This window comes from Martinezella dioscoreae (genome assembly GCF_009176305.1).
GTDB lineage: Bacteria > Pseudomonadota > Alphaproteobacteria > Rhizobiales > Rhizobiaceae > Rhizobium > Rhizobium dioscoreae.
On sequence record NZ_BLAJ01000003.1, the window covers coordinates 562,215 to 617,876 of the forward strand.

The following is a 55,662-nucleotide window of genomic DNA, read 5'->3' on the forward strand; positions in this document are numbered from 1 at the left end:
CCATGCCGCAGGCGGAGAGAAGGTGATCGGCGAGGATAGGATCGTCTTGAGCAGCGATGCGTGCGAGCTCACGATTGACCGGCAGCCAGCTCTGGTCATAGTCGAGCAACGTGCCGTCCTTGTCAAAAAGAATGCCCGCAATCGCTCCCAGCTTGGCCGCTGTCATGCCCTTCCCTTCTTATCCGTTCGCCATCGTCTTTGGCATCAGCCGTGCCTTGACCGAAAGCGGATTGATATAAGGCTCCAGCCCCTTCACCGTTGCTGCCAGTGCACCACGCATTTCATGCACGGCTGCGAAGCCGGCATCGATCATGCTGCGTCGTGCCGTGTCGTTGGTGAGCAAATAATGGACGCCGCGTGCCAGCATCTCGGTATCGCGCACCATGCGGGCGCTGCCGCGGCGGGCGAGCAGCTGATAGGAATCGCGGAAATTCTGGACATGACCGCCGGTCAGGATCGCACAACCGAGCATGGCCGGCTCAAGCGGATTCTGGCCTCCTTCATTGAACAGCGACTTGCCCATGAAGGCGACTTCGGTCATCCGCAGATAAAGCCCCATCTCGCCGATGGTATCGCCAAGGAAGACATCGACATCGGACGAAAGGATATCGTTGCGAGTGCGGCGCGCCACTTTGAGACCCTGTTCCGCGAGCATAGCCTCGATCGCGTCGCTGCGCTCGGGATGGCGCGGTACGATGATGGTAAGCTGGCCGTTATGCTCCTTCAGCATCGAATGGACGGAGGCTGCAGCACCCTCCTCGCCCTCGAAAGTGGAGACCGCGGCCCAGGTCTTGCGGTCGCCGATTTGCTTCATGTAGCTGGCGAGCGTCGGTGCATCATAGGACGGCGCATCCGTATCCACTTTGAGATTGCCCGATTTCAGAACCTGCAAAGCGCCGAGATCGCGGAAGCGTTCGGCGTCGAGGTCGGACTGGGCCACGACCAGCGCCAGATTTTCAAACAACGCCTCGGCAAGCGAGAGATGCCGGCTCCAGCGTTCAAAGGATCGATCCGACATGCGGGCGTTGACGAGGATCTGCGGGATTCGCTTGCGGCCAAGCTCCATGATCGTCGTCGGCCAGATCTCGGATTCGGCAAAAATGGCGCAATCGGGCTGCCAGTAGTCGAGGAAGCGCTTGATGGCGGGCTTGAGATCGAGCGGCACGTATTGATGGATGACCTCTTCGCCAAGACGTTGCTGCGCAACCTTGGCGGAGGTGATCGTGCCCGTCGTCAGGATGACATGGATATCGCGACGACGGATTTCTCGGATGAGCGGAATGACGGCCGAGGTTTCCCCCACGCTTGCGGCATGGAACCAGATCAGTGGTCCCTGCGGGCGGTTGGCGCTGGCATAGCCCGAGCGCTCCAGTTTGCGGGAACTATCTTCCTTGCCCTTGGCCGCGCGAACCGCGAGATAAGGCCCGATGAATGGATAGACTGCGATTCCACCAAAGCGATAGGCGCTCAAGGCAAGACGCGCCCTGAGGCTACTCATTTCGTTCGCCTCCTATCCCAGCTGATCACCATCAATGCCAAATCCCGATTATCAACCGGCCGAATAAACAGCCGAATTTTCGTTCTTATTGTGTCAAAGATACTGCTTCATGACCGGATTTAAAGCGACGGGGCTGTACCGGATAGAGATATCAAATGCAAAATTCGGTGCGAGGCGCTTAGGATGCCGCTTTTTCCTGCGGATCGAGCAAACGATGCAGGTGGACAATGAAATAACGCATATGGGCATTGTCAACGGTCTGCTGCGCCTTGGACTTCCATGCCACCAGCGCGCTCGCATAGTCGGGATACATGCCGACGATATCGAGCTCGTTGAGATTGCGGAACTGGACCTCTTCGAGGTTTTCCAATTCACCGCCGAAGACAAGGTGCAGGAGCTGCTTTTTGCCGCTGGTATCAGTCATTTTCGTCTCTTTCTACTGTCGTCCCCCTCCGTCCTTCATCTGCGGGATTTTGACGGAAAGGTCAACCGTCTCGTCGGTTCGATAGTTGACGAAGAAACTCCGGTAATTGCGCTGCCGATGCGCCGCAAAGCTCGTCATGCGATACTTCGGCGCGATTGTAGCTGAGGGTATTGCCCGAAAAGTCCACGAGCGCGCCGCCGGCCCGCTCCAGAATGAGATCGGCGGCGGCCAGATCCCAGTCATGCGAGTTGCGCTTGACGATCGTTCCTTCGAGGCGCCCGTCCGCCACCATCGCGAGGCGATAGGCGAGCGACGGCACGTGCTTCACCCGCTCGACCGTCTTGCGGAAATCCGGATCGACGCCCTTCAGCATATCCTCGCCGGTCGCCAGCCGATGGATGTCATCACCGACTCTCTGAGACACGCGGATCGGCTTGCCGTTCTTCAGGGCCTCCCCACCAGCCGTCGCCACGAAAAGCTCGTCGAGCGCCGGCGCGTAGAGCACGCCCGCCACAGGCCGCCCATCGGTGACGACGGCGACGCTAACGCACCAAAGATCCAGGCCCGCAAGAAATCCCCTGGTGCCGTCGATGGGGTCGACGACGAAGACGGTCTCGTGCTTTAGACGCTCGGCATCGTCGTCGGTTTCCTCGGAAAGCCAGCCGTAGTCCGGGCGCGCCGAGCGCAATGTGACGGCAAGGCTTTCGTTCGCCGCAAAATCGGCAGCACTGACCGGGGACTGGCCGTTGTTCTTCCACCAGACCTCTGGCGATTGCCGGAAGAAACCGAGAGCGATCTTGCCCGCCTCGAGCGCGGCACCCACGATCAGGTTCACGTCGCTCAATTGGCCGGCCTTGCTATCGATCATTGATTAATTCCAATCTCCGCTCGTTTCTCAGCGGCCTGCCAGCGTTATGCCCTCAATGGCAAGCGTCGGAGCAGCGATGCCGAAATCGCGGTCGATGTCGTTTGCCGGCGTCACGCGCATGAACATGTCCTTCAGGTTGGAGGCGATCGTCACCTCTGAAACCGGGAAGGTCAATTCGCCGTTCTCGATCCAGAAACCGGTGGCGCCGCGGCTGTACTCGCCTGTTATCATGTTGACGCCCTGGCCGATCAACTCGGTAACATAGAAGCCGGTTCCGACGTTGCGGATCAGGTCCTCCGGCGAAATATCGCCCGGCTCCAGCGCCAGGTTGGTGGACGCGGGTGATACGGACGTACCGCCGCGCACGCCGCGGCCGTTGGTCTTCAGTCCGCCGCCGATTTCCCGCGCGGTTGCCGTGGACAGGAACCAGGACTGCAGCACGCCGTCCTCGATCATGACGAGCCGCTTGCCCGATACGCCCTCGCCGTCGAAGGGGCGCGAGGATGGGCCACGCACGATCAGCGGATCGTCCGTGATCGAGAGGCCCGATTTCAGCACCTGCTGGCCCATCTTGTCGCGCAGGAAGCTGGTCTTGCGGGCGACGGAAGCGCCATTGATCGCGCCGGCAATATGGCCGACGAAGCCGCGGGCGACGCGCGGGTCGAAAACGACGGTGACGTTCTTGCCCGTCGGAACCTGGCGCGGATTGAGCCGTTTGACGACTCGTTCGCCGGCGCGGCGGCCGATCTCTTCGGCCGCATCGAGATCGGCGAAATAGAGGCGGCTGTCGAAATCATAGTCGCGCTCCATGCCGGTGCCTTCGCCGGCAATGACGCTGACGGAGCGCCCGAAGCGCGAGCCCATATAGTGGCCGGCAAAACCATGTGAGGTGACGAGCACGAGGCCGCCCATGCCGGCCGAAGCGCCGGCACCGGAAGAATTGGTGACGCCAGGAACAGCGAGTGCCGCAGCTTCTGTCGCAAGGGCCGCTTCGCGCAGCTGCTCCGTGGAGACCTCGGTCGGATCGAACAGTTCGAGATCGGGATAGCTCTTGGCGAGATCCGCTTCGTCAGCGAGGCAGGCAAAGGGATCTTCCGGAGAAACCTTGGCCATGGCGACCGCGCGTTCGGCAAGAGCGTTGAGATCGAAGCCGGGATTGGCCGAAACGCTCGCCACGCGATTGCCGACGAAGACCCTCAGCGAGAAGTCGTCGCTCTCGGAGGATTCCGTGCCTTCGACCTTGCCGAGACGGACGCTGACGGAATGGGCCCTCGACCGCACCACGACGGCATCGGCGGCATCCGCACCGGCTTTCCGGGCGAGGTCGATCAACTGGCTGGCACGGGAAAGCAGAGTGGCGGAATCGATTTCAGAGGTCATGACTTGGCCTTTCCTTCGCGTTCCATTTATTGTGCACTACATAAAGCATCAAGGGCGGCAAAGCCGATTCTTGTTCTAATCCCTTCACGCATGGTTGTTTATCATGACCAAGCGTCGCAACACCGCCTGCCCCACGGAAAGAAACAGACGATGTCCGCCCCCAATACGCTTTTCACTGAAACCCTGCTGCTGCTCGGCGGCGCCGTCGTCACGGCGCCTATCTTCAAGAAACTGGGGCTTGGCACCGTGCTCGGCTATCTCGCCGCCGGCGTTGTGATCGGGCCGATTCTCCACAGCATCAGCGACAGCGAAGCCGTGCTGGCCGTGGCCGAACTCGGCGTCGTCTTCCTGCTCTTCATCATCGGCCTGGAACTGAAGCCGTCACGCCTCTGGCAGATGCGGCGCGATATTTTCGGTCTCGGCACGGCACAGGTGGTTCTCAGTGGACTTGCGCTGATGGTGGCCGCCTATTTCGGCGGCATTGCCGGCTGGAAGGGCAGCATTATCATCGGCTTCGGCCTGGCGCTTTCCTCGACGGCGTTCGCGATGCAGATCCTCGAACAGCAGGGCGACGTCAACACGAAATACGGCCAACGATCCTTCTCGATGCTGCTGCTGCAGGATCTTGCCATCGTGCCGCTGCTGGCGCTGATCACCGTTCTCGATGGCGCGCAGGAAACCGCCAATCCACTGCCAAGTCTCGCCATTGCCATCGGCGCCGTCGCAGCGATGATCATCGCCGGCCGTTACCTGTTGACGCCGCTGTTTCAGGTGATCGCACGCACCGGCGCGCGCGAGGCGATGATTGCCGCAGCCCTGTTCGTCGTCATGGGATCGGCAACGCTGATGCAGCTCGCCGGCCTCTCCATGGCGATGGGAGCCTTTCTCTCCGGCGTGATGCTGGCGGAATCCTCCTATCGGCATGAGCTGGAAGCGGATATCGAGCCCTTCCGCGGCGTATTGCTCGCCATTTTCTTCATCGCAGTCGGCCTATCGCTGAAACTCGACGTCATCCTCGACAACTGGGTGATGATCGTGCTCGCCGTCCCGGTAATGATGGTCATCAAGGCGGTCGTGATCTATGCGCTCTGCCGGGTCGCAGGCTCGCCGCACAATGATGCCGTCCGCATCGCGGGGCTGCTGCCGCAAGGCGGCGAATTCGGTTTCGTGCTCTTCAGCGCGGCCAGCGCCAGCGGCAATCTTTTCTCGGCGAACACGGCATCGATGCTGATCGCCATCGTGACGCTGTCGATGGCGCTGACACCGCTCAGTTCCGCGCTGGCGAAACGGTTGGTGAAGGGCGATACGCAGGAAGAACTGGACGAGGATTTCGAGGGCGCCGGTTCCGATGTGCTGATGATCGGCTTTTCGCGTTTCGGCCAGATTGCCGCACAGATCCTGCTTGCCAGCGGCCGCGACGTGACCGTGATCGATTTCTCCGCCGACCGCATCCGCCAGGCATCGAGTTTCGGCTTCCGGATCTATTTCGGCGACGGCACACGCAAGGACGTGCTGCGCTCGGCCGGCATTGAGCGCGCCAAGATCGTCGTCGTCAGCACGCATCTGCGCGAGGTGACGGACAAGATCGTCGAACTTGTGCAGACGGACTATCCGCATGCGCGCCTTTTCGTCCGCTCTTATGATCGTATTCACTCGATCGAACTGCGTCACAAGGGCGTGGATTATGAGCTGCGCGAGACGCTGGAATCCGGCCTGCTCTTCGGCCGCCGCACCCTGGAAGCACTTGGCGTCAGCGAAGCCGAGGCCTATGAAATCGGCGAGGATATCCGCAAGCGCGACGAGCAAAGGCTCGTACTACAGGTGAGCGAGGGCCTGCAGGCCGGGACAGACATGCTCTATTCGCGCCCGGTCAAGCCCGAACCGCTGGTCAAGCCGAAGCGTGCCGCCGACACTTACAGCGACGCCGACGATCTGGTGGCATTGCCACAAGAAGAGCCGGAGCGGGTTTAGTCGCTTCGTTTGCATAATCCTGGCGAAACACAGCCAGCGGCTTACTGGCGGATACTAATTCTTCGCGGTCATCACCCGGTCGAGCGCGAATTTCAGCTCGTCCTTGATGCCGGCCGACATGGCGAGAATGTCGCGCGCCTTCAGGAAATCGAGGACGCCGGTGCGGCCGACAGCGGGGCGCAGGAAGATTTGAGGTGCTTGCAGGCGCAGCTTCAGGGCAATATTGGACTGCATGGTGAGCTGGCCGGCACCGAACAGGCTCTCGATACGGTTCGGAACCTGTCGGCCACTGCCTTCCGGCCCGCCGACGACGTCGATGCCGATGATGATATCGGCAAGACCGGCCAGATGTTCATAAGGAACCGGATTCATGATACCGCCATCGATCATCACGCGATCTCCGAGCTTAACCGGCATGAATACGGCGGGAATGGCCGCAGAAGCGGCGAGCACGGGGAAGAGTTCGCCCTTCTCGATGACGACCTCCGCCTGGTCGTAATAATCGGTCGTGACCACCTTCAGCGGGATATGCAGCTCGGAAAAGCTTTCCGGGATGGCCGGCGGCAGGAAGGTGCGCAGAATGCGTTCGAGATTGAATTGACCGAAGCGGATGCTGCGCATGCTGACCGGCCGCAGGCTCCAGATCTTGTTGAGAACGGCCGGGCGATTACCGACGGTTGCCAGGGTATAATCGCGGATCTCAGCACCGCTCATGCCGACGGCCATGGCCGCGCCCATAATCGAACCGATGGAGGAGCCTGCTATGGCGACGGGGCGAATGCCGAGTTCGTCCAGCGCCTCTATGATATGAATATGGGCGAGACCGCGCGCACCGCCGCAGCCGAAGGCGACTGCGACGCTCGGCGTGCCGGAGGCGGCGAGCGGATAGTCGCTGCCGACGAAATCAGCATAATCGCCCATAGTGTTCTCCTTCCTCCGTCAGGCCGCCAGCGGCTGGTAACGGAAGAAATGCATCTTGCTGTCGCCGAAGATTCGCTCCTCCAGAAACAGGAAATCAGACGGCGCGGCAACTGTGACATCGGCGCGCTCCTCGAGGATCGCCAGAGCGCCCGGTACCAGCCAGCCACCGGCGGCAGCGGCCGCGAAAGCCTTCTCGCCCAGCCCCTTGCCGTATGGCGGGTCGGCGAAGAGAAAATCGAAGGGTTCGAGATTGCCGACGCTGCCGAGGTCCGTCGCATCACGACGCAGCATGCGCGTGCGGCCATGCAGGCCGAGCGCATCGATGTTCTCCCAGAGAAGGCCCCTGCCCTCGACGCTGCTTTCCACGAAGAGCACGTGACGGCAGCCCCGCGAGGCTGCCTCCAGCCCGACGGCGCCGGTGCCGGCAAAAACGTCCATCATCCGCGTGCCATCGATGGCCTCGGGATAGGCGTGGTTCAGGATGTTGAACAGGCTTTCGCGCGTGCGATCCGCCGTCGGACGAATATCGTTCGACTTCGGCGTTGCAAGCGAGCGACCGCGAAACTCACCGCCGACGATCCTCACCGCGCGTCAGCCCCTGCCGCCCTTGGGGCCGCCCCTGCCGGGGCCACCCCGACCGGAACCGCCGCGCGGACCGCCGGATGGGCGACCTGCGCCACCCGGCTTGCCGCCAAAGCCACGCGAGCCACCGGGCTTTCCGCCCGGCTTACCGCCAAAGGATTTGCCGCCAGGCTTCTTGCCGAAGGGCTTGCCGGCCGGCCGATCGCCGAAGGGTCGGTCACCACGGGGCGGACGATCACCAAACGGGCGATCGCCGCGGGGGCGTTCGGAGCGCTGTTCACCGCCGAAAGACTTGTTGCGCGGACGCTCGTCTCCCTCGGCACGCGGACACCGGTCGCCACGAGGCTTGTCGCCGAAAGGTCGGTCGCCGCGCGCAGGTCGATCTCCGAAGGACCGTTCGGAGCGGGCTTCACCCTGGAAGGACTTCGCACGAGGACGGTCACCACTCTCCGACCGAGAACTGCGTTCGCCGCGCGGACGATCGCCAAACGCCCGATCGCCGCGGGGACGATCACCAAACGGTCGTTCCCCACGGGCGGGACGATCACCCTGGGGGCGATCGCCGCGCGAGCGCTTGCGATCAAAGCCCTCGTCGTCGCCACGCGACCTGCGCGGCGCTTCCTCGCTCGAACGAATCCATTCGCCATCGCCTTCGTCGACGCGATTGATGCGGACGCGCGGGCCTTCATCCGCACGGTCGAAGCCGCTGCGCTGTGGGCGTTCAATCTCGCCACGGCGGAAGGCGGTCTTTGCATTCTTGGCGGCCTTCGCTGCCGCCTTTTCACCGAGCGGGCGGGCGCCTGGCGCCATCCAGACGTTGGCGCTGCGGCGCGGGCCGAGCGGCTGGCGCTTCGCCCGGTCGTCGTCCTTGTGGCCGCCTTCGCGGCGATCATCACGCTTGGCATCGCGCTTGGTGTCCAGACGGCTCAAGGCGCGCTCGCGCTTATCCTCGGGACGCTCGCGACGCGGGCGCTCTTCCTTGGCCGTGCGAGCCGGCTTCCCAGCATCCGCCTCTTCCGGCTCGGCCACGGCCGGGGCGTTATAGAGCGGCGCATCGAAATTCGCCTTGGCATCTTCGACTAGGCGCGGACCGAGCTGATCGCGCAGCGTGCGGCCGCGCACCTCGAGCACATGGCCTTCCGGCAACTCGCCGAGCTGGAACGGGCCATAGGAGATGCGGATCAGGCGATTGACCTCGAGGCCGAGCGCGCCGAGCACGTTCTTGATTTCGCGGTTCTTGCCTTCGCGCAGGCCCATGGTGATCCAGACGTTGGACCCCTGCGTGCGGTCGAGCGTTGCGTCGATCGAGCCGTAAAGCACGCCATCGACGGCAATGCCCTCCTTCAGCTTGTCGAGCGCTTCCTGATCGATCTCGCCATGGGCGCGCACGCGATAGCGGCGCAGCCAGCCGGTGGTCGGCAATTCCAGAACACGGGCAAGGCCGCCGTCATTGGTCAGCAGCAGCAAACCTTCGGTGTTGATGTCGAGACGGCCGATCGACATGACGCGCGGCAGCTCGTCCGGCAGGTTGTCGAAAACGGTCGGACGCCCTTCCGGATCGGCATTGGTGGTCACCAGGCCTGCCGGCTTGTGATAGAGCCACAGGCGGGTGCGCTCGATGCCACGGATCGGCACGCCGTCGACCTCGATCTTGTCGGCGAGCGTCACATTGACCACGGGCGTATCGAGGAGCACGCCGTTGAGCTTGACGCGGCCATCCAGGATCATGCGCTCGATATCGCGGCGAGACGCTACGCCGGCGCGCGCCATCACCTTGGAAATGCGCTCGGCCTTTCCATCCTCGACCGCGGTCGCTTCCGCAGCTTTGACGGCTGCTACCTTCGCAGGCTTCGCGCCATCCCGTTTTACCGTCTTCTTGTCGCCAGCAAAGGGTTTAGACCCAGGCCGCTTGGGCTTGTCATTCATCGTCATTTGTTGTTTGCCTGAATTTTTAACGCGTGTTCCTATCAGGTCACGCCCTTGCGGTTAAGTGGAAAAACTTGAATGGCGGCTACAAATCAATTCATGGAGCTTGCTTTGGTCGAAGCGCGCCGCGCTGGAGAACGTGGCGAAGTGCCGATCGGCGCCGTCGTCGTGCTCGACAACAAGGTCATCGCGGCGGCCGGCAACCGCACTCGCGAGTTCAATGACGTCACCGCCCATGCCGAAATCGTCGCCATCCGCCTGGCCTGCGAGGAACTGGGCCAGGAACGTCTTGCGGGCGCCGATCTCTATGTGACGCTGGAACCCTGCACCATGTGCGCCGCCGCCATTTCGTTCGCGCGCATCCGCCGTCTCTATTATGGTGCCGAAGATCCGAAGGGCGGCGGTGTCGACAATGGCGTGCGCTTCTATCGTCAACCAACCTGTCACCATGCGCCGGAGGTCTATTCCGGCCTCGGCGAAACCGCATCCGCCGACATCCTCAGAGCTTTCTTCCAAGCGAAACGCTCCGAAGACTGAAAAGCGGCGCTGTAACACTTTAAAATTCTGCATAATCTTCCCTTAAATCGATTCCGATTCAAGGATTATGCAGCTGCCGCCGCCTTGAAATCTTTTTACTGGAAAGGCTTCCACCAGCTGCTGTTGTTGGTCTGCTGCGCAGCCTCGGCATCCTTCTTGCGCTTCTTTTCCTTCTTCGACTCGGGCGTGCCGAGATCGTTCAAAGCAGCCTGATCGGATACCTGGCGATATTGCTGCGGCGGGTCGATCAGATAGCGACGCTGATCGATATAGGTGCCGGCCTGGTCCTGACGGGCAGCGCGATAGGCAGCCGTCTGCTGCGCTTCGCTCAGATGGTTCTTGGCGCTGTCGGCCTGAGCCAGCGGCGAGCGATAGTTGACGTCGTTCTTCTTCTCGTCGGCTTCTGCGGCAAGGCGCTTGCGGGCATCTTCCGGCGATTCCAGCCAGGCCGGGTTGTCCTTGCTGGCCAGCGACTGCTGCGGCTGAGTCAGGGTGTTCTTGTCGCCACCAATAACCAGGCCTGGTCTGTTCGGGTATTTTACACCCTTGTCTTTCGGCGTTGCGGCAGAAACGGAGGCGATATCGCCGAGGTCATCGAGGAGCTGGACGCCGGCCGTCTTGTCGGTGCCGTAAGTCGGGCTGCTAAGGCAACCGGACATGGCGCCGCAGCCAACCACAAGTGCCGCCAAGCTGACGCCGACACGAACCTTATGCATCGCTCTCATGAAAACCCTTCCCAGCCATGCCGGAATAAACGCAATAGGACCCCATTCAACGGCAACTGCCGTAAAATTCAGGCCATTTTCAGGCAGCTTTTACCGGATGAATGCCGCAAAGGCAATTCATCCGGCAACTTTCTTCAGTTGACAGCCATCAGCTCGCGCAGTGCCGCCGCATCGCGCGCCGAGACATCCGGGTATTCCGGATCCGAGCCGACATCCGTGGTGATGCGCCACGAACGGGCGCATTTGCGGCCTTCGGCAAGCTTGGGCACGACGCTGACCTTCGCGGCGTCGTCGAGACGGAAGGCATCCGCAGGCCCCTCTTCACCCAACACGGTGATGCCGGAGGTGATGCAGATTTCCGAGAAGTCCTGGCCTTCGAGCACCTTCAGCAGCTCGGGGTCGGCAACGTAGACCACCGGGGCAGCCTCCAGCGAGGAGCCGATGCGCTTGTCCTTGCGCTCGATTTCCAGCGCGCCAGTGACGACGCTGCGCACAGCGCGGATCTTCCTCCACTTTTCGGCCAGCGCCTCGTTCTTCCATTCGGCCGGAACGGTGACGAACTGCTCGAGATGAACGGAAACCGCCGACGGATTGCGCGAGAGCCAAGCCTCTTCCGTGGTGAAGGGCAGCATCGGCGCCAGCCAGGTCACCATGCAGTCGAAGATCGTGCGGATAACGGCGAGAGCGGCGCGGCGGCGCAGGCTCGACGGCGCATCACAGTAGAGCGCATCCTTGCGGACGTCGAAGTAGAAGGCCGACAGCTCGACATTGGCGAAATCGATCAAGGCGCGGGCGATGCGCTTGAAGTCGAAGGCGTCGTAGCTTTCGCGCACCAGCTCGTCGAGCTCGGCGAGACGGTGCAGCATCAGCTGCTCAAGCTCCGGCATGTCGGCATAGGCGATCACTTCGCCCTTATCGTGCGCCAGCGTGCCGAGCATCCAGCGGATGGTGTTGCGCAGCTTGCGATAGGCATCGACATTGGTCTGGATGATAGCCTTGCCAAGGCGCTGATCTTCCCAGTAGTCCGTGGTCATGACCCAGAGGCGCAGGATATCGGCGCCAGCGTCCTTCATCACGTCCTGCGGGGCAACGACGTTGCCGAGCGACTTCGACTGTTTGCGGCCCTGTTCGTCCATGGTGAAGCCATGCGTGACGACCGTATCGTAAGGCGCACGGCCGCGGGTCGCGGCACTTTCGAGCAGCGACGAGTGGAACCAGCCGCGATGCTGGTCGGAGCCTTCGAGATAGACATCCGCAGGCCACTTCAGGTCCGGGCGGTCTTCCAGCGTGAAGGTGTGGGTCGAACCGGAATCGAACCATACGTCGAGGATGTCCATGACCTGCGTCCAGGGCTCGTTGGCCTTCTCGCCAAGGAAGCGCTCGCGCGCGCCTTCCGCGAACCAGGCATCGGCGCCTTCCTGCTCGAAAGCCTCGAGGATACGGGCATTCACGCCGTCATCCTGCAGGATGTTGCCCTGCTCGTCGACGAAGATCGCGATCGGCACGCCCCAGGCGCGCTGGCGCGACAACACCCAATCCGGGCGCTGTTCGATCATGGCGCGCAGGCGGTTCTGGCCGGCAGCCGGCACGAAGCGGGTGTCGTCGATCGCCTTCAAGGCGCGCGAACGCAGCGTCGAACCGTCAGCGAAGTCCTTGTCCATATAGACGAACCACTGCGGCGTGTTGCGGAAAATGACCGGCTTTTTCGACCGCCAGGAATGCGGATAGGAATGCTTCAGCCTGCCGCGCGCAAACAGCGTGTTCGTCTCGATCAGCGCCTTGATGACGAGATCGTTGGCATTGCCCTTCTTGCCGTTGTCGTCCATGACGCGGCCGCCTTCGAAGCCGGGGGCATCGGCGGTGTAGAAGCCCGCGTCATCGACCGGGAACGGGATGGCGGAGGAGATGCCACGCTTTTCGAGATCGCGTGCATGCGACATCCAGGCATCAAAGTCCTCGCGGCCGTGGCTGGGTGCGGTGTGCACGAAGCCCGTACCGGCATCATCGGTGACGTGATCGCCATCGAGCAGCGGCACCTTGAAGCCATAACCGAGTGAGACAAGCGGGTGCGCGCAGGTGACTGCGGCCAGATCGGCAGCGGTCACATCCGCCAGTCGCTTGTATTGCAGCTTTGCCTTGGCGAAGGATTCCTCGGCGAGCTTGTCGGCAAAGATCAGCTTCTCGCCGGGACGCGGACCGAAATCATTGGCGGCTTCCGTGACCTCATAGAGGCCATAGGACACGCGCGAGGAGTATGCGATCGCGCGATTACCGGGGATCGTCCAGGGAGTGGTCGTCCAGATGACGACGAAGGCACCGGCGAGATGCGCCGGGCCTTCAGCCACCGGGAACTTCACCCAGATCGTGTCACTCTCGACATCGGCATATTCGACTTCGGCTTCGGCAAGCGCCGTGCGCTCGACCACCGACCACATGACCGGCTTGGAGCCGCGATAAAGCTGACCGGTACGGGCAATCTTCAGAAGCTCGCCGGCGATGCGGGATTCCGCATGGAAGTTCATGGTGAGATAGGGATTGTCGAAATCGCCCGTAATGCCCAAACGCTTGAACTCCTCGGACTGGATCTTGATCCAGCCGGCAGCGAAGTCGCGGCACTCCTGGCGAAACTCGTTCACCGGAACTTCGTCCTTGTTCTTGCCCTTCTCACGGTACTTTTCCTCGATCTTCCATTCGATCGGCAGACCGTGGCAATCCCAGCCGGGAACGTAGTTGCTGTCATAGCCGCGCATCTGAAACGAGCGGGTGATGACGTCCTTGAGGATCTTGTTGAGCGCATGGCCGATGTGGATATGGCCATTGGCGTAGGGCGGGCCGTCATGCAGCACGAACTTTTCGCGGCCGGCGGCGGAAGCGCGCAGCTTCTTATAAAGGTTCATCTCCTCCCAGCGCTTCACCAGTTCCGGCTCCTTCTGCGGCAGCCCGGCGCGCATCGGAAAATCGGTTTCCGGCAGGTAAAGGGTCTTGGAGTAATCCATCTTTTCAGCGGTATCGGTCATAGTCGTGACAATTGCCTCGGTGTCTCGGGCGTCTTGCGCCTGAACTGGCGCAGCCATATGGGGATTTTTCGGCGGCGGAAAGCGCCTCTTGAACGAGACGCCAAAAACCCGGACCTTCCGGCAGCTTAGAGCGCGCGGAAGGCCGGGCCAATAATTCGTATCGATAGGCTCAGCCGAAATTGGGTCATGGTCGCCGGTTCATAGGCGTTTTTTCCAAGGAAAGGAAGAGGAAACAACGCAGCCGGCATAGAGAATGGCCGCGAACGTTTCCATCCGCGGCCATATGGGCATTGTTCGGATCAGGCCCTTGCTTCTGCCCGCGCCGGCATCACCGCATTGACGATCATCGCCACGACGATATTGGCAAGAAGCGCCAGCAGTCCGGTGTAGACAGTGAAACCCGCTTCGCCGAGGGGGACCATATGCAGCGGCTTCCAGCCGGCATCCCAGACCAGATAGGTGCCGCCAAAGAAGCCGACGAACCAGCCGACAAGCAGAGCCGGCGCACGGAACCACTTGGTGTAGAGGCCGAAGACCAGGGCCGGCAGCGTCTGCAGAATCCAGATGCCGCCGAGCAGCTGGAGATCGAGCGCGAATTGCGTCGGCAGGAAAATGATGACCAGAAGTGCGCCGATCTTGACGACGAGCGAGGTCATCTTGGCAACCTTTGCCTCGCCGGCATCGGAAACCTGCGGATCGACATAGGCCTTCCAGAAGTTGCGGGTGAAGAGATTGGCAGCGCCAATGCTCATCACGGCCGCGGGAACGAGCGCGCCGATGGCGATGGCCGCGAAGGCGAAACCTGCAAACCAGCTCGAGAACAGCGTCTGGAATAGCGCCGGAACGACATCGTTCGGGCTATCCAGCTTCAGTTGCGCGGCATGGCCCATATAGCCGAGCAGTGCCAGGAGACCGAGCAGCAGCGTATAGGCCGGCAGCAGCACCGCATTCTTGCGGATGGTATTGCCGCTGTTGGAGGCGAAGATGCCGGTCAGCGTATGCGGATACATGAAGGCCGCCAACGCGGAGCCGAGCGCCAAAGTCGCGTAGGCGACGTACTGGTTGCCACCGAGCAGGAGGCTGCCCGCGCCCTTGGCCTTGAAATCCGCATCGGCGGCCGCAAAGACATTGGCATAACCGCCGAGCTTGGCTGGAATGAGCGCAATCGCCGCGATCACCACGATATAAATCATGATGTCCTTGACGAAGGCGATCAGCGCCGGGGCGCGAAGGCCAGCCGAATAGGTATAGAGCGCCAGGATGATGAAGGCGACGGCAAGCGGCAATTCGCCATGAAGTCCGAGCGCCTTGAACACCGCCGTCATGCCGACGAGCTGCAGGGCAATGTAGGGCATGGTGGCGATGACGCCCGTCAGAGCGACCGCCAGTTCCAGCGCCCGCGAGCCATATTGCCCGTGGACGACATCGCCTGCCGTGACATAGCCGTGGTCCTTCGCCCGCCTCCAGAGAAGCGGCATGACCATGAAGACGAACGGGTAGACGACGATCGTATAGGGCAGCGCGAAGAAGCCATAGGCACCGACAGTGTAGACCAGGGCTGGAACTGCGATGACCGTATAGGCGGTGTAAAAGTCGCCGCCGACGAGGAACCAGGTGATCCAGGTGCCGAAGGTGCGGCCGCCAAGACCCCATTCATCAATATGGGCAAGGGTCTTCGGTCGGCGCCAGCGGGCAGCGACAAAGCCCATGACGGTCACGAGGGCCAGGAAGAAGATGAAGACGGCAAGAGCTGTCGGATCGATATCAGTCATCATGGCGCATGCTCCGATAGGCGATCCAGGTCAGGAAGGCGGTGATCGGCACCCAGGCCAGCTGATACCAGTAGAAGAAGGGGAAACCCAACAGCACCGGATCGTGGCTGTTGTAGAAGGGGACCCAAAGCAAGCCTATGTAGGGAATGACGAGCAGCCAGCAGGCCGCCGTCCCGAAACGTTTGTCCATGTCCGATACCTCTCACGCGGTGTCTGCGCGCCACCTTGTTGCAGTTGTCAGAGTGGAAGGGGTGCATCAGTCTGCGATTGCAATGTGGGCCCTAGGACCGGAGCCGAGGAGCTTTGGCTATGCAGAGCCAGACCAACGGATGTGAATTCCTCCCAACGGCCCGCCTGCGGGCAGCCGCTGATAAAGCCCTACGGCGAGTCTACCGTCCGAACAAGATATTAGCTGATGCGAAATCGTCAAACCTACCCAGAAGTGGGTAGGCGGACGTTAGCCCGCCGCGGTTGCGATGCCGTGGTCAAGCGCGTAGCGGATCAGACCGGCGGTCGTTGCGATGCCAAGCTTCTTCTTCAAATTCTTGCGATGCGTTTCCGCCGTCGCGGGCGTGATCTGAAGCTCTTCGGCAATCTCGCGATTACTCCTGCCTGTAACGATCAAGCCCAGAATGTGCCGCTCGCGCGGGGTCAGAGGATCAGCCTCATTTTGCGCCGTGTCTGCCACCAGTATGTCGCGAACGCCGGACGAGAAATAAGTCCCGCCGGCTGCTACCGTCTCGATGGCGCAGACGACTTCATCCGTCGAAACATCCTTGAGGATATATCCGACCGCACCGCGCATGATCGACGAGGAGATGTATTCGCGGCTGTCATGCATGGACAGCATCACGATCCGCGTCTCCGGAAGCTCCCGGCGAAAGAGCTCGATCGCCTCGATACCGCTCAGCTTCGGCATATTGATATCCATCAAGGTAACCTGCGGGAGCGTCCGTCGTCCGACCTCCAGGCCGATCTGCGCAAGGTTTGCCGTCCCGACCACCTCTATGTGGTCGAACGTCTCCAGCACGGCTTTCAATCCGTCCAACACCACGGGATGATTGTCGATCAACAGAACACTGATCCTGTCGCTTTTCATGCCGCATCCACCTTTGCTCTTGGCGAGGCATTGGCCGATTTCGGCAGCATCGCAATCAGTGTCGTACCATCAGCCTTGCTCTGGACAAGAAGCAGGCCGCGGAAATGTGCCATCCGCTCCTGCATGTTCCTCAGCCCAAGTCCGCCTTTGCCGTCGCCAGTGCCGTCAAAACCAATGCCGTTGTCCGAAATTCTCAAGCGTGCGCGCCCACGATCACTCCAAAGTTTGATCGCAAGAACCGTCGCCCCGGAATGGCGCTCCACGTTGTTCAAGGCCTCCTGCGCGACACGGTAGAGCGCGGTATTGGCTTCCGGCTTCAGCATGCTGGTGAAGCCGGAAGCCTCGATCTCGGTTGCGATGCCGGTCCGCTCGGCGAAATTGTTCGCGAGTGCGGTCAGCGCCGCCGTCAAGCCGAGATCATCCAGCACGCGGGGACGCAGATCATGCGAGAGCCGCCTGATGTCCTTGATTGCGCTGTTCAGGGTATCGATACCCTTCTCGATCGTCGTGGCGGCATCATCGACCTGGTTTCGTACCTTGCGGTTGGCAAGGTCCATGACATAGCGCACGCCGAGGAGATTCTGCGACACGCCATCGTGCAGTTCACGCGCAAGGCGGGCGCGTTCCTCCTCCTGCGTATCAATCACTCTTTGCGTCAGCTCCTTCAGCCGACCATCGGCCATGCGTCGCTCACGGAAGGTCAAGAGCATGCAGGTCGTGAAGACGACCAGAACAGCAGGGACGGCAATGAGTGTAACGACGACAAAGGTTCCTTTTATGTTTGCCCGCATGGCGGCATTGGCCGCCGCAGTCTGGGTGAAAATATCATCCAGATAGACGCCGGTTCCGACAACCCAGTGCCATTTATCAAGGCCGACAGCGAATGAGAGCTTATCGGCGACGCGGCCGGTGGAAGGCTTCTCCCATTTGTACTGGTGCAGGCCCCCGCCGGCTTTTGCGGTCTTGATGAGCTCCGCGATGACCTTGTCGCCGTCCGGATCGGTCAAATCGATCCAATTGCGCCCGTTACGAAATCTCTCGCGCGGATGAACGATGTTGTTGCCATCATAGTCGTAGACGAAGAAGTATCCGTCCGGGCCATAATCAAGCGACGTCAGGATCGCGGCTACCTTGTCCTTAGCGGCTTGATCGTCCGGGGCTGCGTCCCGATAGATCGCCTGAATGGCCGACACGGCAAGATTTGTAAGGTTGACGATCTCCGTTTCCTTCGCCCTCAGCATGTTCTGTTCGAAGGTCTCGATATTGCTCTTGGTAAGATTGGTCGACTGCCAGGTAATGAAGGCAGTGATTGCCAGGATCGAGATGACGAGAGGCGCGAGCGCGAGCGCAATAATCTGGTTGCGTAGTGTCAACGATTGCTCCTCCCAAAAACCGGCGCGGAACAATGATCCTTGTCGGGCATGAATTCAACAGTCTCTTGGCGGCGTTGATGTCAGCCCGAAATCGGAGCGATGATACGAGGCGGAAAACCTTTTCCACCCCATCACTTCGCGAATATCAGTCGAAGGCGATGGCGCGATCAAGCTCGCTGAGCGGCTGGACGCCGGCAAGCAGCGCGCGTGCTTCGTCCTCATCCTTGCGGATCTGCGCGACCAGCGGGTCGAGACCTTCGAACTTCAGTTCGGGGCGGAGATAGCCAAAGAAGGAAACCGAACAGACCTGTCCGTAGAGATCGCCGCTGAAATCGAAGACAAAGGTCTCCAGCAGCGGCGCGCCGTTATCCGTCACCGTCGGGCGCCGGCCGTAGCTGGCGACGCCATCGCGGACGACACCATCGGCCGTTCGGAAGCGAACCGCATAGATGCCTGCCCTCAGCGATGACTCCGGCGGCAGCTGCATATTTGCCGTCGGGAAGCCGAGCGTGCGGCCGAGCTTCTCGCCGCCGATAACGGGCGCCTGAACGGTATAGCGATAGCCAAGCAGACCGGCGGCTTGGGCGACATCGCCTTCCGCGAGCAGCGCACGAATGCGGCTCGACGAGATGACCTCCGTGTTTTCGTCGCGGAAGGCATCGATCAGCGTCACGCCGAAACCATTGTGACTGCCAGCATTCATGAGGAAGGCGGGGCCTCCCTGGCGATCATGGCCGAAATGGAAATCGAAGCCAGTGACGACTTCCGACGCGTGCAGCCAGTCGATCAGGATCGAGTGGACGAACTCGTCCGCCGAACGCTGCGAGAAGGTGCGATCGAAGGGATATTCGATGACGGCGTTGAAGCCGAGCGCTTCGAGGAGACGTGCTCGGAGCGGCGCAGGCGTCAGACGGAAAACAGGCTGATCGGGCTTGAAGACGGTGCGCGGATGCGGCTCGAAGGTGAGCACCAGCGCCGGCACGCCGCGCTCCATGGCGATCTCCAGCGCACGTGTCAGCACAGACTGATGGCCGCGGTGCACACCGTCGAAATTGCCGATGGCGACCACCCCGCCCTTCAGGGCATCGGGAAGCGGCTCGCGGGTTTCGTTGCGATGGAAAACGGTCATCGACTGCCACTCTCCTCAGACAAGGCGCGGCATCCACCACTTCGGCGAGGCCTGCTCGCGCGCCAGGAAGGCGCCGAGCGCGGCCTCATCCGTATGCCCCTCGACGACATATTCGCGGGCGTGGATGCCATGGCTGATATAAAGAAGATCGAGGCCGTAATCGAGTGCGCCGCGCACGTCGGTCGGCATGCCGTCGCCGATCGCCACGACACGCGACAGCGGAAACTCGCTTTTCACCTCGCGGGCCGCCGCGATCGCGGCATCGTAGATCGGCTGGTGCGGCTTGCCGGCGATGCGCGTCTGGCCACCAAGCCGCTCATAATAGGCGGCCATAGCGCCGGCGCAGGGGATCATGCGGTGGCCGCGCTCGACCACAAGATCCGGATTGGCGCAGATCAGCGGCACCTTGCGAGCCGACCAGGCCGTCAGCATGTCGGTATAATCGTCAGGTGTTTCGGTCTCGTCGTCAAAGAAACCGGTGCAGACGATGCTTTCGGCCTCGCCAGCGTCGACGCGCTGAACGTCAAGGCCTTCCAGGATGCCGATGTCACGCTCGGGGCCGAGCAGAAACACCTTTTTCGGTCCCTCGGCAATCAGCCTGCGGGTGACATCGCCCGAGGTGATGATGCGATCGTAAACGCTGTCGGGAACCCCGATCGCACGCAGCTGCTCGACGACCTTCGGAGCGACGCGTGGAGAGTTGGTGATGAGGACGACAGCAAGGCCTTCGCCGCGGGCCGCTTCGAGCGCGATGGAGGCCTCCTTGTAGGCCGTGACGCCGTTATGGAGCACGCCCCAGACATCGCAGAGCGCAACATCATAAAGTCCGCCGATGTCGCGAAAGCTCTCGATCCGTTTGCCCATGCCATCCTCGCATCAAATAAATCACGGGCTGACATCGCAAACCGGCCGGCAAATTACAAGAGCGGCATGCAAGGTTTTTGCGTCGCACAAGGCCTGAGAAGCAGACATGTGCAAGCTCGGCGAGCGGCAAGATTGCGCAGCGGAAGCAACAGCATGACGCTCTCGAAAAGGTGCGACCTGACCCTTTCTGAAGAGGGGAAAATGAGAGGAACTTCGCAACGACGTGCTACACGCCACTGCCATGGGCGTTAATCATCCTCAAAACAAGCCGTTACGCGCCGCAAAAAATTCACAGTGCTGTCCTTGACTCGTCCGGAAGCCACCCCTAAATCACCGTCGCTAGCACTCTCCAAGGATGAGTGCTAACAAAATCCATACGGATCTCCGCTGATCCGTGAATGTCATTTGATCGAGGGATTAGACAATGGCAAGCACCAATTTCCGCCCCCTTCATGACCGCGTCGTCGTTCGCCGCGTCGAGTCGGAAGAAAAGACCAAGGGTGGCATCATCATTCCCGATACCGCCAAGGAAAAGCCGCAGGAAGGCGAAATCGTCGCCGTCGGCTCCGGCGCTCGCGATGAATCCGGCAAGGTCGTAGCACTCGACGTCAAGGTTGGCGATCGCGTTCTGTTCGGCAAGTGGTCCGGCACCGAAGTCAAGCTCAACGGCGAAGACCTTCTGATCATGAAGGAAGCCGATATCATGGGCATCATCGGCTAATCCGGCCGGTTCCCTTTTCCGATACAGCTGACGGGTCTTAAAGCCCGGAAAACGCGAATTCAGGAGTTTCAAACATGGCAGCTAAAGAAGTAAAATTCGGCCGCAGCGCCCGCGAAAAGATGCTTCGTGGCGTCGACATCCTCGCTGACGCAGTGAAGGTCACGCTCGGCCCGAAGGGTCGTAACGTCGTTATCGACAAGTCCTTCGGCGCTCCGCGCATCACCAAGGACGGCGTTTCCGTCGCCAAGGAAATCGAACTCGAAGACAAGTTCGAGAACATGGGCGCCCAGATGGTCCGCGAAGTCGCTTCGAAGACCAACGATGTTGCCGGTGACGGCACCACCACCGCAACCGTTCTTGCCCAGGCAATCGTACGCGAAGGCGCCAAGGCCGTTGCAGCCGGCATGAACCCGATGGACCTGAAGCGCGGCATCGACCTCGCTGTTGCAGAAGTCGTCAAGGACCTGCTCGCCAAGGCCAAGAAGATCAACACTTCGGAAGAAGTTGCCCAGGTCGGCACGATCTCCGCAAACGGCGAAAAGCAGATCGGTCTCGATATTGCTGAAGCCATGCAGAAGGTCGGCAACGAAGGCGTCATCACGGTTGAAGAAGCCAAGACCGCCGAAACCGAACTCGAAGTCGTCGAAGGCATGCAGTTCGACCGCGGCTACCTCAGCCCCTATTTCGTAACCAACCCGGAAAAGATGGTGGCCGACCTCGAAGACGCCTTCATCCTCCTGCACGAGAAGAAGCTCTCGAACCTGCAGGCCATGCTCCCGGTTCTCGAAGCCGTCGTTCAGACCGGCAAGCCGCTCCTCATCATCGCTGAAGACGTCGAAGGCGAAGCTCTTGCAACCCTCGTCGTCAACAAGCTGCGTGGTGGTCTGAAGATCGCTGCTGTCAAGGCTCCGGGCTTCGGTGACCGCCGCAAGGCCATGCTGGAAGACATCGCCATCCTGACGGGCGGCACTGTCATCTCCGAAGACCTCGGCATCAAGCTCGAGTCTGTCACCCTCGACATGCTCGGCCGCGCCAAGAAGGTTTCGATCTCCAAGGAAAACACCACGATCGTCGACGGCGCTGGCGCCAAGTCCGACATCGAAGGCCGTGTTGCCCAGATCAAGGCCCAGATCGAAGAAACCACCTCTGACTACGACCGCGAAAAGCTGCAGGAACGCCTTGCAAAGCTGGCTGGCGGCGTTGCCGTTATCCGCGTTGGCGGCTCGACGGAAATCGAAGTCAAGGAAAAGAAGGACCGCATCGACGACGCTCTGAACGCGACGCGCGCTGCCGTTCAGGAAGGCATCGTACCGGGCGGCGGTACCGCTCTGCTGCGTTCTTCCGTCAAGATCTCGGTCAAGGGCGAAAACGAAGACCAGGAAGCCGGCATCAACATCGTTCGCCGCGCTCTGCAGTCCCCGGCTCGCCAGATCGCTGAAAACGCTGGTGACGAAGCTTCGATCGTTGTCGGCAAGATCCTCGACAAGAACGAAGACAACTGGGGCTACAATGCTCAGACGGGCGTCTACGGCGATATGATCGCCATGGGCATCGTCGACCCGGTCAAGGTCGTTCGCACAGCTCTGCAGGACGCAGCTTCGGTTGCTTCGCTGCTGATCACCACTGAAGCCATGATCGCCGAACTGCCGAAGAAGGATGCCCCTGCTGGCATGCCGGGCGGCATGGGTGGCATGGGCGGCATGGACATGATGTGATAGGCCAACGGCCTAATCGCAGGAATGTCCATAAAGCTTCGCCCATACACTTTAGTGCTTCAGGCCGCCAAGCGGCCTGAAGTGGCGGCATGGACATGATGTGATAGGCCAACGGCCTGTTGCGATTGTTAAATCCGACATCCAGAATTGATGAAGGGCGGCCCTCGGGTCGCCCTTTTTAATTGTGCCGAAACTGTACAACTGCAATTCCTGCAAGATTCTATCGTGTTGCAAATTTTGCAACTTGCCCATTGCTGTTTTCGAAAAAGCCCCTATAACTCGCAGCGCAGCGATTTTGGAGAGTTAGCTGCAATACACGTAATTTTTACTTCTTTTGGACAGGCTTAACCTGCGGCTTGGCATGATCATGACCTTGAACGCTGGCGCTGTCCTGATTTATTACTTGAAATGACTTCATAAACTGGAACGCCACCCCGAAAAGCATTGTCGACAGCGGACTAGTGGAGGCACGCCTCGGCCATAAGCTGCGGGCGCAAAATGCAGGGAGAGACCCTCCATCCGGGGAAATACGGAATTGAAGTGAGGCGCGGGGAACCATGCGCTCTTGTGGGGATCATCTTGTTCAAGATTGCCAAAGCCAATTTTTCCGCACCGTTTGCTCCCGGCTCGCTGGAGTTCGAAGGCCATGACCCCGATCTTCTGGCACAATTCTGTGTTTCCGAGGGATGGACGGGCGATCTTTCAAGCGGCATCATCAAACTTGGGCAGTGGAGCACGATGCTGCACGGGCTGAGCTCCTCGGAATGTGGCTTGCTGAGCCTCATGCATTGCTATGATCCGCACGATCGAGCGCGTATCCTCGATCTCTTCGAGCAGGCGGCAACCGCAAACTCTTCTTTCTGTTATTCCACGACAACGCTCGGCACCGGCGGCCATCGCCAGCCGGTCTTTTGCGTTGGCGAATCCGTTGCTGCCGACAAGCAACGTGCCGGCAGCATGGTCGGCGTCTTCCTGTTTCCACGCTTCAAGCTGGAACCGGGCAGCCAGCTCGCCACCCGGCAGTAAACGGCTGTCGATGATGGTCGGGTGAGTTCGCCTGACCAGTTACTTGGTTCAACCTGATCAATCCCGCTTGGGAATGCTGAGACCACGCTGGCTTGCCGGGCGCGCAAGGGCTCGCTCCAGCCAGGCCATGACCGAGGGGAAACTTTCGAACTCCAGAACCTCGCGGCCGCCATAGAAGACGTCGACGCCGCGGACCCAGGGGAACGTGGTGATGTCGGCGATGGTGTATTCATCGCCCATGATCCACTCGCGCCCCTGCAGGCGGCTCTCCAGCACGCCGAGAAGGCGCTTGGCCTCGTCGCGATAACGCTCGACCGGATAGGGGTTATTGGCGACCTTTTCGGCGGCGAATTTGAAGAAATGGCCGAACTGCCCGAACATCGGACCGACGCCGGCCATCTGGAAGAAAACCCATTCCAGCGTTTCATAACGCCTAGCTGCGTCGCTTGGCATGAGCTTGCCGGTCTTCTCCGCCAGATAGACCAGGATCGCGCCGGATTCGAACAGACCGATCGGCTTGCCGCCGGGACCATTGGGATCGATGATTGCCGGAATGCGGCCATTCGGATTCAGCGAAACGAATTCAGGAGACTTCTGGTCGTTGGTGCCGAAGGAGATCAGATGCGGCTCATAGGGCAGACCAAGCTCTTCCAGCGCGATCGACACCTTGACGCCGTTCGGCGTCGGCAGCGAGTAGAGCTGGATAATATCCGGATTGCTGGCAGGCCAGCGTTTCGTGATCGGAAAGGACGACAGATCGGCCATGGGCTTGCTCCTGAAGGCTATGATTTGACAACTGATTTGCCGCCACAATAGCCGATAGGGCTTGTATGGGAAGTGTTATCTCAGCGGCCCATTGTTCAATGATTGTGAACTAATTGTGCGCAGTTGTTTATCTTTCCAACCTCCCAAAAATCACGAATATCTGTCTCCAGAAATTGTCGCCACCCGATCCCGAGTGAATTTACTGGAGACTGTCATGTCCAATACCAACAACGTCATCATTCTTGTGGCGCGCATCCTGCTCGCCTTCATGTTCATCTTTGCCGGCTTCGGCAAGCTGACCGATCCTGCAGGTACCGCCGGCATGATCGCCGGCGCCGGTATGCCTGCCGCAACGCTGCTTACCTATCTTGCCGGCGCGTTTGAATTCGTCACCGGCGTCTGCGTCCTCATCGGCTTCCAGGTCCGTATCGTCGGCTGGCTTCTTGCCCTCTTCTGTGTCTTCACCGGCGTCGTCTTCCACCTGCCGACCGTCAATGTTCCGGACTTCCCGGCTGCCGCCAACGGCTGGATCAACGGCCTGAACTTCGTGAACTTCCTGAAGAACATCACGCTCGCCGGCGCCTACATCATGCTCGCCACCAACGGCGCAGGCGTCTACTCGGTCGACGCACGCCGCGGTGCCTACGTCGCCGCCTGATTGCCGCATGTTTCCCAAGACAAAAGGCCCGCCGGAGTTCCGGCGGGCCTTTTCGCATGAATACGAAATTGGAAAATCAGAGCGCGCTGCGCACGGCAGATATGATGCGCTCAACCATCGGATCGCCATTGTGGCTCTCCTTGCGGGCACGCACCAGACACGCCTCAGAGCGCAGGATGACGCCATCCGACAGAACCTTCAGATGGTTCGCCCTAAGCGTCGAGCCGGTGGAGGTGATGTCGACGATGATGTCGGCCGAGCCGGCAGCGGGTGCCCCTTCCGTCGCACCGAGGCTTTCGACGATGCGATAAAGCTGAATGCCATGCTGGCTGGAGAAGAACTGCTGCGTCAGCCGCCAATACTTCGTCGCGACCGTCAGCCTGTGCCCATGACGGGCACGAAAATCGGCGGCGACGTCACCAAGATCGGCCATGGTATCGACATCGAGCCAGATTTCCGGCACTGCTACGACGACATCGGCGTGACCGAAGCCGAGCCTCGCGCAGAATTCGACGCGGCGATCAGCCTCCGCCATGCCCTCGCGCACGAGGTCTTCGCCGGTAATGCCGAAATCGACACTGCCATTGCCGATCTCTCGCGAGATTTCCGAGGCCGATAGGAAGGCGATCTCGACGCCTTCAAAGCCTTCGACACGGCCGCGGTAGGAGCGGTCATTGCCGACGGCGACGATCGGCATGCCGGCGCGCTCGAAGATCGCGGCGCAATCGTCCTTCATCCGGCCCTTTGAAGGAATCGCTATCGTAATGGTCATCAGGCTGCCCTCACGGTTTCGATGCGATCGAGCCAAAGCGCGAAGCCGACAGCCGGGATATGGTCCTTGGCACCGAGCAGGGTCATCAACCGGTCGAAGCGGCCGCCGCCGGCCAGCACCGCGCTCGACCCTTCCACCGTCACCTCGAAGACGAGACCGGTATAGTAGTCGAGCGGGCGACCGAAGGCGGCACGATAGTCGATCTTGGAAGCATCGACACCGGCGCGGGCCAATGCCGCGACGCGGGCGTCGAAGCTTTCCAGGGCCTTCCCCAGCTTCAGACCTGCCGCGTCGGCAAAACCCGCTAGTGCGGCGGAAGCATCCGAGAGCGGTACGCTCAGGGACAAGAACTCCTCCAGCACGCGGAAGGCCGCATCGTCGAGCCGCGTTTCCGATAGGACCAGCTTCTCACGAAGGCGGCGAGCGATCTCCTGCGGCGAGCGGCTGGCATTGGTGGAATAGCCGGTTGCGTGCATGGTGGCATCGATATGCCTGACCAGCCCCTGTTCGTCGCCACGGCTCAGGAAATCGAGCACATGGGCATCGAGCCCGGTGACCGGCTGCGGGCTTGCAAGATGCGCCAGCAAGGTTTCGAGCTGCATCATGTTGCCAAAAGCGTGGATCAGGCGCTTCTGCCAGCCGGATGGCAGGCCGAGCGCCTGCACAACGGCCTCGAACACGGCCTGATCGCCAAGCGTCACGGAGAGCGGTTTACCGGGCACCACGCGATCGAGGATACCGATGGCATCGCTGATGGCGCGAGCATCGGCGCTCGCCGTATTGCCATCACCCAAATCCTCTATGCCGGCCTGATAGAACTCATGGCCGCCTTCGCGGCGCTGGCGAAAGATCTCGCCGAGATAGGAGTAACGCTTCGGGGTGCCGGTGGCGGTCTCGATATGGCGCAGACAGACGGGAATGGTGAACTCCGGGCGCAGGCAAAGGCTGGCACCGGTTTCGCTTTCGGTCATGAAGATGCGCCGGCGGAGATCCTCGCCGGCCATATCGAGAAAGGGCTCGGCCGGCTGGATGATGGGCGTATCCACCCTCTCCGTCCCACGAACGGAAAATTCGTCCAGCAGGTCGCTGGCAAAATTCGGGAGGTTGATCAGAGGCATGGGGCTATTCTCCCCTTCTCCCCGGCGGGGAGAAGGTGCCCGACAGGGCGGATGAGGGGGCCGAGGAACGAAGTGACGAGGATTCTGAGCGCCAACGTACGAATAGCTCGCGTGAGCCCAGAGCCCCCCTCATCCGACCCTTCGGGCCACCTTCTCCCCGAGGGGAGAAGGGGAAAGCGAGACTGCTCGATCCACTCAGACATTGCCGAGCGCCCTCTTCCGGTCTTCCGCCTGTGCCGCCAAGATAGCTTTGACCTTCTCGATCAGCTCGGCTTCCGGCACGGTTTCCTGGGCCACGCGGGCTTCGCGCCAGCTGGCATTGTCCTCGATCTCGCCGGAAAGGCGCTTGCCTTCAATCAGATCCTTGATCTGGACGACGCCCTGGGCACGCTCGTCGCCGCCCTGGATGATGGCGATCGGGCAGCCGCGGCGATCGGCATATTTCAGCTGATTGCCGAACTTCTTCCAGTTGCCCTGGAACATCTCAGCGCGGATGCCGGCGGCGCGCAGCTGCTGCGTGAAGCGCTGGTAACGTCCCATGGCATCGACATCGCCATCCATGACGGTGACGAGCACGGGCTCGATCACTTCGTCCGTGCCAAGCTTGCCGAGATTCTTCAGCGCTGTCATCAGGCGCGACACGCCGATGGAAAAGCCGGTGGCCGGCACCGGCTGACCCATGAAGCGCGAGACGAGCCCATCATAACGACCGCCCCCACCCACCGAGCCGAAGACGACCTTCTCGCCCTTCTCGTTGGTGACGTCGAACAGCAGTTCGGCCTCGTAAACCGGGCCAGTGTAATATTCGAGGCCGCGCACGACGGAGGTGTCGATGCGAATACGATCAGTACTGTAACCACTCCACGCGAAGAGCAACCGCATGTCTTCTAATTCCCTAGCCCCTTCATGAAAGCGAGCAAGATTTTCCGCTGTATCGGAAAATTCGCGAAGCACCTTTTCAAAAATTTGATTGGTGGTCTCGGTATTGCTGTAGGTTCCTCCGTCTACAGGCTTGCCATTCATATCTATGTTGGGGGCATAGACCGTCCCGATCTGCGTAAATCGGATAATTGCATTGATCTGCGCTTCGCTTAATCCTGCGCCCTTGGTGAAATCACCCGATTCATCCTTGCGACCAGTTCCGAGTAGTAACGCGACGCCTTCAGGACCGAATTTGTCGAGCTTGTCGATCGCACGCAGAACAGTTAGCCGTTGAACCACTTTATCATCGCCGCTAAGGCCGATTGCATCCAAAAGTCCATCGAGAACCTTGCGGTTGTTGACGCGAACCACATAGTCGCCGCGCTTGATGCCCAAGGCTTCCAGGGTGTCGGCCATCATCATGCACATCTCGGCATCCGCCTGTACACCAGGCGCGCCGACTGTATCGGCATCGAACTGCATGAACTGGCGGAAGCGGCCAGGACCGGGCTTCTCGTTGCGGAAGACATAGCCGGCGCGATAGGTGCGGTAGGGAAGCTGGATCTCGTTGAAATTCTCGGCGACATGACGGGCGAGCGGCGCCGTCAGATCGTAGCGCAGCGACATCCACTGTTCGTCGTCATCTTGTAGCGAGAAAACGCCCTCGTTCGGCCGGTCGCTATCGGGCAGGAACTTGCCCAACGCATCGGTATATTCGAACAGCGGCGTTTCGACAGGATCGAAACCATAATGCTCATAAACGGCCCGGATCTTGGAAGTCATCTCGTTGACGGCGCGAATGTCGCTGGCCGAACGATCGACAAAGCCGCGCGGCAGGCGGGCCTTGAGCTTCTGCAGTTTCTTTTGTTTGTCGCTCATCTCTAGGGTAATCCGGTATGGGAACAGTCGCGGTTAACTAGCGGATTGGGCTGAATGCGGCAAGGATTGTTATATGTTAGCGGCCGACAAAACCGAGAAAAGCCGGAGAAGGCAGCATAGGGAACCATGCCACACGCAATCGTTTTGAAATGCACGGATAACAGCGCCGGTCCGGTTCTCGATCTCTGGCGGGAGGCGAGCCGGTTCGAAACCTCTCCATCGATGCTGGCACTCAACTATCCGCCGCATCTGACATTTGCAGTCTATGAAGACATTGCCGTTTCCTCCCTCGTCGCCGCCGCTCAAAAGGCCTCGCGAACGTGCCGCCGCTATCGGTCGAGTTTTCGGGGATCAGCCATTTTCCGAACGAGATGCTGGTGCTTTGGGCGCGCCCAGCCGACGATCGCGTGCTGAGATGCATACACCGCGCCATTCACGACGAGATCGACCCTAGCCTTTGTCATGAGCATTCCCGCCCGGATCGCTGGCAGCCGCACTGCACCATTGCGATGAAGATCCCGGCGAACGCGGCGGAAGAGGCTCTGAGATGGTCGGCCGCAAGGCCAGCCCAGTTTACGCTCACCTTCGATGTGGTGGATTGCATCCGCTTTCCGCCGATCGAAATCATCAGGGAAGTCAAACTGCTGCCTTGATCGCCTTCCAGTGTCCGGGGAATGCAATTCATGCTTGCTTTCACGGATTGCACGGCTAGGTTTCTGTTTATGCGCGCGCTTGCGATCCTGACAATGCTGATTGCCTGGTTGCTTTACGGTGCCATGCCGGCGCTGGCGAATTGCCCTGTCTGCGCTTCCGCCATGTCCCTGTCGGCGACCATGAGCATACATGATGGCATCACCGATATGCCTGGCATGGCCGGTCACGGCAACATGGGCGAGCCCCAGCAAACGAAGCCGGAAAATCCTTGCGCCGGCGGCATGGCGCATGTGGCGTCGTGCGCTGCCTGCCTTGCCTTGATGCCGACCCTTGCAGTCGAAGACGGCAAACACGCCATCTCCTATCCAGTGCCGGCGCCCGGCCAGCGCCTTGCCGGTTCCCTGCCGCAGCCGACAGCGCCCCCTCCCCGTTTCACCTGACGATCTTCTGCATTCAATCGACGAGCGCTGCCGCTCAAATCCAGATACCGTTCAGAAACGGAGAGAATCCCTATGTCTACTTCAAAATCGCTGATGCTTGCCGGCGTATTCGCCTTTGCAATCGCCCTTCCTGCCCTTGCCGACGACATGAAGAGCATGGACATGAGCAAGCCGATGGGCGACCAGAGCGCTTCCAGCAAGGCGTTCAACGACGCCATGGGCAAGATGCATAAGGACATGATGATCCACTATAGCGGCGATGCCGATGCGGATTTCGTCCGCGGCATGATCCCGCACCATCAAGGCGCGATCGACATGGCAAAAATCGAGCTAAAATACGGCAAGGATCCCGAACTGCGCAAACTGGCGGAAGCCGTCATTACCGCGCAGGAAGCCGAGATCAAGGAAATGAAAGCCTGGCTACAGAAGCACGGCAAGTAATTCACCCGATCACGAGAGGCGGCATCCCTGCCGCCTCTCTCACCGCTCCGAATGCGGACGGCGGAATATCCCATCCAACCAACCGGAAACGGCGCGAATGCGCACGAGTGGACGAAGCTCGGCATGCATCAGCAGCCACATCTCTCGCACCGGCAGATTGCTGTCGCCGCTATCGACGCGGCAAAGACCTCCCACATTCCCGGCCAGGATTTTCGGCAGCAGTGCGCGCCCCAATCCTGAAGTTGCGGCCTGCAGCAGAGCCTCGGCATCGTTGACCGCAAGCTGGCTGGAACGACCTGACTTTTCTGCCTGTGCGGCAATCCAGCGGGCATGCGGCAGATGCGCCATTGCCTCTTCATAGATGATCCACGGCAAATCTTCTGCATGCCTCTCCTGCCCGGCAGCGACGTAGACGGCATAGTCAAGCGTCGCGATCCGCCTGGCGACGACTTTGCCGTTTGTCATATCGGCAGGTCTTGCAAGGCGCAGCGCCATGTCTGCCTCGCGCCGCGTCAGGTTGAGATTTCTGGAATCGCCGATGAGTTCCAATTGCAGGCCGGAATGCTGCGCCAACAGGCTGGGTAGCGCGGGGATCAACAGCCGGCTGATGAAGGATGGCGCCGCCGTGAGGCGTACCTTGCCGAGTGCCATGGGATCGGCTGCATCCAACGCACCCGACAGCGCCATGACTTCGGCCTCGATCGTCTCTGCCTTCGCCACCGCGATCTCGCCCGCTGGCGTCGGCAATAAGGCGCCACCTCCATCGCGCGCAAACAGCGTCGTGCCGAGGCGTTTTTCCAGAATGCGCAGGCGGCGACCGACCGTCGTCGCATCAGTGCCAAGCACTCTGCCGGCGGCGGCAAAGGATCCACCCCGCGCGAGCGCCAGAATATGGCGCAGGTCATTCCAATCGACGTCGTGCAATTTTGCAGCTCCTTACGGCAAACTTACCGCGTGTATCGGCATTATTGCAGTCATAGACTGGAAATATCCAGTAAGGAGATAATGATGACCCTGTTCGCTGTCCTGTTCGAGGATGATCAACAAAACGCCGCCGCCATCCGCAAGGAATATCTGCCTCGTCACTTCGCTTTCCTGGAGGCGAATGCCGCTTCCATCAGGACGGCGGGACCACTCAGCCGGGAAGGCGATGCTTTTGCCGGCGGCCTGTGGCTCGTCGAAGTGGAGACCGCCGCTGCCGTCGATCGTCTGGTGAAGGAAGATCCATTCTGGGCGGCAGGCCTGCGCAAATCCGTCAAGGTCTTTCGTTGGAACCAGGTATTCGCGGAGGGCGCACTCCTTTAACCGGAGGCAGCGTCACATGCTCAGTCCATGATTGCAGGCAGGCGCGCGGCGAGCAGGTCGATGACCACGCGCATCTTCAGCGAAAGCTGTGGCACCTGCGGCCAGACGGCATAGACGTTGACGGGCCGGCTGGAGACATTGAGCACCTGCATGAGCTTGCCGGCCCGCACATAGTCCCGCACCAGCCAGCAGGGCAGCCACGCAATGCCCATTCCCGCGGCGGCTGCATCGGCAATGACCTCCAGGTCATCAAGACGCAACCGCGTCTGCGGAAAATAGTCGACGGCCGCTCCATCGCCCTGCAGGAAGGTCCATCTCTTGGCTTCGCCCGATCTCGCATAGACGACGAGATCGTGGCTATCGAGATCGGCAATGGTCTGGGGCGTACCTCTGGCGGCTAGATAATCCGGCGAGGCGCATAGCGTCATGCGATGGAGGGCGATCTTGCGCGCGGCAAGGCCGGCTTCGTCCCGCAACACGCCGTTGCGAATGGCGAGATCGAAGCCCTCGTCGAAGAGATCGACCACACGATCACTGAAGGAAAGGTCGAGCTCAAGTTTGGGGTGGATACGCGCCAATTCCAGCAACAGCGGAGCAGCGCAGCGACGACCGAAAAGGACAGGCATAGAGATACGAAGACGTCCGGTAACCTCCCGCTTGCCCGATTCCAGCATGGCCTCGCCAGACTGTATCTCATCCAGCGCCCGGCGGCAGCGCTCGTAAAAAGCTTGGCCTTCGTCTGTGAGGCTCTGCATGCGCGTGGTGCGGTGGAACAGCCGCACATTCAGGCGCCGCTCCAATTTGGCGATGGTCTTGCCGATCGCCGAGCGGGAGAGATTCATGCGCGCCGCCGCGGCCGAGAAGCCGCCGGCTTCGACCGCCTCCACGAATTCGGGAATGCCGTTGAGCATGTCATTCATGATGATTGCTTCCCTTAAGGAACCAGTAAGCGGAAATAATATCGCCACTGGCGATCAGAAAGCAACGATATGCTCGGTCCATTGCTTCCAATTTCTCTCAGGAGATCATGATGACGAAGACCATGAAGCGCTGGACTCTCGATACGATTGCCGTCGGTGCTCCCTTGAACCTCACGGAAACGGCAGTATCCAAACCCGCGCGCGGCGAAGTGCTTGTGCGAGTCAAAGCCGTTTCACTGAACTATCGCGACAAGCTCGTGCGTGAGACCGGCATGGGCCTACCGATCCAATTTCCCTTCGTGCCGGCCTCCGATATGGCGGGCGTCGTCGAAGCGGTGGGAGACGACGTAACCAGATTCTCCGTCGGCGATCGGGTCATTTCGACTTTCCATCCGGGCTGGATCGACGGCAAGCCGCTCGGCGATGCACGTACACCGCCCTACAAGACGCTTGGCGGCTTCTATCCCGGCGTGCTCTCCGAATATATCGCCATGCCGGAGGGTTGGTTCGTATCGGCACCCAAGAGCCTCGATTATGCCGAGGCAAGCACCCTGCCCTGCGCCGGTCTCACGGCCTGGTTCGCGCTGGTGGAGCGCGGCAAGGTCAAGCCCGGTGACAGCGTATTGGTGCAGGGAACGGGCGGCGTGGCGCTGTTTGGCCTGCAGATCGCCGCGGCCCAGGGCGCCGAGGTCTTCGTAACCTCCTCTGGACCGGAAAAGCTCGAGCGGGCAAAGGCTTTGGGCGCTCATCACGGCATTGACCGCAACAAAGCCGATTGGGTGGAAGAGGTCTATCGCCTCACCAACGATCGTGGCATCGACCATATCATCGAAATTGCCGGTGGCCCGAATTTCGGCCAGTCCCTGAAGGCGGTGGCGCCTCATGGCCAGATCTCCGTTATCGGTGTCCTCGAGGGCTTCGACATCTCCGGTCCGGTGGCACCGCTGCTGCTAAAGTCTCCCACCGTGCAGGGCATCGGCGTCGGCCATCGCCGCTCGCTTGAAGACTTCGTGCTCGCGGTCGACAGCATCGGCCTGAAGCCCGTCATCGGCCATCGCTATGCACTCAGCGAGGTGCCGGCCGCCTTCGACCAGCTCGATCGCGGCCCCTTCGGCAAGATCGTCATCGAGCTTTGACGTGGAGCCGGGCCGCCGCGAGAAGCTGCGGCCCGGCTTTGAACGATATCAGGCCTTCGGTTCGAAGGGCTGCGGCACGCGTTGGGCACCCTGACGGGCCAGCATCCAGCCGGGATATTCGGGCGCAAGCGCGCTGACCTCATCGAGCTTGGCCATATCGTCGGCATCGAGCTTCAGCTTGACGGCCGCCAAATTCTGATCGAGCTGATCGAGGCGCTTGGCGCCGATGATGATGCTCGTGACGAAGGGCTTCGCCAGGATCCAGGCAAGTGCCACCGTGGCGACGCTTGCACCATGCTTCTCGGCAACTTCGCGCATGGCGGCGACGCAGGCCCAGGCTCGATCCTTGTCGACGGGCGGGAAATCGAAGCTCGCACGCCGGCCCTCGCCGTTGCCCGGGGCGCCCGGGCCATACTTGCCCGAGAGCAGACCACCGGCGAGCGGCGACCAGACCATGAGCCCGAGCTTTTCCTCAGCCATGACAGGCACGATTTCACGCTCCAGATCGCGGCCGGCGATGGAATAATAGGCCTGCACCGTCTCGAAGCGGGCGAAACCGCGGCGCTCAGAAATGCCGAGCGCCTTGGCGATGCGCCAAGCCTGCCAGTTGGAGACGCCGACATAACGCACAAGACCGCGCGAAACGAGATCGTCCAGCGCCCGCAGCGTCTCGTCGATCGGTGTCACGATATCGGTGCCGTGGATCTGATAGAGATCGATATGATCGGTCTGCAGCCGGTCAAGGCTTGCTTGCACCGAGTCCATGATATGGCCGCGCGAGGCGCCGCGATCGTTCGGCTTGTCGCCCATGACGCCATAGACCTTGGTAGCGATGACGACATCCTTGCGGGGAACGCCGAGATTCTTGAGAGCTTGGCCGAGCAGCTCTTCGGAATGGCCGAAGGAATAGACGTCGGCGGTGTCGATGAAGTTGACGCCGGCGGCGAGCGAGCCTTCGACGATCTTGTCGGCCAGCGCTTGGTCGACATCTGCGATCGAGCCCCAGGGCGTGTTGGGATTGGCTTCACCGAAGGTCATCGTCCCCAGGCAGAGTTCGGAGACGAAAAGGCCGGTATTGCCGAGTTGATTGTAACGCATAGGAGAAATTCCCTTGTGGTCAGCCGGAAGACTCTTCCGGCCGGTGAACGCTATCTTTTCGCTATGAATTGGCCTCGGCACGGCAGCCGCTGTCGGCACTGCCCTGGGAGGTCATAAGACAGTCGTCGAGGCCGGGCTCTGGCTCCGCGGCGATCGAGACAACAAGGACATAATGCACCGGAAACCGATTTCAACGCGAGACCTCGGACCGATCACGATGCGGTGACCGACGCTTGCTCTTGCGTCCGACCGGGCGCGGATTAGACTCCAGCCTTCATATCATGCGCAGAACGGATAGATCGATGACGCAACGTCCCCTAACGACAATCGGCTTCGACGCCGATGACACGCTCTGGCAGAACGAACAATTCTATCGGCTGACGGAACTGCAGTTTACCGAGCTACTCGCCGATCACGCCGCAAGCGATGTCATTTCCGCGCGCCTGCTGGAGGCGGAAAAGCGCAATCTTCGTCACTACGGCTTCGGCATCAAAGGTTTCACCCTCTCGATGATCGAAACAGCCATCGAGATCACCGAGGGCGAAGTGCCATCGACCGTCATCGCGCAAATCCTCGACATCGGCCGCGACCTTCTCGCCCACCCCGTCGAGACATTGCCGCATGTGCGTCAAACGCTGGAGGCCCTCTCGGGAAAGTATCTGTTGGTGCTGATTACCAAAGGCGATCTTTTCGATCAGGAGCGCAAGCTTGCGCAATCCGGGCTCGGCGACCTCTTCGATGCGGTCGAGATCGTCTCGGACAAGAACGCCTCCACCTATCGCCGCATCTTTTCCAAGGTGGGCGACGGGCCGGAACGGGCTATGATGATCGGCAATTCGCTGAAATCGGACATCGTGCCGGCGCTTGCTGCCGGCAGCTACGGTGTCTTCGTGCTCCACGAACTTACATGGTCGTTCGAGCATGTCGAGGAACCGACCGACGCACCACGTTTCCGCAAGATCGGCCATCTCGGCGAATTGCATGGCGTGATCGAAGCGTTGCAATAACCCTTACTGTCCCTGCTTCGAACGCGGCGGAAACAGCATCGGTCCCTGATCCTTCTGCTGATCAGCCGGCGCCTGCTGCGCGGCCGGCGGATTGGGGTCGATGAGGATCTCGTATGGCGCACCGAGACCGCGCCGGCGCGTGACGCGCGAATAATAGGGCTTGATCAGCCAGGTCGTATCCTCATTGACGGTGACGTCGGCGGTGTTGCCGTCTTCATCCGTGCCGAAGAAGGATTCATCCTCGCTCGACGAGAGGTCGAAGATCGCCATATAGGCATATTTGCTCTTCGAGCTGAAGGTAATCCGCACATGCTGGCCCTTCTTCAGCGGCAGCATGTAGACCTTGCCCTTGCCGAATTTCGTCCAGCCCGTCAGCCGCTCGAGGACGGCCGGCAGGGCGATCTTTTCAAGCTTTTCGCCACGATCGAGCTGCGGCAGCTGCTGTTGCTGGGTATTGCTTTGCGCATGGGCCACTGCGGCGTTGAACAGCGCAACCATCGTCAGCGAAAGACCAAGAAGCACAGCTCTCACGGTCGCACCAATGCGCAACGCATCGCCTCCACCTCTTTCCGGCAATAGCAGCCCTCGATGTGGTCGTTGACCAGGCCCATGGCCTGCATGAAGGCATAAACTGTGGTCGGGCCGACAAAGGTCCAGCCGCGTTTCTTCAGATCCTTCGAAATCCGCACCGAAGCCGCTGTGGTCGGATTGGCGCGCAGATGGGCAAGGTCAAAGATCTCCGGGCGCTCGGCGGCGGTCGGCTCATGGCTCCAGAAATAGCGGGCGAGCGAACCGAATTCGTCGCGCATCTCAATGGCGCGGCGAGCATTGTTGATGGTGGAAACGATCTTGCCGCGATGGCGGATGATGCCGGCATCGCCGAGGCAGCGCTCGATATCAGCCTCGCCAAACTTGGCGACTTTCTCGAAATCGAAGCCCGCAAAAGCGGCGCGAAAATTCTCGCGCTTGCGCAGTATCGTCAGCCAGGACAGGCCCGACTGGAAGCCTTCGAGGCAGATCTTTTCAAACAGCCTGACGTCATTGACAACAGGCCGCCCCCATTCCTCGTCGTGATAGCGCTGATATTCCGGCAGATTGCCGTGCCAGAAGCAGCGGTTCTTGCCATCTTCGCCGGTGATAATGCCTGTTTCGGCCATTTTCGCGTTTCGTCCCCTATTTCAGCACGCGCTACCGGGAGCCGGTATGCAACTATCGGATAAATTGAGATCAATCAAACGCTTAAATTCATAGACTGACTTCGACGACCGCGCATTCCGATTCATGATTTACCACTTGCAAACCATCTTTCCAAACCAAGCGGTAACCCTGACAAAGCTTTATCGGCTTCGCGGCATTTTGATGAATAGATGTTTACCATTCGCTCGCGTGCAAGTGGCACCATGGTTTCGACCGGGTGCTTTCGCGCCCATCTTCGGCCCATGTGTAGAGAGTTTGTCCGATGATGAAACATGCCGTCCTGTTTGCCGCGGGCGCTCTAAGCCTGCTTGCCTCCACCGCCTTTGCCGACGATCGCTATCAGTCGCGCCCGCCCGTCATCGTCAGTCCCGATCTGACCGCCCCCTGGGTGATGCAGCTTGGCGGCGGCAACGTGCAGCCGGTCGTCTATCCCCGCCCGATGGCGCGCCGCGCCGCCGATCCCAGAATGGAGCAGCAGGCCAATCCGCAGGTGCGCCAAGTCGTGCAGCCTCGCGGGCTGTTTGCACGTCCCACTGTGCAGCAGGTCGCCATGGCCCGTCCGCAATATCCGGCAATCCGTGGCCAGATCAATCCGCAGTTCCTGCCGCAGATCGTCGACTATCAGACGAAGGAAAAGCCCGGCAGCATCGTCATTGATACCAACAACCGTTTCCTTTATCTGGTGATGGATGGCGGCAAGGCGCGGCGCTATGGCGTCGGCGTCGGCAAGCCGGGCTTCGAATGGGCCGGCGCTCACACCGTGACCCGCAAGCAGGAATGGCCGGACTGGACGCCGCCGGCCGAAATGATCTCTCGCGAAGCAGCCAAGGGCCATTATCTGCCGGCGCACATGGAAGGCGGTGAAGGCAATCCGCTCGGCGCCCGCGCCATGTATCTCGGCTCCACCCTCTATCGCATCCATGGCACCAACGCACCCTGGACGATCGGCAGTGCCGTCTCCTCCGGCTGCATCCGGCTTCGCAACGAGGATGTCATCGACCTCTACAACCGCGTCAAGGTCGGCACCCGCGTCACCGTCATGTAATCTTGAAGGACAGGGACCTATGCGGCGATACTATCCCATCGAAGGGGCAGTATTCGCCGCACCGGAAAGCCCTCCACTATAGTTCAGACTATAGTCTGATCCGCGATAGAAGAGAGGCCGGTTCTTCCAGGCCATTCTCCTCATCGGGCATTTTGATCTTGATCCCTTCGTCGGTTCCGGTAGTTTCCTAGCGAATTCAACGAGGGGAATGCCATTATGAAAGCAGCATTGTCGATCGTGACGACAGGTGTCGTTGCGGCGTGTCTTCTTGCAGCATCGAACGCAGCAGCCTTCACCGCTTCAGCACCCATTGCGACGTCGGCCACGCGCGCCGACGTAATCAAGGTGGCGATGGAACCACAGGGCCAGGTGAAGCCGCAGTTTCAGCGGCGCATGGTGCGGCTGGCAACGAACGAGGAACCCGGCACAGTCATCGTCGACACCAACAACAAGTATCTCTACCTCGTCGAAGGCAATAATCGCGCAAGACGCTACGGCATCGGCGTCGGCCGCGATGGCTTCGGCTGGTCGGGCGTGGTCAAGGTCGGCCGCAAGGCGGAATGGCCCGGCTGGACTCCGCCGCCGGAAATGATCGTTCGCGAAGCCAAGAAGGGCCACAAGCTGCCGGCCTATCAGGAAGGCGGCGAAGATAACCCGCTCGGCGCGCGCGCCATGTACCTCTATCGCAACGGTAACGACACCGCCTTCCGAATCCATGGGACCAACCAGCCATGGAGCATCGGCCTCAACATGTCCTCCGGCTGCATCCGCATGATGAACAAGGATGTGATCGATCTCTATGACCGCGTTCCGGTCGGCACGAAGGTCATCGTCGTCGGTCCCGGCAACAAGCAGGGCGAGGTCAGCTACCAGGATCGCGGCGTCGATGTGCTGAGAACCCTGTTCGGCGGCTGATAGACTCCGCCCGAATCAGGCATCAAGATAACGGGCGTCCTTTCCTGGCATGGCATCATTCACGCCACGGAAGGATGCCCGTATCACTTGCAATAGCTCATTGCGTGCAGGCGCGGATGGAGACACTGTTGCGCCGGTGTTACAGCCTGAAACTTATCACGCTGCACCGCTGAAAAACGGCGCGTCGCCTTCAGTTTGACGTCAGTTTTCCCGCCTAAGCCGTACTTGCCTACCCATGACTGCAATAGAAGTGTCATGGAAGCGCGTTTAGATGGCGGCACTTTGGCATTCGGGGATTTCATATGCATCGTGCATTTCGCATCAAGCAGCCGGCATTCGCCGCGCTTGCGACTTCCGCATTCATATTTGCCGCAAGCTCTGCCTCGGCAGAGATGCAATTTTCCGCTTACGGCGGTATACAGGGCGCGACGGGCAGCAATGTGACCACGTCGGACGGCGCCGATTTCGATCCGAACTGGTCGGGCAAATCCTTCAAGATGCCGCCTTATTTCGGCTTCCGCGGCATCTGGTGGCTCGATGAGTTCGACAAGCCGAACTGGGGCGTGTCGCTCGATTATACCCATGCGAAGGTCTATGGCGATCTCGGCAATACGCCCGGCTGGTCGCATTTCGAATTCACCGACGGCCTGAACATGTTGACGCTGAACGCGCTCTACCGCTTCCAGGACCCTACCCGCAACTGGACGCCCTATGTGGGCTTGGGTGCCGGTATCAACGTGCCGCATGTCGAAGTCACACGCGCTTCCGGTACGACTTTCGACTACCAGTTCGGCGGTGCTTCGCTGCAGGCACAGGCGGGCGTCAGCTATCAGTTCGCCAAGCACTGGTCGACCTTCGTCGAATATAAGGGCAACTACAACTTCGTGAACAACGTCTCGATCGACAGCGGCGATACGCTGAAGACCAGGGTCTTTACGCACGCGCTCGACTTCGGCGTTTCGTTCAACTTCTGACGTTCCTCAGGCTGAAGTCGCAATCGATCCCTCAAACCGGTTCAGGCTTGGGGGATCTTGTGCTATGTTTCAGCCATGAGCTTTTTCTACTACCGATGTGACTGGATCCATCCGGAAAGCGAGGAGCCAGTCATCGTTTATTATGAAGTCGATGTCGCCGGCGATGTTCCGCGACTGATCGACGTGTTCGCGGACGGCCGCCGGCATTGTATGTCGGTTGCCGACTATGCTGCATTGGGCCGCGAGAGGCCGCGGGTCACCAGCCTTGTGGAAGGCTCGTTCTATGACGGCATCGCCGGCCTGGTGGATGGCCTCTTCTTCGAGGAAGGACAGGATCGCATCAGCATGACGCAGATTGCCGCCGAACGGTTCGAGGTCGAATGGCAGGCTCATCGCCTGCCCACGCCGGACAAGCTGCATTAGGATGCAATTCCAGACGAAAAACCGCTCTGCACTTTTCCTGGAATTGCTCTAAGCAGCAGCCGGCTGCAGGCCCTTCAGTTTCGCCGGTATCTCGCCGCCATAGGCCCAATCCAGCAATTCCACCGTATGCAGGATGGGAATGCCGGTTCCGGTGGCGATCTGGGTGATGCAGCCGATGTTGCCCGTTGCGATGATATCGGCTTTCGTCGCCTCGATGTTCCTGACCTTGCGCGCTTTCAGCTCGGCCGAAATTTCCGGCTGCATGATGTTGTAGGTGCCGGCCGAGCCGCAACAAAGATGTCCCTCCGCCGGGTCGCGCACCGTGAAGCCGGCCGCCTTCAAAAGCAGCTTCGGCGCCATTGTGATCTTCTGCCCATGCTGCATGGAGCAGGCGGAATGATAGGCGACCGCGATGCCGCGCGGCATATGTGACGGAAGGTCGAGACTTGCGAGATATTCCGTGACGTCCTTGGCAAGCGCCGAGACCCTTGCCGCCTTGTCGGCATAGGCCGGATCGAGGCGCAGCATATGACCATAATCCTTGATCGTCGTGCCGCAGCCTGAAGCAGTGACGATGATGGCATCAAGCCCTCCGGCCTCGATCTCGCGCAGCCACACATCGACATTGGCGCGGGCGGCGGCGAGCGCCTGTTCCTCGCGGCCCATGTGATGAACCAGCGAACCGCAGCACGCTTCCCCCTCCGGCACGACGACCTCGACACCGAGGCGCGTCAGCAGGCGGATGGTGGCCGCGTTGATTTCGGGATCGAGCACCGGCTGGGCGCAGCCCGTCAGGATCGCCACGCGACCGCGCCGCTCCGCTTGCGGCTCGTAGCGGGCGGGCTTGGCAAAGGCAGATGGCGCTGGGATGCTGCGCGGCGCAAGATCGAGCATGGCAGCGAAAGCCTTCAATGCTGGAACGCGCTTCAACAGCCCCTTGAACGGTCGGCCAAAGTTCGCAAGCTGCAGGGCCAGCCGGAAGCGGCGGGGATAGGGCAAAACAGCGGCCAGCACATTGCGGGTCAGCCGGTCCATCAGCGGACGTTTGTAGGTATTCTCGACATGAACGCGCGCATGGTCGATCAGGTGCATGTAATCGACGCCTGAGGGACAGGTCGTGGTGCAGGCAAGGCAGGAAAGGCAGCGGTCGATATGTGTCACCACTTCGGCATCGGCTGGCCGGCCGTTTTCCAGCATATCCTTGATGAGATAGATGCGGCCGCGCGGGCTGTCGAGCTCATTGCCGAGCGTCACGTAGGTCGGACAGGTGGCGGTGCAGAAGCCGCAATGCACGCATTTGCGCAGGATCGCCTCGGATTCGGCCACATGCGGATCGGCAAGCTGTTCGGGCGTGAAATTGGTTTGCATCAGCCGAGCCCTCGACTCTTTCCTACCAGAACAAAGGCGCCCATCATATCCCGTCGAGCCCCCTCATCCGCCCTGTCGGGCACCTTCTCCCCAGAGGGAGAAGGAGGAATCCATCTTCCTCCTCCCTTGCCGGAAAGAAAATCGTGGAATCGCGGCAAACAAGGTCATTCCCTCTCCGCCGCAGGGAGAGGGCTAGGGTGAGGGGGTAACCAGCCAAAGACTCCATCCGCATCACCCCATCTTCCCCGGATTGAAAATCCCGGCCGGATCAAATTTTTCCTTCACGCGCGCCGAAAGCAGCGCCACCGCTTCGGGCTGCGGCTGGAAAGCCGCTGTCGTCGCGCGGTGGGCCGGGGTGGCGCGCATCAAGGTGGCATGCCCACCGCCTAAAGCATGAATGTAGCGCCTGAGCATATCGCCTTCGGGTTCTGCTTCCATGCGCATCCAGACAAGACCACCCTGCCAGTCATAATAGGCATCCACGCCTTCTTCCAGGCGAAGTGCCGCGACGAGCTGGTGGCCGATGCTGGGTGCCACGGACACACGCCAAACGGGGCGCGTCGTACCATCCGCATAGGGCTTTACATCGCGGATCTCGCGCCAGAGTCTGCGGCTGTCATCTTCTGCAAGGCGCTTCACCGACCCGAGCCGGGCCATCGCGGCGGTAAGCTTTTCGCCGCGGACCGAGACAGAGCCGGGGAGACCCTCAATGCGCAGCACAGTCGCCTCCCCTTGCGGCAGCTTGCCGTCGAGAAAGGACCAGGCGACGGTCAGCGGCAGATGGGCAGCGCCCGATACCTCGAGCGGCAGAGCCATGGCCGCAGCCATGGCATTGGCGGCTTCCGCATCGTTGAGGCCGGAGACGACGATCGTTTCCTCCGTCTTCGGCTTTGGCGGCACGCGGAACGTTACTTCGGTCAGAAGGCCGAGCGTGCCGTGCGAACCGGCCATTAGCTTGACGAGATCGAGGCCGGTGACATTCTTCATCACCCTTCCGCCGGCCTTGACGATCTCACCCCGGCCATTGACGAAGCGGACACCGAGCAGGCTGTCGCGCGCGGCACCGCTGACGAAACGACGCGGGCCGGAGACATTGGCCGCGAAAATGCCGCCGATCGTCGGCTCGCCTTCGGTCGCCATCAGTGGCCTATGATCCATGGGCTCGAAGGCCATCATCTGGCCGGCCTCGGCAAGAGCGGCCTCGATCTCCGCGGCCGGGGTGCCGGCGCGAGCCGTCATCACCATCTCACCTGGATTGTAGGCGACGATACCGGTCAGCTCACTTGACGAGAGCACCGCTTCGGACGCGACCGCATTGCCGAAGCCGGATCGCGTGTTGCCGCCGACGATCGCCAAAGCTCCGCCGCGTGCCGTGTGATCGCGGATGATGGAGGCCGCTTCCTCGTCAGTCCTGGGGTGAAATTCCGTCATGCGGCGTTGCGTCCGTCGAGCGGGAAGACCTTGGAAGGATTGAGAATCCAGCCGGGATCGAAGGCGGCGCGGACCGACATCATCTGGGCAAGATCGACATCGGCATATTGATGACGCATCAGGTCGCGCTTCTCGATGCCCACACCATGCTCGCCGGTGAGGCAACCGCCGGCATCGACGCAGAGCCGCAGGATATCGTTGCCGGCCGCTTCCGCCTTGGCTGCCTCATCGGGGTCATTGGCATTGAAGAGGATCAGTGGATGCATATTGCCATCGCCTGCGTGGAAAACATTGGCGACGCGCAGGCCATAGCGATCGACGATCTCCGTCGTCTTCTGCAGGACATAGGAGAGCTGGCTGAGCGGCACGGTACCATCCATGCAAATATAATCGGCGATGCGGCCGGTGGCACCGAAGGCGGATTTCCGGCCTTTCCAGATCAACGCCGCCTCGGTCGCCGACTGGCATTCGCGCACGGTCTTGACCTTGTGGGTGCGGGCAATGGCGACGATGCTAGCAAGCATATCGTCCATCTCCGCTTCGGAGCCCTCCACCTCGACGATCAGCAGGGCCCCTACATCAAGGGGATAGCCGGCTTTGGCAAAGGCTTCACAGATCTCGATCGCCGGCTTGTCCATGAATTCAATCGCAACAGGGATGATCCCGGCGGCAATCACATCGGCCACACAGGCGCCGGCCTCCTCGGAACTGTCGAAGCCGAAGAGCACCGGCCGGGCGCCTTCTGGCTTGGCGATGAGCCGCACTGTCGCCTCTGTGACAATGCCAAGCTGGCCTTCAGAGCCGCAGACAAGGCCGAGCAGATCGTAGCCCGCCGCATCCAGCGCCTTGCCGCCGAGATCGATGACGGTGCCGTCGGTCAACACCAGCTTGACGCCGAGCAGATTGTTCGTCGTGACACCGTATTTCAAGCAGTGGGCGCCGCCGGAATTCATGCCGATATTGCCGCCGATGGTGCAGGCAAGCTGCGAACTCGGGTCGGGCGCATAGAAGAAGCCGTCGGCCGAAACGCTTTCGGAGACGTGCAGGTTCGTCACCCCCGCCTGTACCGTCGCAGTGCGGTTGGCATAATCGATATCGAGGATGCGGTTCATCTTGGAGAGGCCGAGAACGACGGCATCCTCCTGCGGTATCGCGCCGCCGGAGAGCGATGTGCCGGCACCGCGCGGCACGACGGGAATGCCGTAGCGGTGACAATATTTCATGACGGCCGCCACTTCCGCCGTCGAGCGTGGCAAGGCGACGGCGAGCGGCAGGCGGCGATAGGACACGAAGGCATCGGTTTCGAAGGGCACGAGTTCGCGCTGCTCGTGGATCAGGCATTCCGGCGCGAGAAGATCCGCGAGGTCGGCAACGATCGCGCTGCGCCGCGCCAGAACATCCGCACGCGGCTCCAGAAATGAAATGGCCTCGGCCATGCGATCCTCCTTCTGCATCCCATTACGGACGCAGCCCCTTTTAGCGCATTACAGGCTTAGCGCTTTCCCAAGTTTGGAGCAAATGATAAGCACTTATTCCAAAACAGGAAATAATTCTGCATGACCAATTTAGGGGATCTCGAAATCTTCGCCAGCGTAGTTGCGACCGGCAGCATGTCCCTGACCGGCCGCGCACTCGGCTTTTCGCCGGCCGTCATTTCCAAGCGGATCAAGCGCCTTGAAGACAGGCTCGGTACGCGGCTTCTGCAGCGCACCACGCGGCAGATTTCGCTGACGGAAGCGGGTCAGGGTTTCTACGATCGGGTGCTTGCCATTCTTGCCGGGTTGGAAGAAGCGGAAGCCTATATTGCCGGGCGCTCTTCGCAAATGCACGGCACCCTGAAAATCTCCGCTCCGACATCCTTCGGCCGGATGCACATCGCACCGCATCTGAAATCCTTCATGCAGGCCCATCCCGAACTGGCGCTCAACCTCGTGCTCAGCGACGAATTCGTCGATATCGTCGGCGGCGGCTTCGATCTTGCCATCCGCATTGCCGAGCTCACGGATTCCAGTCTCGTCGCGCGCCGGCTCGCGCCGGTGCGCCGCGTGCTCTGCGCCTCCCCTGCCTATATCGACGCCCATGGCATGCCTGAGGATATCGACGATCTGCGCCGACATATCTGCCTACCTGCACACAATCTCGATCCGTGGCGGCTGGAGGGACCGAAAGGCAGCCTGATCTTCCGCCCCGAAGGCAGGCTCATCACCAATTCCAGCGAGGTCGTGCGCGAAGCCGTCATCGCCGGCCTCGGCATTGCGCTGCGTTCCACCTGGGATATCGGGCCGGAATTGCGGGACGGCCGCCTCGTTCAGGTGCTGCCGGCCTATGAAGGCTCGCACAATGTGACGCTATCAGCCGTTTACCCCAGCCGGCAGTTCCTGCCGGCGAAAGTACGCGTCTTCATCGACTTTCTGGCGGAACTTTACGGCCCTGTTCCCTATTGGGAGCGATGAGAACCCTTATAGGATCGAGGAGACCGTCATGTCCGCGCCCGAGACCATCCGTTCCGATCTTGATCTCAACTCGAAGACGCGCCTCACCGTGATGCTTGGCGATGTCACCAAGCTTTCGGTCGATGCCATCGTCAATGCGGCCAATAGCAGCCTGCTCGGCGGCGGTGGCGTGGACGGGGCGATCCATCGCGCCGCCGGGCCGGATCTCCTGGCGGAATGCCGGACGCTGAATGGTTGCAAGACCGGCCAGGCAAAGATGACCGGCGGATATCGTCTGCCTGCAACGCATGTGATCCATACTGTCGGCCCCGTCTGGAATGGCGGAAACCATGGCGAAGAGGAGTTGCTTGCCGACTGCTATCGCAACAGTCTCAACCTTGCCCGGCAACACGATCTGAAGACCATCGCCTTTCCTGCCATTTCCACCGGCGTCTATCGCTTTCCCGCCGAGCCGGCAGCGGGAATCGCGATCCGCACTACCCTTGCCGAAAGCGAGGATGGCGCGTTCGATGAGATCATCTTCTGCTGCTTCGGCGACGAAATGGCGGCACTCTACGAACGATTGCTGCCGCAGGCGCTGTCCGGAACCTGATGCCTATCGCGCGAGGTCGAGATAGGCGGAGGCGACTAGGGCATCGATGTCAGTGGGAACGGGGATGACGCAGGCTTCCTTGCCAAGGCTGCCCTTGGCGACCCTCTCCAGGCATCGCGCCTGCAGGGCAAAGCCGAGATCCATGGATTCGACGGTATTCCCCAGCGGACGCGGGCCGGCCAGATTGGCCATGTGGCCGCCGCCGAGAATGTGGAAGGCACGGCCATCTCGCATACGGACGGTCTCGATCTGCTCAGCTTCGTACTGATCGACGCCGGCGACATCGGGACTATCGCGGAAGCCTTCGACATCGATCTCATGCGGGAAGTGGCCGCCGTTCATCAGGATCGCGCCGTCCTTGATCAAGGGCAGATCGGCAACCGTGATAATGTCCGGATAGCCTGTCACAGTGATCAGGATATCGGCAGAGCGGATCGCCGATTCACGCAGCGGCGTCGTGAAGCCGTCGAGATGTGCTTCAAGCGTCGTAACCGGATCGATATCGACGACGCTGACGGTGGAGAATGCATTGCGGAAACATGTAGCGGTGCCCTTACCACAGGCACCGTAACCGAAGACGGTCACATGTTTGCCATTGGTGGAGCGGTTGGTGAAGCGCAGATAGCTCTCGAATAGGCTTTGCCCGACAGCATGGCGGTTTTCGGCGAACTGCTTGATCGGGCTGTCGTTGATGACGAGGATCGGCATGTTGAGCTTGTCGCGCATCGGCATCAGCCGGGTGCGGCCGGATGTGGTTTCCTCGGTGCCGCCAAGCAGATTAGCATAGGGCCTGCCGGCCGCGCGGGCGAAGAGATCGCCACCATTGTCGAGCAGCAGGTCCGGCTTTTCCGCCAGGATCGCGTCGAGGCTCGCACCATGCTCCTCCGCGTCGCGGGTCTGTGTCGCAAAGACCTTGATGCCCTGAGCGCGCAGATAGTCCACCGTTTCCGGCTGGGTGCTGTTGAGATTGCCGGTGCAGACGAGATCCGCGCCGCCGGCACGCAGCGTCATCAGCAGCGCAACGGTCTTCGGCTCAAGGTGAATGCCGGTGCCGATTGTGAGGCCGGCAAAGGGTTTTGTGTCACGAAATTCCGCTGTTGTGGCCGCCAGCAGACGGCAGCTGCGCGCCACCCAGTCGATACGCGAAAGAGAAGAAGGCTGATCCATGATGCGCTCCTGCCGGTTGGTTCGATGCCGCGATCTGGCATGATCCCGAAGGAGGTGTCGATGGACATTGCACTGCGTTGCATGGCAGAAAATCTGCCATATGAATGCGTCTCTCTTTGATGTTGTGCTAAGCTGGTTCGGCCCCCGCCTTGCTTAGCCAATCCGCCAATCGCACCAACGCCGGGTCCTTCACATCGCTGCTGCGAAGGCTGAGGCTATAGCCCGCCGGCCTACGGATGAAGCCGAATGGCGCGACCAAAGTACCGCGATCGAAATCCTCGCCAATGGCGGTGCGCGGGGCGATGGCGACCCCGAGGCCCGAGCGGGCGGCGCCGAGCGCAAGCAGCAGGTCTTCGAATTCGCGATTGCCGGCAAAGCGGATGGGGGCGTGACCGCTTTCGGCAAACCAATCCTCCCACAGGCTCGGGGCGGAACGGCTTGCAAGGGCAACGGCTCCGGCAAGTGCCGGAACACCGTTGGCAAGTCCGAGGCGATCGGCGACATCGGGCGTTGCGATGGGACCGAACTCATCCTCCATGAAGCGGATAGCGGTGATATCGCGCATCGGCCGGTATTCGCCGCCCATGATGACCGCTTCCAGGTCGGGGCGCTTGGCAAGCGGCTCGACTGTCGCCATCGGCACGATGTCGATATCGATATCCTGAAGTGCCGTCTGAAGCGCGGCGACGCGCGGCATCAGCCACCAGACGGCAAAAGCCGAGGGAACGCCGAGTCGAATCGACCGCGGTTCGCCAACGGAAAGTTCGGCGGAGGCCCGGGTGAGGATGCCAAAGGCGACACCAACGGAATCGGCGAATGCCCTGCCCTTCGCCGTCAGCACCAGCCTGCCGTTCTCCCGGTCGAACAGGGGTACGCCAAAATGTGCCTCCAGCAGGTTCAGCTGCTGCCTGATAGCCCCGCGCACGACGCCAAGCTCATCGGCCGCCTTCAGGACGCTGCCGCAGCGCGCAACCGCATCGAAAGCACGCAGCGCGTTCAAGGGCGGCAGGCGTCGAGGCGGGATGCGTTCGGACATAATAAGTTTTTCTTTCTTTCCAAAATGATAGCAGCCACATCCATGCGATTGCGCCATCTGCGGCACGAAAATGCTGTTGAATGTCGCTTTCAGCACAATCGCTGGCGAATATCAGAAGACAAATCTTTGCATTTTTCTCTACGCAACACTCAATAATTTTGTGGGAAATACCATATAGCCTTATATGGAGCGCAAAATTTTTCCGCACCGTGATAATATAGATTCCAGCCTTCACTCCAACTCTCAAAGGTGAACCGACAATTGGCCTTTCTCAGCCGCATAGCAAATGATGTGCAACTCATGTTTCGGCGTCCGCCGCGACAGCAATATGCTGCGCTTTGTTATCGGGTGAAAAAGAAAACCGGTCATCTTGAGATGTTGTTGCTGACCAGCCGCGACACTGGTCGCTGGGTCATCCCCAAGGGATGGCCTATGCCCGGCAAGCTCTCCCATGAAGTCGCTGCCCGCGAAGCCTATGAAGAGGCAGGCGTGCGCGGCGTGGTGGAAACTGAGCCGCTCGGCTCGTTCGGCTACGACAAGGTGCTCAAGGACGGCATCCAGGTGCCATGCCGCGTGCAGGTCTACGCTCTCGAAGTCAACGAACTCGTCAAGAACTTCAAGGAAAAGGGCGAGCGCTCCATGGAGTGGGTCTCCTGCGAGGAAGCAGCCGAACGCGTTCGCGAACCGGAACTGCACGATCTCATTCTCGCCTTCGCGCGCCGGATGCCGGCCGCTCCGGTGGTTTCGCAGGCCGAATAAGCCACATTACTCACAAAAAACTGTGCCAGTATGCTTGGTGGATATTGCGCGCCTTATCGGTCAGCGCAATACGAGAGTTTTGATTCAGAGAATTGCATGCCCGACCGACCGGCCACACCTGTAAAAAGGACGCTCGACAAGGACCTCGACAAATTCACCTATGTCGAGGACGCGACGCATCACGTCACGAGGCGTCTGGTGGCGCCGGGTATCGGCCTGATCTTCCTCGGTCTCGCCATGGTCTTCGCCGGCATCTACGTTTTCAACCAGCCGCGCGCGACGCTGATCTTTGCCGCCGTAGCCCTTGCCGGCTACATGGCCATGAACATCGGCGCGAAAGACGTCGCCAACAATGTCGGTGCGGCGGTCGGTGCGCGCGCGATCACCATGACGCAGGCCCTCGTCATGGCCGCCATCTTCGAGATCCTCGGCGCGACGATTGCCGGCGGCCCGGTCATCAATACGATCTCGACCCATATCGTCGATACCAATCGCATCGTCAGCATCGGCAAACTTGCCTGGCTGATGATGGCGGCCCTGCTTGCCGCAGCACTCTGGATCAATTTCGCCACCTGGCTAAAAGCGCCGGTTTCGACGACACATACGATCGTTGGCGCCGTCGTCGGCGCAGGTGCAGCCGCCGTCGGCCCGGAGCTGGTGAACTGGAACACGCTGGCGGCCATCTCGGCCGGCTGGGTGATAACACCCTTTCTCGGCGGCACCATCGCGGCCAGCATCCTCTACTTCATCGAGACCTTCATCATCTATCGCGACGACAAGATTGCCGCCGCCAGATATTGGATTCCGATCCTGATCGGACTGATGGCCGGCGCCTTCTCGGGCTATCTCGTGGTCCAGCTCGAACCCAAAGGTACGATACCCAATATCCTCAATCTTGCGATCGGCCTCAGTGTCGGCATCATCGCGTGGCTCGGCGCATGGCCGCTTGTGGCGGCGCAATCGGCGGGATTGGAAAACAAGAACAGCTCGTTGCGCAAGCTTTTCCGCCTGCCGTTGATCTGCTCTGCAGCCCTGATGTCCTTCGCGCATGGCGCCAACGACGTCGCCAACGCCATCGGCCCGCTCGCTGCGATCGTTCGCGATGTCGGGCTTGGCGGCTCGCTCACCGTCCTGGCCGAGACAAGCACGCAGAAGGCGCCCTTCTGGGTCGTCATGATCGGCGGCTGCGGCATCTCCGTTGGCGTTCTGCTCTATGGGCCGCGGCTCATCCGTCTGCTTGGCGAACAGATCACCAAGCTCAATCCGATGCGTGCCTATTGCGTCGCCGTGTCTGCGGCCCTCACCGTCATCGTCGCCGCCTGGTTCGGTTTCCCCGTGAGTTCGACCCACATTACCGTTGGCGCGGTCTTCGGCGTCGGCTTCTTTCGCGAGTGGTCCACCGTCCGTTCCAAGCGGCGATTTGACTATATGCGTAAAAAGGCCGAGGCGGCGGGCATACCCTGGAGCGAGCCGGAAGCCACGGATGAGCGCAATCCCGATGAGGTTCATCGCCGCCGGCTCGTGCGCCGCTCGCATTTCATGACCATCATCGCCGCCTGGGCGATCACCGTGCCGGTCGCTGCCCTGCTTGCCGCCGCCGTATATTGGGTTATGGTCGCGCTCTTCATTTAGAGCGGTTCGGCTTCTCGCCGGATCTTCGAGCCGCTCCATCTCAGTGTTCCAGTTAATTCCCGGGGGTAATCCATGCGCGCCAATTTCCGCATGCAGCGGCTGTACGTGACGGCAGACATCAAGGCTGGTACCGCCATCGAGGTTGACCAGGATCAGTTCAACTATCTCGCCAACGTGCTGCGCATGGAGGATGGTGCTGAACTTCTTGTCTTCAACGGCCGCGACGGAGAGTGGAAAGTCCGTGTCTCCTTCCCCACCCGCAAGCGCATCCTGCTGACGCCGGTCGAGGAGACACGCCCGCAGCCGGCCCCCTCCGACCTGCACTACCTTTTCGCGCCGCTGAAAGTCGGGCGATTGGATTATCTCGTGCAGAAGGCGGTCGAAATGGGCGCCGGCCTCTTGCAGCCGGTGATGACGCAGCATGTGCAGGGCAAGATCACCAACCTCGACAAGGTCAGGGCCAATGTCATCGAGGCAGCGGAGCAATGCGGCATCCTCGGCATTCCCGACGTGGCCGAACCTGTGAAGCTTGCCGATCTGCTCGCCCGCTGGCCGCGCGAGCGCCGCATCATCTATTGCGACGAGGGCGATGCCGGCCAAAATCCGCTGCCGCTTTTGACGCGGGTAAAGGAGAAGCATCTGGCGCTGCTGGTCGGCCCCGAAGGCGGTTTTTCCGAAGAAGAGCGCTCCCTCTTGCGCAGCCTCGATTTCGTTACCGCCATTCCGCTTGGCCCGCGTATTCTGCGTGCCGATACGGCGGCTGTTGCGGCCATGGCGGTGATCCAGGCCGCGATCGGCGACTGGAACTGAGGCTTCACTCAAGTATGGCAGCGACGGTCGCAACGATCAGCAGGATCGCCAGCGAGATGTTGACGATCCGCGAGATCTTCGGATCTTGAAGGAAACGGGATAGGGAAGCACCAACGAGAAGCCAGACCATATGGATGGCGACAATCATGGCCGTGAGCAGCGCGATCTTGGCGGCGGCGTCGAGCAGCCTCTGATCCTGGAACAGGCTGACACCGGCAAAGACGGCTGCGATCGCGAGATAGGCCTTCGGATTGGCAACGGCCAGCAGGAATCCACCGGAAAAGGCAGGCGCCGCGACCTGATCGTCGCGGCGAGACAACGGCGGCGCGGTGGCGATCTTGAAGGCGAGATAAAGGATATAGAGCGCCGAGACCACAGTCAGCAGGAGGGCACCATGCGGCACCGACAGCAGGACGGCAACGACGCCAGCCGCTACCGCGAGCAGAACAGCCACGGTGCCCGCAATAAGACCGGAGACGTAACCGAGCGACCGTCGGAAGCCGTATGCCGCTCCCATCGCCGTCGCGCTGATGGTGGAGGGACCGGGACTTCCCATGATGACGAGCGAAGCCAGAAGCAGCGTCAGTATAGGATAGTAAAGGCCGTTCGGACCGTTCATCGATATGCTCCGCCTGATGTCAGTGGAAGCAAAACTATCGGCGTGACTAGCGGGATGTCTTGAACGCTTGTGCAAATATGCCGGTGGCTGACACGGCTGTGATGCAGTTGCGAGACATAAAATCCTATTTTTTTGAACGACCCTTGAAAGAAATTCACTTGCACCGTACCTCAATCCGCGTCAATCACCCTCCTATTGACCTGCGGCTTGCGCGGGTTCTTCTCCGAGATCTAAGGTAATACCATGGCGCGCGATACTACCGACCAGACTCCGCTCTCCTCGGTCTCGGAAATGACGGCCTATCTGGCCGCAGGCTGCAAACCGCAGGAGAAATTTCGCATCGGCACCGAGCACGAGAAATTCGTGTTCTTCCGCGCCGACAACAGCCCTGTGCCCTATTTCGGCGAGGCCAGCATTTCCGCGCTCCTCACGGGGCTGCAGAAGAAGAGCGGCTGGGATCCCATCATGGACGGTGACAACATCATCGGGCTCGGTGAACCCTCGGGCATGGGCGCCATCTCGATCGAGCCGGGCGGGCAGTTCGAACTCTCCGGCGCGCCGCTCGAAACCATTCACCAGACCTGTAAAGAATCGAATGCCCATCTCGCGACGGTGCGCGAAATCGCCGAGCCGATGGACATCCGCTTCCTCGGCGTCGGCGGCAGCCCGAAATGGACGCTCGCCGAAACGCCGCGCATGCCGAAATCGCGCTACGAGATCATGACCCGCTACATGCCGAAGGTCGGCACCATGGGTCTCGACATGATGTACCGCACCTGCACCATCCAGGTGAACCTCGACTTTTCGTCTGAAGCCGACATGCGCCGCAAGATGCGCGTGTCGATGAAACTGCAATCGCTGGCAACGGCGCTCTTCGCCTCCTCCCCTTTCACCGATGGCAAGCCAAACGGGCTTTCCTCCTGGCGCGGCGAAATCTGGAAAGATACCGACAATCGTCGCGGCGGCCTGCTCGATTTCACCTTCAAGGATGATTTCGGCTTCGAAGACTATGTGAAGTGGGCGCTCGACGTGCCCATGTATTTCGTCGTTCGCGACGGCCGCTATCACGACTGTACGCACGTCACCTTCCGCCAGTTCATGGACGGTGCGCTGAAGGGTGAGATCGCCGATTGGGAGCCGACGATGGGCGACTGGACGAACCATCTCTCGACGCTGTTCCCCGATGTCCGCCTCAAGCGCTTCCTTGAGATGCGCGGCGCGGACGGCGGCCCCTGGCGTCGCATCTGTGCGCTGCCGGCCTTCTGGGTCGGCCTGCTCTATGACGACGAGGCACTGACAGCCGCCGACGAGCTGACCAAGGACTGGAACTTCCAAGAGGTCAATGCGCTGCGGAACGTCGTACCGGCACAGGGCCTGAAGGCGGCGATCAAGGGCCATGGCCTCCTCGAAATCGCTCGCGAAGTGGTCGGCATTTCCCGTCTCGGGCTGAAGAACCGCAATCGCTTGAATGGCGACGGGCAGGATGAAACCGTCTTCCTCGCACCGCTCGACGAAGTGCTCGCCAAGAAGGGCACGCTCGCCGACGATCTCTTGATGCTCTACAACGGCCGCTGGAACCAGTCGGTCGAGCCGATCTTCGAGGAATATCAGTACTGATAGGCGCTTATCTGCCGTCGTTGCCCAGCGACTTCACGGCAAAAACCGGTATGCGCCCTCCCTTTTCCGCTATACTATCGGAATCAAGCGCCGCCTGATTCCGAAGCGGCCTCCTAGAGCCGGATGATTTTAGGTCTGTTCGACCTAAAATCTGAATCCGCTCTAGAATCAAAGAAATAGAGCGTGATGTCATCCGAAAACCGCTTACACTTTTCGGCATCACGCTCTAGCGGGGAAAGGGACTTCGATGCTGCCACTCTTCGACATGATGATGCAGGCACAGAATGGCGCCGCCACGGACGCCATGGCCAAGCAGTTCAATCTGGCGCAGGAGCAGGCGACGAAAGCAATGGCCGCGCTGATGCCGGCCTTTTCCTCCGGCTTCAAGCGCAGCGCCACCGATCCCTATAATTTCGTCGGCGTGATGCGGGATATCTCATCCGGCAATTATGCCAAATATTTCGAGGACATGACCAAGGCCTTTACGCCCGAAGGCATTGCCGACGGCAATGCCGTGCTCGGACGGCTGTTCGGCTCGAAGGAGGTTTCCCGCGCGGTCGCTGCCCAGGCCGCACAGATGACCGGCATCGGCCAGGAGATTTACAAGCGCATGCTGCCCGCCATGGCCGATACGCTGATGGGCGGTCTCTTCAAGGAAACCAGCGGCCAGATCCCGCAGATGGCCAATCCCTTCCTCAACACCGATATGGGCGAGATGATGCAGGGCTGGCTGCAGAGCATCGGCTTTGCGCCCAAGCAGCAGCCGACGCCGCAGGCGAGCATCTTCGACAATCCTTTCACCCAGGCAATGGAGCTGATGTTCGGCGCCGATTCGGTCAAGCGCGAGAAGCCGGCGCCGACCAATCCTTTCCTCGACAATCCCTTCGCCAAGGCGTTTCAGGACATGATGAAGAACTTCCCGATGCCGTCAGAGCCGCCGAAGGAAGAGCCGAAGGCCAAGCCCGCCGTCGGCGTCGACATGGCGGCCTATACCGAGATGTTCAACGCCATGTTCGACAGCGGCCTCGAAGTGCAGAAGACCTATCAGAAAAACATGGAAGCGATCTTCGACAGCTATTTGAAGAGCGAGGACAAGCCTGCTCCGAAACAGAAGTGATGCTTGGCTACTTGCTTTCGATTCCTGCTCACTGTTCGCAATTCCGCACAGCCTGTACACATTGCGCCCAGTTATCATACACTGCGACTGAGCCTATTTCTGCTTTCATCTTGAAAAGGAGATAGCCATGTCCAGCATCGATCAATCCGGAAGCTTCACCCTCGGCAACCTCAAGGTCAAACGGCTCGGCTACGGCGCCATGCAGCTTGCAGGCCCCGGCGTCTTCGGCCCGCCGAAGGACCACGAGACGGTACTCGCGGTTCTGCGCGAAGCCATCGCCTCCGGCATTGACCATATCGATACCAGCGATTTCTACGGTCCGCATGTGACCAACCAGCTGATCCGGGAAGCGCTCCATCCCTATCGCGACGATCTCGTCATCGTCACAAAAATCGGCGCACGGCGCGGTGCGGATGCCTCCTGGCTCCCGGCCTTCTCCGCCGATGAGCTGAAGCAGGCGGTGCACGATAATCTAAGCAATCTGGGGCTGGATGTACTCGACGTCGTCAATCTCCGCGTCATGATCAACCCGCACCACCCGACCGAGGGTTCGATCGAGGCACCACTGACCGCCCTTGCGGAACTTAAGCGGCAGGGTCTGGTGCGCCATATCGGGCTGAGCAACGTCACACGCAGCCAGATTGCCGAGGGACGCAAGATCACCGAGATCGTCTGCGTCCAGAACCTCTACAATCTGGCGCAGCGTACGGATGACGCGCTGGTTGATGAGCTTGAGCGCGACGGGATCGCCTATGTGCCGTTCTTCCCGCTCGGCGGCTTCACGCCGCTGCAGTCCTCAGCGCTTTCCGATGTCGCTGCCCGGCTGAACGCAACGCCCATGCAGG

General features: G+C 60.6%; 55 protein-coding genes (2 of these 55 running past the window's edge). 24 read left to right on the forward strand and 31 right to left on the reverse strand.

Annotated elements, in window-relative coordinates; genetic code table 11:
• The 5 genes from GDN47_RS14605 to GDN47_RS14625 all read right to left on the reverse strand — a co-directional run.
• On the reverse strand, nt 1–166 hold the 5' portion of the coding sequence (locus GDN47_RS14605) for an HAD family hydrolase (protein WP_113330963.1). It extends 566 nt beyond the left edge of the window; only the first 166 of its 732 coding nucleotides appear in the window; the start codon lies at nt 164–166; its stop codon lies off the left edge, out of view.
• Nucleotides 167–178: 12 nt separating this feature from the next.
• Entirely contained in the window at nt 179–1,498 is a 1,320-nt protein-coding gene (waaA, locus tag GDN47_RS14610; protein ID WP_152093653.1) for a lipid IV(A) 3-deoxy-D-manno-octulosonic acid transferase, read from the reverse strand.
• A 178-nt stretch (nt 1,499–1,676) separates the two neighbouring features.
• Nucleotides 1,677–1,922, reverse strand: coding sequence for a DUF4170 domain-containing protein (locus tag GDN47_RS14615; protein ID WP_015338950.1), 246 nt, complete (start codon nt 1,920–1,922; stop codon nt 1,677–1,679).
• Nucleotides 1,923–1,983: 61 nt separating this feature from the next.
• Nucleotides 1,984–2,790, reverse strand: coding sequence for a 3'(2'),5'-bisphosphate nucleotidase CysQ (locus tag GDN47_RS14620; protein ID WP_152093654.1), 807 nt, complete (start codon nt 2,788–2,790; stop codon nt 1,984–1,986).
• A 27-nt stretch (nt 2,791–2,817) separates the two neighbouring features.
• Nucleotides 2,818–4,170: a TldD/PmbA family protein gene (locus GDN47_RS14625; protein WP_113330960.1), complete on the reverse strand. Its 1,353-nt coding sequence runs from the start codon at nt 4,168–4,170 to the stop codon at nt 2,818–2,820.
• A gap of 150 nt (nt 4,171–4,320) precedes the next feature.
• On the opposite strand from GDN47_RS14625, the gene GDN47_RS14630 reads away from it, so the two are divergent.
• Nucleotides 4,321–6,141 carry a monovalent cation:proton antiporter-2 (CPA2) family protein gene (locus GDN47_RS14630; RefSeq protein ID WP_152093655.1) on the forward strand — a complete coding sequence of 607 codons (1,821 nt, stop codon included), beginning with the start codon at nt 4,321–4,323 and terminating at the stop codon, nt 6,139–6,141.
• A gap of 54 nt (nt 6,142–6,195) precedes the next feature.
• On the opposite strand, the gene GDN47_RS14635 is transcribed toward GDN47_RS14630, so the two are convergent.
• Genes GDN47_RS14635 through GDN47_RS14645 form a run of 3 tightly spaced genes read right to left on the reverse strand, consistent with a single transcriptional unit; the run spans nt 6,196 to nt 9,576 of the window.
• Nucleotides 6,196–7,062, reverse strand: coding sequence for a patatin-like phospholipase family protein (locus GDN47_RS14635; RefSeq protein WP_113330958.1), 867 nt, complete (start codon nt 7,060–7,062; stop codon nt 6,196–6,198).
• 18 nt (nt 7,063–7,080) lie between these two features.
• Nucleotides 7,081–7,647, reverse strand: coding sequence for a 16S rRNA (guanine(966)-N(2))-methyltransferase RsmD (gene rsmD, locus GDN47_RS14640; RefSeq protein WP_113330957.1), 567 nt, complete (start codon nt 7,645–7,647; stop codon nt 7,081–7,083).
• 6 nt (nt 7,648–7,653) lie between these two features.
• Entirely contained in the window at nt 7,654–9,576 is a 1,923-nt protein-coding gene (locus GDN47_RS14645; protein WP_152093656.1) for a pseudouridine synthase, read from the reverse strand.
• A 72-nt stretch (nt 9,577–9,648) separates the two neighbouring features.
• Between GDN47_RS14645 and GDN47_RS14650 the strand changes: the two genes are divergently transcribed.
• Nucleotides 9,649–10,107, forward strand: a complete 459-nt coding sequence (locus tag GDN47_RS14650; protein WP_113421452.1) for a nucleoside deaminase — start codon at nt 9,649–9,651, stop codon at nt 10,105–10,107.
• A gap of 95 nt (nt 10,108–10,202) precedes the next feature.
• On the opposite strand, the gene GDN47_RS14655 is transcribed toward GDN47_RS14650, so the two are convergent.
• From GDN47_RS14655 to GDN47_RS14690, 8 genes are all read right to left on the reverse strand, one after another.
• Complete coding sequence (locus tag GDN47_RS14655) at nt 10,203–10,832, reverse strand: hypothetical protein (RefSeq protein ID WP_113330954.1); 630 nt, start codon at nt 10,830–10,832, stop codon at nt 10,203–10,205.
• Between the two features lie 134 nt (nt 10,833–10,966).
• Nucleotides 10,967–13,849, reverse strand: coding sequence for an isoleucine--tRNA ligase (ileS, locus tag GDN47_RS14660; RefSeq protein WP_152093876.1), 2,883 nt, complete (start codon nt 13,847–13,849; stop codon nt 10,967–10,969).
• A 299-nt stretch (nt 13,850–14,148) separates the two neighbouring features.
• Nucleotides 14,149–15,624, reverse strand: coding sequence for a monocarboxylate uptake permease MctP (gene mctP, locus GDN47_RS14665; RefSeq protein ID WP_152093657.1), 1,476 nt, complete (start codon nt 15,622–15,624; stop codon nt 14,149–14,151).
• A complete protein-coding gene (locus GDN47_RS14670) occupies nt 15,614–15,811 on the reverse strand; it encodes a DUF3311 domain-containing protein (RefSeq protein ID WP_068391887.1) in 198 nt (65 codons plus the stop codon). Before GDN47_RS14670 ends, mctP begins: the two co-directional genes overlap by 11 nt.
• 267 nt (nt 15,812–16,078) lie before the next feature.
• Nucleotides 16,079–16,720, reverse strand: a complete 642-nt coding sequence (gene mctR, locus GDN47_RS14675; protein WP_145633222.1) for a two-component system response regulator MctR — start codon at nt 16,718–16,720, stop codon at nt 16,079–16,081.
• Nucleotides 16,717–18,093 carry a two-component system sensor histidine kinase MctS gene (mctS, locus tag GDN47_RS14680; protein WP_113330951.1) on the reverse strand — a complete coding sequence of 459 codons (1,377 nt, stop codon included), beginning with the start codon at nt 18,091–18,093 and terminating at the stop codon, nt 16,717–16,719. Before mctS ends, mctR begins: the two co-directional genes overlap by 4 nt.
• A 145-nt stretch (nt 18,094–18,238) precedes the next feature.
• Nucleotides 18,239–19,222 (reverse strand): bifunctional riboflavin kinase/FAD synthetase, encoded by a 984-nt coding sequence (locus GDN47_RS14685; protein ID WP_152093658.1) that lies wholly within the window; start codon nt 19,220–19,222, stop codon nt 18,239–18,241.
• Between the two features lie 15 nt (nt 19,223–19,237).
• Nucleotides 19,238–20,086 (reverse strand): TIGR01459 family HAD-type hydrolase, encoded by an 849-nt coding sequence (locus GDN47_RS14690; RefSeq protein WP_113330949.1) that lies wholly within the window; start codon nt 20,084–20,086, stop codon nt 19,238–19,240.
• A 424-nt stretch (nt 20,087–20,510) separates the two neighbouring features.
• Between GDN47_RS14690 and groES the strand changes: the two genes are divergently transcribed.
• From groES to GDN47_RS14705, 3 genes are all read left to right on the forward strand, one after another.
• Nucleotides 20,511–20,807 (forward strand): co-chaperone GroES, encoded by a 297-nt coding sequence (gene groES / locus GDN47_RS14695; protein WP_004109735.1) that lies wholly within the window; start codon nt 20,511–20,513, stop codon nt 20,805–20,807.
• 74 nt (nt 20,808–20,881) lie between these two features.
• Entirely contained in the window at nt 20,882–22,522 is a 1,641-nt protein-coding gene (gene groL / locus GDN47_RS14700) for a chaperonin GroEL (RefSeq protein ID WP_113330948.1), read from the forward strand.
• Nucleotides 22,523–23,101: 579 nt separating this feature from the next.
• Nucleotides 23,102–23,548 carry a hypothetical protein gene (locus tag GDN47_RS14705; protein WP_210296346.1) on the forward strand — a complete coding sequence of 149 codons (447 nt, stop codon included), beginning with the start codon at nt 23,102–23,104 and terminating at the stop codon, nt 23,546–23,548.
• Between the two features lie 57 nt (nt 23,549–23,605).
• Here GDN47_RS14705 and GDN47_RS14710 read toward each other — a convergent pair whose 3' ends face one another.
• A complete protein-coding gene (locus tag GDN47_RS14710) occupies nt 23,606–24,313 on the reverse strand; it encodes a glutathione binding-like protein (RefSeq protein ID WP_113353839.1) in 708 nt (235 codons plus the stop codon).
• A 214-nt stretch (nt 24,314–24,527) separates the two neighbouring features.
• Here GDN47_RS14710 and GDN47_RS14715 point away from each other — a divergent pair, with 214 nt between their 5' ends.
• Nucleotides 24,528–24,971, forward strand: coding sequence for a DoxX family protein (locus tag GDN47_RS14715; protein ID WP_152093659.1), 444 nt, complete (start codon nt 24,528–24,530; stop codon nt 24,969–24,971).
• Nucleotides 24,972–25,047: 76 nt separating this feature from the next.
• On the opposite strand, the gene hisG is transcribed toward GDN47_RS14715, so the two are convergent.
• The 3 genes from hisG to hisS form a co-directional block, all read right to left on the reverse strand.
• Nucleotides 25,048–25,743: an ATP phosphoribosyltransferase gene (hisG, locus tag GDN47_RS14720; RefSeq protein ID WP_152093660.1), complete on the reverse strand. Its 696-nt coding sequence runs from the start codon at nt 25,741–25,743 to the stop codon at nt 25,048–25,050.
• Complete coding sequence (locus tag GDN47_RS14725) at nt 25,743–26,861, reverse strand: ATP phosphoribosyltransferase regulatory subunit (protein ID WP_152093661.1); 1,119 nt, start codon at nt 26,859–26,861, stop codon at nt 25,743–25,745. Before GDN47_RS14725 ends, hisG begins: the two co-directional genes overlap by 1 nt.
• 195 nt (nt 26,862–27,056) lie before the next feature.
• Nucleotides 27,057–28,661, reverse strand: coding sequence for a histidine--tRNA ligase (gene hisS, locus GDN47_RS14730; protein WP_152093662.1), 1,605 nt, complete (start codon nt 28,659–28,661; stop codon nt 27,057–27,059).
• A 320-nt stretch (nt 28,662–28,981) separates the two neighbouring features.
• On the opposite strand from hisS, the gene GDN47_RS32330 reads away from it, so the two are divergent.
• The 3 genes from GDN47_RS32330 (at nt 28,982) to copM (ending at nt 30,196) form a co-directional block, all read left to right on the forward strand.
• A complete protein-coding gene (locus GDN47_RS32330) occupies nt 28,982–29,314 on the forward strand; it encodes a 2'-5' RNA ligase family protein (protein WP_233789929.1) in 333 nt (110 codons plus the stop codon).
• A 30-nt stretch (nt 29,315–29,344) separates the two neighbouring features.
• Nucleotides 29,345–29,755, forward strand: a complete 411-nt coding sequence (locus GDN47_RS14740; protein WP_233789931.1) for a hypothetical protein — start codon at nt 29,345–29,347, stop codon at nt 29,753–29,755.
• 72 nt (nt 29,756–29,827) lie between these two features.
• Nucleotides 29,828–30,196, forward strand: a complete 369-nt coding sequence (gene copM, locus GDN47_RS14745; protein ID WP_113353833.1) for a CopM family metallochaperone — start codon at nt 29,828–29,830, stop codon at nt 30,194–30,196.
• Between the two features lie 39 nt (nt 30,197–30,235).
• Here the strand turns inward: copM and GDN47_RS14750 are convergent, their stop codons facing one another.
• A complete protein-coding gene (locus GDN47_RS14750) occupies nt 30,236–31,120 on the reverse strand; it encodes a LysR family transcriptional regulator (RefSeq protein ID WP_233789933.1) in 885 nt (294 codons plus the stop codon).
• A gap of 84 nt (nt 31,121–31,204) precedes the next feature.
• Here GDN47_RS14750 and GDN47_RS14755 point away from each other — a divergent pair, with 84 nt between their 5' ends.
• Nucleotides 31,205–31,501, forward strand: a complete 297-nt coding sequence (locus GDN47_RS14755) for a YciI family protein (protein WP_145322596.1) — start codon at nt 31,205–31,207, stop codon at nt 31,499–31,501.
• A gap of 20 nt (nt 31,502–31,521) precedes the next feature.
• Here the strand turns inward: GDN47_RS14755 and GDN47_RS14760 are convergent, their stop codons facing one another.
• Nucleotides 31,522–32,421: a LysR family transcriptional regulator gene (locus GDN47_RS14760; RefSeq protein WP_145322594.1), complete on the reverse strand. Its 900-nt coding sequence runs from the start codon at nt 32,419–32,421 to the stop codon at nt 31,522–31,524.
• Between the two features lie 110 nt (nt 32,422–32,531).
• Between GDN47_RS14760 and GDN47_RS14765 the strand changes: the two genes are divergently transcribed.
• Nucleotides 32,532–33,557 (forward strand): zinc-dependent alcohol dehydrogenase family protein, encoded by a 1,026-nt coding sequence (locus GDN47_RS14765; protein ID WP_113421432.1) that lies wholly within the window; start codon nt 32,532–32,534, stop codon nt 33,555–33,557.
• Nucleotides 33,558–33,605: 48 nt separating this feature from the next.
• Here GDN47_RS14765 and GDN47_RS14770 read toward each other — a convergent pair whose 3' ends face one another.
• A complete protein-coding gene (locus GDN47_RS14770; RefSeq protein WP_152093663.1) occupies nt 33,606–34,655 on the reverse strand; it encodes an aldo/keto reductase in 1,050 nt (349 codons plus the stop codon).
• Nucleotides 34,656–34,957: 302 nt separating this feature from the next.
• Between GDN47_RS14770 and GDN47_RS14775 the strand changes: the two genes are divergently transcribed.
• Complete coding sequence (locus tag GDN47_RS14775; protein ID WP_152093664.1) at nt 34,958–35,662, forward strand: HAD family hydrolase; 705 nt, start codon at nt 34,958–34,960, stop codon at nt 35,660–35,662.
• A 3-nt stretch (nt 35,663–35,665) separates the two neighbouring features.
• Here the strand turns inward: GDN47_RS14775 and GDN47_RS14780 are convergent, their stop codons facing one another.
• Entirely contained in the window at nt 35,666–36,160 is a 495-nt protein-coding gene (locus tag GDN47_RS14780; protein WP_173002507.1) for a hypothetical protein, read from the reverse strand.
• Nucleotides 36,161–36,189: 29 nt separating this feature from the next.
• Nucleotides 36,190–36,819 carry a DNA-3-methyladenine glycosylase I gene (locus tag GDN47_RS14785; RefSeq protein WP_113421429.1) on the reverse strand — a complete coding sequence of 210 codons (630 nt, stop codon included), beginning with the start codon at nt 36,817–36,819 and terminating at the stop codon, nt 36,190–36,192.
• Between the two features lie 302 nt (nt 36,820–37,121).
• Between GDN47_RS14785 and GDN47_RS14790 the strand changes: the two genes are divergently transcribed.
• The 4 genes from GDN47_RS14790 to GDN47_RS14805 all read left to right on the forward strand — a co-directional run bounded on the left by GDN47_RS14790 (nt 37,122) and on the right by GDN47_RS14805 (nt 40,216).
• The gene (locus GDN47_RS14790) at nt 37,122–37,904 is read left to right on the forward strand and encodes a L,D-transpeptidase (protein WP_152093665.1); all 783 of its coding nucleotides are present in this window, start codon (nt 37,122–37,124) and stop codon (nt 37,902–37,904) included.
• Nucleotides 37,905–38,120: 216 nt separating this feature from the next.
• Nucleotides 38,121–38,819 (forward strand): L,D-transpeptidase, encoded by a 699-nt coding sequence (locus GDN47_RS14795; protein ID WP_113353828.1) that lies wholly within the window; start codon nt 38,121–38,123, stop codon nt 38,817–38,819.
• A 302-nt stretch (nt 38,820–39,121) separates the two neighbouring features.
• Entirely contained in the window at nt 39,122–39,793 is a 672-nt protein-coding gene (locus tag GDN47_RS14800; protein WP_152093666.1) for an outer membrane protein, read from the forward strand.
• Nucleotides 39,794–39,868: 75 nt separating this feature from the next.
• Nucleotides 39,869–40,216: a DUF6881 domain-containing protein gene (locus GDN47_RS14805; RefSeq protein WP_152093667.1), complete on the forward strand. Its 348-nt coding sequence runs from the start codon at nt 39,869–39,871 to the stop codon at nt 40,214–40,216.
• A 48-nt stretch (nt 40,217–40,264) separates the two neighbouring features.
• On the opposite strand, the gene glcF is transcribed toward GDN47_RS14805, so the two are convergent.
• The 3 genes from glcF to GDN47_RS14820 form a co-directional block, all read right to left on the reverse strand.
• Complete coding sequence (gene glcF, locus GDN47_RS14810) at nt 40,265–41,584, reverse strand: glycolate oxidase subunit GlcF (protein WP_152093668.1); 1,320 nt, start codon at nt 41,582–41,584, stop codon at nt 40,265–40,267.
• Between the two features lie 231 nt (nt 41,585–41,815).
• The gene (locus GDN47_RS14815) at nt 41,816–43,015 is read right to left on the reverse strand and encodes an FAD-binding protein (protein WP_152093669.1); all 1,200 of its coding nucleotides are present in this window, start codon (nt 43,013–43,015) and stop codon (nt 41,816–41,818) included.
• The gene (locus GDN47_RS14820; protein WP_152093670.1) at nt 43,012–44,451 is read right to left on the reverse strand and encodes an FAD-linked oxidase C-terminal domain-containing protein; all 1,440 of its coding nucleotides are present in this window, start codon (nt 44,449–44,451) and stop codon (nt 43,012–43,014) included. The genes GDN47_RS14815 and GDN47_RS14820 overlap by 4 nt, the downstream gene beginning before the upstream one ends.
• Nucleotides 44,452–44,571: 120 nt before the next feature.
• Between GDN47_RS14820 and GDN47_RS14825 the strand changes: the two genes are divergently transcribed.
• Both GDN47_RS14825 and GDN47_RS14830 read left to right on the forward strand, forming a co-directional pair.
• On the forward strand, nt 44,572–45,468 hold the full coding sequence (locus tag GDN47_RS14825; protein WP_113330134.1) for a LysR family transcriptional regulator: 897 nt from the start codon (nt 44,572–44,574) through the stop codon (nt 45,466–45,468).
• Nucleotides 45,469–45,496: 28 nt separating this feature from the next.
• A complete protein-coding gene (locus GDN47_RS14830) occupies nt 45,497–46,060 on the forward strand; it encodes an O-acetyl-ADP-ribose deacetylase (RefSeq protein WP_152093671.1) in 564 nt (187 codons plus the stop codon).
• A gap of 3 nt (nt 46,061–46,063) precedes the next feature.
• Here the strand turns inward: GDN47_RS14830 and GDN47_RS14835 are convergent, their stop codons facing one another.
• A complete protein-coding gene (locus GDN47_RS14835; protein WP_152093672.1) occupies nt 46,064–47,227 on the reverse strand; it encodes an adenosylhomocysteinase in 1,164 nt (387 codons plus the stop codon).
• Between the two features lie 127 nt (nt 47,228–47,354).
• On the reverse strand, nt 47,355–48,263 hold the full coding sequence (locus GDN47_RS14840; protein WP_152093673.1) for a LysR substrate-binding domain-containing protein: 909 nt from the start codon (nt 48,261–48,263) through the stop codon (nt 47,355–47,357).
• A gap of 300 nt (nt 48,264–48,563) precedes the next feature.
• Between GDN47_RS14840 and GDN47_RS14845 the strand changes: the two genes are divergently transcribed.
• The 3 genes from GDN47_RS14845 (at nt 48,564) to GDN47_RS14855 (ending at nt 51,464) form a co-directional block, all read left to right on the forward strand.
• A complete protein-coding gene (locus GDN47_RS14845) occupies nt 48,564–49,022 on the forward strand; it encodes an NUDIX hydrolase (protein ID WP_113330131.1) in 459 nt (152 codons plus the stop codon).
• A gap of 96 nt (nt 49,023–49,118) precedes the next feature.
• A complete protein-coding gene (locus GDN47_RS14850) occupies nt 49,119–50,654 on the forward strand; it encodes an inorganic phosphate transporter (protein WP_152093674.1) in 1,536 nt (511 codons plus the stop codon).
• Nucleotides 50,655–50,726: 72 nt separating this feature from the next.
• Nucleotides 50,727–51,464, forward strand: coding sequence for a 16S rRNA (uracil(1498)-N(3))-methyltransferase (locus GDN47_RS14855; protein ID WP_113353818.1), 738 nt, complete (start codon nt 50,727–50,729; stop codon nt 51,462–51,464).
• A gap of 4 nt (nt 51,465–51,468) precedes the next feature.
• Here the strand turns inward: GDN47_RS14855 and GDN47_RS14860 are convergent, their stop codons facing one another.
• Nucleotides 51,469–52,083 (reverse strand): LysE family translocator, encoded by a 615-nt coding sequence (locus GDN47_RS14860; RefSeq protein ID WP_152093675.1) that lies wholly within the window; start codon nt 52,081–52,083, stop codon nt 51,469–51,471.
• Between the two features lie 243 nt (nt 52,084–52,326).
• Here GDN47_RS14860 and GDN47_RS14865 point away from each other — a divergent pair, with 243 nt between their 5' ends.
• From GDN47_RS14865 to GDN47_RS14875, 3 genes are all read left to right on the forward strand, one after another.
• A complete protein-coding gene (locus GDN47_RS14865) occupies nt 52,327–53,700 on the forward strand; it encodes a glutamate--cysteine ligase (protein WP_152093676.1) in 1,374 nt (457 codons plus the stop codon).
• Between the two features lie 247 nt (nt 53,701–53,947).
• Nucleotides 53,948–54,817, forward strand: a complete 870-nt coding sequence (locus GDN47_RS14870; protein ID WP_113395715.1) for a DUF937 domain-containing protein — start codon at nt 53,948–53,950, stop codon at nt 54,815–54,817.
• Between the two features lie 127 nt (nt 54,818–54,944).
• A protein-coding gene (locus GDN47_RS14875; protein WP_152093677.1) for an aldo/keto reductase family oxidoreductase crosses the window boundary here: on the forward strand, nt 54,945–55,662 show its 5' portion. It continues 161 nt past the right edge of the window; only the first 718 of its 879 coding nucleotides appear in the window; the start codon lies at nt 54,945–54,947; the stop codon falls past the right edge of the window.

Excerpts from the sequence above, each read along its gene's own strand:
- copM (WP_113353833.1), top strand. The coding sequence starts at position 29,828 with ATGTCTACTTCAAAATCGCTGATGCTTGCCGGCGTATTCGCCTTTGCA.
- GDN47_RS14795 (WP_113353828.1), top strand. The coding sequence starts at position 38,121 with ATGAAAGCAGCATTGTCGATCGTGACGACAGGTGTCGTTGCGGCGTGT.
- GDN47_RS14650 (WP_113421452.1), top strand. The coding sequence starts at position 9,649 with ATGGCGGCTACAAATCAATTCATGGAGCTTGCTTTGGTCGAAGCGCGC.
- GDN47_RS14785 (WP_113421429.1), bottom strand. The coding sequence starts at position 36,819 with ATGGCCGAAACAGGCATTATCACCGGCGAAGATGGCAAGAACCGCTGC.
- GDN47_RS14805 (WP_152093667.1), top strand. The coding sequence starts at position 39,869 with ATGAGCTTTTTCTACTACCGATGTGACTGGATCCATCCGGAAAGCGAG.
- GDN47_RS14850 (WP_152093674.1), top strand. The coding sequence starts at position 49,119 with ATGCCCGACCGACCGGCCACACCTGTAAAAAGGACGCTCGACAAGGAC.
- GDN47_RS14855 (WP_113353818.1), top strand. The coding sequence starts at position 50,727 with ATGCGCGCCAATTTCCGCATGCAGCGGCTGTACGTGACGGCAGACATC.
- GDN47_RS14755 (WP_145322596.1), top strand. The coding sequence starts at position 31,205 with ATGACCCTGTTCGCTGTCCTGTTCGAGGATGATCAACAAAACGCCGCC.
- mctR (WP_145633222.1), bottom strand. The coding sequence starts at position 16,720 with ATGAAAAGCGACAGGATCAGTGTTCTGTTGATCGACAATCATCCCGTG.
- groL (WP_113330948.1), top strand. The coding sequence starts at position 20,882 with ATGGCAGCTAAAGAAGTAAAATTCGGCCGCAGCGCCCGCGAAAAGATG.
- GDN47_RS14840 (WP_152093673.1), bottom strand. The coding sequence starts at position 48,263 with ATGTCCGAACGCATCCCGCCTCGACGCCTGCCGCCCTTGAACGCGCTG.
- GDN47_RS14635 (WP_113330958.1), bottom strand. The coding sequence starts at position 7,062 with ATGGGCGATTATGCTGATTTCGTCGGCAGCGACTATCCGCTCGCCGCC.
- GDN47_RS14715 (WP_152093659.1), top strand. The coding sequence starts at position 24,528 with ATGTCCAATACCAACAACGTCATCATTCTTGTGGCGCGCATCCTGCTC.
- GDN47_RS14765 (WP_113421432.1), top strand. The coding sequence starts at position 32,532 with ATGACGAAGACCATGAAGCGCTGGACTCTCGATACGATTGCCGTCGGT.
- GDN47_RS14780 (WP_173002507.1), bottom strand. The coding sequence starts at position 36,160 with ATGGTTGCGCTGTTCAACGCCGCAGTGGCCCATGCGCAAAGCAATACC.
- GDN47_RS14620 (WP_152093654.1), bottom strand. The coding sequence starts at position 2,790 with ATGATCGATAGCAAGGCCGGCCAATTGAGCGACGTGAACCTGATCGTG.
- GDN47_RS14790 (WP_152093665.1), top strand. The coding sequence starts at position 37,122 with ATGATGAAACATGCCGTCCTGTTTGCCGCGGGCGCTCTAAGCCTGCTT.
- GDN47_RS14670 (WP_068391887.1), bottom strand. The coding sequence starts at position 15,811 with ATGGACAAACGTTTCGGGACGGCGGCCTGCTGGCTGCTCGTCATTCCC.
- GDN47_RS14820 (WP_152093670.1), bottom strand. The coding sequence starts at position 44,451 with ATGGCCGAGGCCATTTCATTTCTGGAGCCGCGTGCGGATGTTCTGGCG.
- GDN47_RS14690 (WP_113330949.1), bottom strand. The coding sequence starts at position 20,086 with ATGGGCAAACGGATCGAGAGCTTTCGCGACATCGGCGGACTTTATGAT.
- GDN47_RS14630 (WP_152093655.1), top strand. The coding sequence starts at position 4,321 with ATGTCCGCCCCCAATACGCTTTTCACTGAAACCCTGCTGCTGCTCGGC.
- GDN47_RS14830 (WP_152093671.1), top strand. The coding sequence starts at position 45,497 with ATGTCCGCGCCCGAGACCATCCGTTCCGATCTTGATCTCAACTCGAAG.
- GDN47_RS14835 (WP_152093672.1), bottom strand. The coding sequence starts at position 47,227 with ATGGATCAGCCTTCTTCTCTTTCGCGTATCGACTGGGTGGCGCGCAGC.
- GDN47_RS14655 (WP_113330954.1), bottom strand. The coding sequence starts at position 10,832 with ATGAGAGCGATGCATAAGGTTCGTGTCGGCGTCAGCTTGGCGGCACTT.
- glcF (WP_152093668.1), bottom strand. The coding sequence starts at position 41,584 with ATGCAAACCAATTTCACGCCCGAACAGCTTGCCGATCCGCATGTGGCC.
- GDN47_RS14625 (WP_113330960.1), bottom strand. The coding sequence starts at position 4,170 with ATGACCTCTGAAATCGATTCCGCCACTCTGCTTTCCCGTGCCAGCCAG.
- GDN47_RS14770 (WP_152093663.1), bottom strand. The coding sequence starts at position 34,655 with ATGCGTTACAATCAACTCGGCAATACCGGCCTTTTCGTCTCCGAACTC.
- waaA (WP_152093653.1), bottom strand. The coding sequence starts at position 1,498 with ATGAGTAGCCTCAGGGCGCGTCTTGCCTTGAGCGCCTATCGCTTTGGT.
- GDN47_RS14725 (WP_152093661.1), bottom strand. The coding sequence starts at position 26,861 with ATGCCTCTGATCAACCTCCCGAATTTTGCCAGCGACCTGCTGGACGAA.
- GDN47_RS14815 (WP_152093669.1), bottom strand. The coding sequence starts at position 43,015 with ATGACGGAATTTCACCCCAGGACTGACGAGGAAGCGGCCTCCATCATC.
- mctP (WP_152093657.1), bottom strand. The coding sequence starts at position 15,624 with ATGATGACTGATATCGATCCGACAGCTCTTGCCGTCTTCATCTTCTTC.
- GDN47_RS14775 (WP_152093664.1), top strand. The coding sequence starts at position 34,958 with ATGACGCAACGTCCCCTAACGACAATCGGCTTCGACGCCGATGACACG.
- GDN47_RS14710 (WP_113353839.1), bottom strand. The coding sequence starts at position 24,313 with ATGGCCGATCTGTCGTCCTTTCCGATCACGAAACGCTGGCCTGCCAGC.
- GDN47_RS14685 (WP_152093658.1), bottom strand. The coding sequence starts at position 19,222 with ATGACCGTTTTCCATCGCAACGAAACCCGCGAGCCGCTTCCCGATGCC.
- groES (WP_004109735.1), top strand. The coding sequence starts at position 20,511 with ATGGCAAGCACCAATTTCCGCCCCCTTCATGACCGCGTCGTCGTTCGC.
- GDN47_RS14800 (WP_152093666.1), top strand. The coding sequence starts at position 39,122 with ATGCATCGTGCATTTCGCATCAAGCAGCCGGCATTCGCCGCGCTTGCG.
- GDN47_RS14860 (WP_152093675.1), bottom strand. The coding sequence starts at position 52,083 with ATGAACGGTCCGAACGGCCTTTACTATCCTATACTGACGCTGCTTCTG.
- hisS (WP_152093662.1), bottom strand. The coding sequence starts at position 28,661 with ATGAGCGACAAACAAAAGAAACTGCAGAAGCTCAAGGCCCGCCTGCCG.
- GDN47_RS14615 (WP_015338950.1), bottom strand. The coding sequence starts at position 1,922 with ATGACTGATACCAGCGGCAAAAAGCAGCTCCTGCACCTTGTCTTCGGC.
- GDN47_RS14865 (WP_152093676.1), top strand. The coding sequence starts at position 52,327 with ATGGCGCGCGATACTACCGACCAGACTCCGCTCTCCTCGGTCTCGGAA.
- GDN47_RS14645 (WP_152093656.1), bottom strand. The coding sequence starts at position 9,576 with ATGACGATGAATGACAAGCCCAAGCGGCCTGGGTCTAAACCCTTTGCT.
- GDN47_RS14760 (WP_145322594.1), bottom strand. The coding sequence starts at position 32,421 with ATGAATGACATGCTCAACGGCATTCCCGAATTCGTGGAGGCGGTCGAA.
- hisG (WP_152093660.1), bottom strand. The coding sequence starts at position 25,743 with ATGACCATTACGATAGCGATTCCTTCAAAGGGCCGGATGAAGGACGAT.
- ileS (WP_152093876.1), bottom strand. The coding sequence starts at position 13,849 with ATGACCGATACCGCTGAAAAGATGGATTACTCCAAGACCCTTTACCTG.
- GDN47_RS14845 (WP_113330131.1), top strand. The coding sequence starts at position 48,564 with ATGTTTCGGCGTCCGCCGCGACAGCAATATGCTGCGCTTTGTTATCGG.
- GDN47_RS14870 (WP_113395715.1), top strand. The coding sequence starts at position 53,948 with ATGCTGCCACTCTTCGACATGATGATGCAGGCACAGAATGGCGCCGCC.
- GDN47_RS14825 (WP_113330134.1), top strand. The coding sequence starts at position 44,572 with ATGACCAATTTAGGGGATCTCGAAATCTTCGCCAGCGTAGTTGCGACC.
- GDN47_RS14740 (WP_233789931.1), top strand. The coding sequence starts at position 29,345 with ATGCTTGCTTTCACGGATTGCACGGCTAGGTTTCTGTTTATGCGCGCG.